The sequence below is a fragment of the Brevundimonas sp. LM2 genome (genome assembly GCF_002002865.1).
GTDB lineage: Bacteria > Pseudomonadota > Alphaproteobacteria > Caulobacterales > Caulobacteraceae > Brevundimonas.
Genome location: NZ_CP019508.1, coordinates 1,022,501 through 1,077,696, shown reverse-complemented (window position 1 = coordinate 1,077,696; position 55,196 = coordinate 1,022,501). Strand labels below are relative to the sequence as shown.

Genomic DNA, 55,196 nt, shown 5'->3' with positions numbered 1-55,196 from the left:
ATGCGTTCATGTTTGGTCTTCCCCCAGCAGTCGCTGCACCTCTTCGATCAGCGCCGGAAAATCTCCTCGAACCGTGTCGACGAGGATCGCCTTGCTGACGAAGCTATAGTCGTGAACCAGAATGTTTCGCATGGCGACGGACGCGCGCCACGCGATCGACGGCGCGGCGTCGCGAACCTCTGCCGGAACCCTGCCCGCCGCCTCACCCACGATCTGCACGGCATGCAGGATCGCATAGGCATGGAGCGGGTCCGCCTCCAGATCCTCGGCGGCGCGATCGCCCAGGAAATCGAGGGCGCGTCGAGCGTTGTCCCGGATATCGCGCAGCCTGATCCGAACCGCCTCGTCCATCAGGCCAGCACCAGATCGCGGCCCATATAGGCCCATCGGTCGGGCTTCATCGCCTGACGTCCGATCAGATCGACCGAACGCCCCAGCCGATCCTCGAGCAGGACGACGATCGCGCCCAGGTCAAACAGGGTCGGCCGGCCGACCACGTCATACACGACGTCCACATCGCTGTCGGATCGCGCGTCACCCCGAGCGACCGAACCCACCACGCCGACCAGCTCGACCCCCAACTTCCTCGCCGAGGCCCGCTCATCGCGAATGGCGTCCAGAACCTGATCCAGCAAGGTCTGCGGCCGGTCCATCAGAAAACCCCCACGGCCGCGCGCACTCCAACCGCTGACGTCCCATCGGCGACGACGTCGGTCCCTCGCACGATGGCGATGCCGACCGGCCCGGCCCCGCCCGTCTTGGTGACGCTGCAGTCGCCGTTGTCGACCGGCAGTCGACCGGCCTGAGGACCCCGACCCCGGGTGCGCAGCCGGTTCACCCAATGGCGCGTGTCATACCGGCTGGTCGCGATGATGGCGGACCGGAAGCGGCACTCCAGCGTCCAGGCGGCACCGCCGGGGGCCGCGACATGCCAGTACAGCCCGCCTTCGTAATTCGTCCCGACGTCGGTCTGGGCCAGGGCGTCAACCGGCGCGCCCGCCAGCATTGCGGCCGCCGCCGCGATCGCCCGCGTCACCGCCCCGCCCCCTCGGCCGTCCGCGCCAGCCGCCAAAGGGCGGCGGCGATGAACAGGGGGCCCAGGAACACCATGGCCCAGTCCCAGGCCATCATCGGCCTGTCCTGCACCACGACCCGGGTCAGGATGCCGCCGAACAGCATGACCACGCCGCAGTCACGCCAGCGCAGCTTCTGGATCGCGTCCTTCTCGCCCAGCCAGCTCCACAGCCACATGCCGAGACCCAGCCCCGTGGCGATCCACGAGGCGGTCCAGGCCAGGGAGCCGGGCGACAGGTTGAGCACGTCATGCGTCACGGCGCGGCCTTGGCCTCGACCTTGGCCGGCCGTTCCTTCTTCTTGTACATGGCCAGCATCCGCCGCGTGACCATGAAGCCGCCGAAGATGTTGACGCTGGCCAGGGTCACGGCCAGCACGCCGGCCCCCTTGGCGATCCAGGCGTTCGGCCCGGCGACGTCGCCCGACACGGCGGCCGCGGCGATCAGCCCGCCGACGATGATGACGCTGGAGATCGCATTGGTCACGGCCATCAGCGGCGTGTGCAGCGCCGGCGTCACCGACCAGACGACATAGTAGCCGACGAAGATCGCCAGCACGAAGATGGCCAGGCGAAAGACGGTGGGATCGACGTGTTCCATCAGTTTGCTCCCTTGAGGCCTTCGTGCACGACCGCGCCGCCCTGCGTGACCACCGACGCCTTGAGGATCTCGTCCTCCAGGTCGACCGCCAGCGCGCCGTCCTTGATCAGCAGACCGGTGAAGGCGACCAGGTTCTTGGCATACAGCGCAGACGCATCCGAGGGGATGCGGCCCGGCAGGTTGGTGTAACCGACAATGGACACGCCGTTCGCCGTGGTCACCACCTCGCCCGGCTTGGATCCCGCGACATTGCCGCCCGCCTCGACCGCCAGGTCGATCAGCACGCTGCCCGGCTTCATCGAGGCCACCTGCTCCGCGCTGACCAACACCGGCGCGGCGCGGCCGGGGATCAGGGCGGTGGTGATGACGATGTCCTGCTTCTTGATGTGTTCGCCGGTCAGGGCCGCCTGTTTGGCCTGGTACTCGGGAGACATCGGCTTGGCATAGCCGCCGGCGGTCTGGGCGTTCCTGAACTCCTCGTCCTCGACGGCCAGGAATTTGGCCCCCAGCGACTCGACCTGTTCCTTGGTCGCCGGCCGCACGTCGGTGGCGGTGACCACCGCGCCCAGCCTGCGCGCCGTGGCGATGGCCTGCAGCCCGGCGACACCCACGCCCATGATGAAGACCTTGGCCGGGGCGACCGTGCCCGCCGCCGTCATCATCATCGGGAAGCCCTTGCCATAGGCATAGGCCCCCTCGATCACGGCCCGGTATCCGGCCAGGTTGGCCTGGGACGACAGGGCGTCCATGACCTGGGCCCGGGTGATCCGGGGCACGAACTCCATGGCGAAGGCGGTGACATTGGCCCCGGCCATGGCCGCGACCGTGTCCTTCTCGCGGTAGGCGTCCAGCAGGGCGACCACGATCGCGCCAGGCTTCATCGCCGAGACTTCCTGCGCCGTCGGGCCGCGCACCTTCAGCACCAGGTCAGCGCCTTCCAGCACCGCGCGGGTGTCCGGCTTCACCGAGGCTCCGGCCTCGGTGTATTCGCTGTCGGGAATGGCGGCCCCCAGGCCGGTGCCGGCCTCGACCGTTACGGACGCGCCCAGGGCGATCAGCTTCCTGACGGTCTCGGGGGTGACGGCGCAGCGCGTCTCGCCTTCACGACGTTCCCGGGTCACGGCGATGGCAACGGCCAAGCGAATCTCCCCATCCAGACTGGATGGATCGACGTTAGGCGTTGGGAGGCGAGGACGTCAAAGGCGAACCGCGCCCAAGTTCAGGCGGCGACCATCACGTCGCGGGGTCGCGGCAGAACTAGTGTTCCGCCTTCTTGCCGCTCTTCAGGAACATGAAGCCCGCGACGCCCATCACGACGGCGGCGATGAAGCCGGCGAAGATGCTGCCGTCCGGCTGGAACGCGAGCACCAGGAACAGCAGGATGCAGGCCACGACCAGCGAACCCCACTTGGCGAGCGTCATGAACAGGGACCAGGTCGCCGACTGCTCCTCGATCGTCATCGACCCGTGCACATAGGCTTCCGCATCATGATCGGCGGCGTCGTGCAGGGTGTCGTGCGGATGGTCGGCCATGAAAAGGGTCCGGTCGTGAAACGGTGTGGCGGTTCTTATAGCGACAGTCGCCGCTGGCTCAACCCACGTCGCAAATCCACGTATAGGCCGGACTGGTCCGTCGTAGGCGCGGCGAGGGCGGGCGTCGCGGCGCGGCCACAATGCGCAGGCTGTCACACGCGTCGCGATGACTGTCCGGACCGCCCTCATTCTCACACGATGGCCTCGAACTGATCGACCAGTCGCTCAAGCCGCCGGGTGCCGATGGTCCAGAAGGCCGGATCGCGCGGGTTGAGGCCGAACGGCGCCAGCGCCTCGACATAGGTCCTGGTCCCACCCGCCGCGAGCAGGTCGCGGTACAGCGGTGCGAAGCCGTCCGGATCGGCCCGGCGCGTCTCCATCAGCGCCGCCACCAGCAGGTCGCCGAAGGCATAGGCATAGACGTAGAAGGGCGAGTGGACGAAGTGGCTGACATAGCTCCACCAGGCTTCGTACCCGGGGTTCAGCGTCACCGCCGGGCCCAGCGAGGCCCCCATCTCATCCAGGAACAGCGCGCCCAGCCGGTCGGCCGACACCTCGCCCTTCGCCCGCTCGTCGTGGAAGCGGGTCTCGAAACGGTGGAAGGCGATCTGGCGTACGACGGTGTTCAACCCGTCCTCAATCCGCCCGGCCAGCAGGTCGCGCTGCTCGGCCTTGGGGGCGGTGGCCAGCAACCGGTCGAAGGTCAGCCCCTCGGCGAAGATCGACGCCGTCTCGGCCAGGGTCAGGGGCGTATCGGCCAGCAGGGTGCCTCTCTCCGCCGCCAGGGTCTGGTGCACGCCGTGGCCCAGCTCATGCGCCAGGGTCAGGACGTCGCGCCGCTCCCCCATCCAGTTCAGGAAGACGTAAGGGTGGCGGTCGGCGGTCACCGGATGGGCATAGGCCCCCGACTGTTTCCCCGGTCCGGCCCGGCCGTGGATCCAGGGCTGACGGAAGAACCGGCCCGCCCGCTCGGCGAACTCGCCGCCCAGATCGCCGAAACTCTCCAGGACCAGCTCGCGGCCCTGGGCCCAGTCGAAGCCGCGCGGGGCACTGGTCTCCAGCGGGGCATTGCGGTCCCACTGGTCCAGCGTCGCCTTGCCGAGCGCCTTGGCCTTCAGCGCATAGTAGCGGTGCGACAGCTTCGGATAGGCGGCGGTCACCGCGTCGGCCATGGCGTCCACGGCCTCGCCGTCGACCTCATTGGCCAGATGCCGGCTGTCGGCCGGGCGTTTGAAGCCGCGCCAGCGGTCCTCCATCGCCTTCTCCGCGGCCACCGTGTTCAACGCCAGGGCCAGGGTCGATGTGCGCGCCGCCAGAGCCGCGTTCAGACCTTCGGCCGCCCCGCGCCGCCGGGCCTCCTTCGGGTCCGACAGCCGGTTCAGCGCCTCCGACAGGGTCAGGCTTTCCTTACCGGTCTCGACCCGCAGGGCGGCCAGGGTCTCGTCGAACAGCCGGGGCCACTGGGCCGCGATCGGCATGCGTTCGGCGATGAAGGTCTCGAGCTCGCCAGACAGTTCGTGCGGTTTCATCGCCCGGACCCGCCGCAGCCAGGGCCGCCAGGTCGCCGCCCCGGCATGGGCCGCCAGCGCCGCTTCGATCTCGGCCTCGTCCAGCTGATTGATCTCCAGGGTCAGCCACACGGTCGGGGTGGCGATGGCGGTGATCTTCTCCCTCAGGTCCGCCTCGAACCCCTGGGCCCCCGCATCGTCGCGCGCGGTCGAGGCCGCCAGGAAACCAAAGGCGCCCAGCGCGCCCAGCCCCTCCGACGCCTGTTCATACAGCCGGATGGCCCGGTCCAGCGTCGCCCCCAGCATTGCCGGATCGGCCCGCTCCGCAAGGAACCGGCCCTGCAGACCGTTCAGCTCGGCCACCGCCGCCCGCGCAGCCTCCAGGTCGGTCGCGATCCGCGCGTCCTCCCTGGAGCCGTAGAGGTCGGACAGGTCCCAGACCGGCGGTTCGGCGGGATCGACGTGGGGCGGGGCTTTGAAGGGAGCGTTCATACCTCTCGTTGTGGGGTGGGCCGGGCGCGGACGCAACGGCCGGAAGCCGCCAGACGCCCCCCGCGGATCGTCGCAAGTCAGGGGCTCACACACGGAGACCGCTGATGACCTGGACCCTCGAAGCCCTGCCCCTGGCCCCTTTCACGCCCACCTTCGCCCTGTCGGATGCGGAACTCGCCGCCGTCGGCGCGCGACGCTGGGTCGCCGACGCGCCCGGCCGCGCCCCCTGCCGCGTCAGCCTGCGGGATGCCGAGGCCGGCGAGCGGCTGGTGCTGATCACCCACGCCCACCTGACGGATCCCACCTCCCCCTATCGCGCCTCCGGCCCCATCTTCGTGCGCGAGGCGGCGGAGGCCTATGCGCCGGAGCCGGGCGTTGTGCCGGAGATGCTGGCGAAGCGGCCCCTGTCGCTGCGGCCGTACGACCGGCGCAGCATGATGCTCGACGGGCGGGTGATCGCGGGGGCCGAACTGGACGATCACCTGACGCGGGCCTTCGACGACCCAGCGGTGGATCAGGTCCATATCCATTTCGCCCCCCGGGGCTGCTATCTGGCCCGCGCCCGTCGGCTGCAGCCGACGCTTTCCTGATCCGCCCACTTCGGGCCATATAGCGCGCCCGGGTCCGGGCGAGGGGGCGCGCCATGACGACCGAGACCACCGCCATCGACGAGACGCCGGACAGCCCTGGCCGGTCGCCCGACCGTGGCCGGATCGCCTTGGCCCGTCTCGCCATCGGTCTGGTGCAGGGGATCGTGCTCTATCTGCTGATGCGCGCCACCCAGGGCAGCGGAGACAACTGGTCGCGCCAGCATCCCGAACTGTTCGCACCGGCGGTGCTGGTGGCCCTGTTCCTGCCGACGGTCCTGCTGTCGGGCGTCGGCCGGCTGAGGCTGACGGTCTATGCCGTCTGGAGCCTGATCGCCGGCGCGGGGCTCGCGCTCCTGGCCTGGCACGACGTCGCCCGGCAGGCCGGAGAGGGACTTGAGGGATCGTTTTCCGTCTTCGTCTTCGCGGCCGCCGCCCTGTTCATCGCCCACCACCTCGTCGTCCCGGCGGATCGCGAGCGACGGCTGATCGCCGCCTACCCCGCCTATTTCGACGCCGCCTGGATGGCGGGCGTGCAGCTGGTGCTGTCGATCGGCTTCGCCGCGGCCTTCTGGCTGCTGCTGTGGCTGGGCGCGTCCCTGTTCAACATCATCGGGCTGAGCTTCCTCGGCGACCTGCTGCGGCAGGGCTGGTTCGCCCTGCCCCTGACCGGCCTGGCCTTCGCCGCCGCGGTGCAGCTGACCGATGTGCGCGACGGCCTGATCCGCGGCGTGCGGACGGTGGCCCTGATGCTGCTGTCCTGGCTGCTGCTGGTCCTGACCGTGCTGGTCGCCGCCTTCCTCGCCGCCCTGCCCTTCACCGGCCTGACGGGCCTTTGGGCGACGGGCAGCGCGACGGCGCTGGTGCTGACGGCGGCCGGCATGCTGATCGTGCTGATCAACGCCGCCTATCAGGACGGCCGCCCCGACACCCTTCCTCCTGCCGTGCTGCGCGTCGCCGTCCGGGTCGCCGCCATCCTGCTGACGCCGTTGATCGTGATCGCGGCCTGGGGCCTCATGCTGCGGATCGGCCAGCACGGCCTGACGCCGGACCGGATCGTCGCCCTGGCCTGCGCCGTCGTGGGCGGGGTCTATGCCGTCGGGTACGGCCATGCCGCCCTCCGTCCGTTCTGGGCGAAAGGCGACTGGATGCGCCCGCTGGAGCGGACCAACATCGTCACCGCGGTGCTTCAGGTCGCCGTCATCATGGCCCTGTTCACGCCCGTGGCCGATCCGGCCCGCCTGTCGGTCGCCGATCAGGTGGCGCGGCTGCAGCGCGGCGCGGTGACGCCGGAGGCTTTCGACTACGGCTTCTTGCGCTTTCAATCCGGCCGGGTCGGACAGAGCGCCTTGAGCGGGCTGGCATCGGGATCCGACACAGACATCGCCTCGCGCGCCCGCGCCGCCCAGGCCGCCGACAACCGCTACGCCTTCGAGAATCGCGCGCAGGAGCAACAGACCATCACGCCGACCATCGAAGCGTGGCCGGCCGGTTCCGAACTGCCCGCAGGCTTCGTCGCGGCGGTCAGGCCCAACGACCGACGCTACGACTGTCAGCCCGACCACGCCTGTGTCGCGACGGCGCGCGACCTGGACGCAGACGGTTCGCTCGACGTGATCCTCGCCAAGTCCAGCGAGCTGGTTCTGTTCACCCAGACGGACGGGCGTTGGATGATCGCCGGACGCTGGAGACGCGAAGCGATCTGCGCGGGCCAGGGCCAGGTTGATCCGCGGGCGGCGATGCGGGCCGGCGCGATCCAACCCACCGCGCAGCGCTGGCCCGACCTCCTCGTCGGGAAGGATCAATCCATGGCGTTCAGACCGGACCAGGATTGCCAGACGATCGCCGTCTCGCCGCCCCGCCGTTAATCCCTCGGACACCACGCCCCCCAACCCGATCTTCACCGCATCGGCCCTAAAACCGTCCCGAAACGGGTCAGTCGCGCTCCCCGCGCCGACGCACCCTGCCGCGACGACGAAGGTGTCTCAAACCATGGCCAAGACCGTTCTGGTGGTCGACGACGATCCGACCCAGCGCCGCCTCGTCCAGGCCGTTCTGGACCGCGAGGGCTATGTCGTCGTCCACGCCGAGAGCGGCGAGGCGGCGATCGACCGCCTGACCAAGGGCGGCGGGGCCGACGTCGTCCTGCTGGACCTCGTCATGCCCGGCATGAGCGGCATGGAGGCCCTGGCCGAGATCCGCACCGCCGGCGTCACCACCCCCGTCATCGTCCTGACCGCCAACGGCGGGATCGAGACCGTGGTCAAGGCCATGCAGGCCGGGGCCCAGGACTTCTTCATCAAGCCCGCCAGCCCGGAACGCATCCTGGTCGGCATCCGCAACGCGCTGCAGCTGACCCAGCTGACAGCCGAGGTCGGCCGGTTGAAGAAGCACGTCGCCGGCCGCGTCACCTTCGCCGATCTGGTCGGGGACAGCCGTCCCATGCAGATGGTCAAGCAGCTGGGGGCCCGCGCGGCCCGGTCCTCCATCCCCGTCCTGATCACCGGCGAGAGCGGCGTCGGCAAGGAGGTCATCGCCCGCGCCCTGCACGGTGCATCCGACCGCGCCGGCAAGCCCTTCGTCGCCGTCAACTGCGGCGCCCTGCCCGCCAACCTGGTCGAGTCGATCCTGTTCGGCCACGAGAAGGGGGCCTTCACCGGAGCCTCCGACAAGCATCTCGGCAAGTTCATGGAGGCCAGCGGGGGGACCCTGTTCCTCGACGAGATCGGCGAACTGCCCCTGGACATGCAGGTCAAGCTGCTGCGCGCACTGCAGGAGGGGGAGATCGACCCCGTAGGCGCAAAGCGCGCGGTCAAGGTCGACGTCCGCATCGTCTCGGCCACCAACCGCGACCTGTCGAGCGCTGTCGCCGAGGGCCGGTTCCGCGAGGACCTGTTCTATCGCCTCAACGTCTTCCCGATCGAGGCCCCGGCCCTGCGCGAGCGCCGCGAGGACATCCCGGCCCTGATCGATCACTTCATCGGCCGCTTCAACGTCGAGGAGGGCCGCCGCATCGCCGGGGCCGCGCCCGAGACCCTGGCCCTGCTGAGCGCCTTCGACTGGCCCGGCAACGTCCGCCAGCTGGAGAACGCCATCTATCGCGCCATCGTCCTGGCCGACGCCCCCTTCCTGCAGCCGCACGACTTCCCGGCCATCTCGGGGATCGCCATGCCGCTGGAGTCCGTGCCACAGGCCCCCTCGGCGGCCGTGATCGACTACGCCGCCCTGCCGCCCCTGCCGGAGCAACCGATCCGCATCCTCGACGAGCGCGGCCATCTGCGCACCCTTGAAGACATCGAACGCGACCTGATCCAGCACGCCATCGAGGTCTATGCCGGCCACATGTCCGAGATCGCGCGCCGCCTCGGCATCGGCCGCTCGACCCTGTACCGCAAGGTCCGCGAACAGGGACTGGAAGGCGCGTTGAAGGACGCCGGCTGACGCGAAGACCGCCGACGTCAGGCCACGCGCGGGCGGTTGAGCCCCGGCCTCGTTCAGGCCGCGACGGATCGCGATGACTGGGGCGTATAAGCAATCCGTCGGGGCGTTCGTCGCACCGATGGGCGTCTCCCCACGCCTAGTCCGGATATTTCATGACCCTCGCCGCCGCCTTGCTGTACGCCCTCGCCTCGGGCGCGATCCAGACGGCGACTCCGCCGCAGACCCCGCCGACGGACGGCGAGGACGATACCCAGACCCAGCCGTCGGGCGCGACGTCCGGCGACTTTCGGCTGGACGATGTGGTGGTCACGGGCACCCGGCCCCGCGGCAGTGTCGAGGGCGATATCGCACCCGACATCACCCTGGATGCCGAACAGCTGGCGGCCTACGGGGCCAGCAATGTCGCCGAACTGCTGGCGGCGCTGGAGCCCCTGACCCGCAGCGCGCGCGGCCGGTCGGATGGGGGGCCCGTGGTCCTGCTGAACGGTCGCCGCACCTCGGGCTTCCAGGAAATCCGCAACATCCCGTTCGAGGCCATCGAACGGACCGATATTTTGCCCGAGGAAGTCGCGCTGACCTATGGCTTCAGCGCCGACCAGCGCGTCGTCAACATCGTCCTCAAGGCCCAGTTCCGCCAGGCCACCGCCGAGGCCAGCGCCCGCGGCCCGTCCCAGGGCGGACGCCTCTCGACCGAAGTCGAGAGCGGCTATTTCAGCGTCATCGACGGCAACCGCATCAATGTCAGCCTGGAGCACGAGCACGACACCGCCCTGTTCGAGGACGAACGCGACATCACCCGCGCCCCAGGGTCACAACCGTTCGACCGCATCGGCAACGTCGGCGGCCTGACCTTCGGTGCCGAGATCGACCCCGCCCTGTCGGCCCTCGCCGGCCGGACGGTCACGGTGGCGGCCAATCCGGGGGGCGCGAACCCCAGCCTCGCCGCCTTCGTGCCGGGGGCCAACGCGCCCCGGACCGGCGATCTGGGCCAGTACAGGACTCTGCTGCCCAGCGGCGACGAGACCACGCTGAACGCCTCCATCGCCCGCGACCTGAACGAGACGACCAAGGGCACGGTCAGCCTGAATCTGGTCGACAGTTCCAGCTTCTCCTATCAGGGCCTGCCGGGCGTGACCCTGACCGCCCCCGCGGGGCGCAACGGCTCGCCCTTCAGCCGCGACGTCCTGGTCTATCGCTACCTCGACGATCCCGGAGCCCTGACCCGCGAAACCGAGACCCTGACCGCCAATCTGGGCCTGCTGCTGGACGGGTTCCTCGGCGATTGGCGCTGGACCCTGTCGGGGGCCTACGACCGGGTCGAGACCGACACCACGACCGGCCGGGGCCTGGATGCGTCCGCCGCCCAGGCCGCCGTCACCGCCGGAACCCTGAATCCCTTCGGGGACCTGTCCCCATCGAGTTTTACACGGCTCAGCGACACCGCCCGGTCGGTCGCCAGCGGCGGCAATCTGGAGGCGGTCTTCACCGGTGATCTGCTGGAGGCCCCGGCCGGGGGGCTGAACTCGACCTTCAAGCTCGGCGCCGATACCCGCGAGCTGACGTCGGAAAGCACCCGATCGGGCGTGTTCAGCGCGCGCGCCATCGGCCGCGACCGCGTCTATGGCACGAGCAGCTTCACCCTGCCGGTGGCCAGCCGCGGCCGTGACGTGCTGGGCCGTTTCGGCGACCTCTCGCTCAACGCCAACGCCGGCTATGACGAGGCCTCCGACTTCGGCGGTCTGGTCACCCTGGGCGTCGGGGCCAACTGGTCTCCGGTTGAGCCCGTCTCCTTCATCGTCAGCTATACCGACGAGGAGGGGGCCCCCACGATCTCGCAACTGAACGATCCGGTCATCTCGACCCCGAACAGCGCCGTGTTCGACTTCCGCACCGGCCAGACCGTGCTGGTGACCCGCATCAGCGGCGGCAACGCCAACCTGACCGCCGACAACCGACAGGTGCTGAAGCTGGGCGTCAACTGGAAGCCCTGGTCCGCGCGCGACCTGACCTTCAGCTCCAACTACACCCGCTCGACCACCGATGACGCCATCACCTCGTTCCCGACCATCACCGCCGACCTCGAGGCCGCCCTGCCCGAGCGCTTCGTGCGCGACGCCGGCGGGCAGCTGATCTCGATCGACGCCCGACCGCTGAACTTCACCCAGACCGAACGGAGCGAGTTGCGCAGTGGGTTCAACGTCTCGCGCGCCTTCGGCAAGGCGACGCCGGCTGCGGCCGGAGCGCCGCGCGGAACCGGCGGTCGTCTCGGGGCCGCAGGCGGCCCGCCTCCGGGCGCGGGTGCGGGCGGTCCGCCTCCGGGGGGCGGCGGGGGTGGCCAGTTCCGGGGCGGCGGGGGTCGGGGCGGCAACCTGCAGCCCGGTCAGGGCCGTTTCAATCTGTCGATCTATCACACCGTCCGCTTCAGCGACACGATCACCATTCGGCCCGAGCTGCCGGTTCTCGATCTGCTGGACGGCGACGCCACCGGGGCGCGGGGCGGCACCTCGCGCAACGAGGTTCAGGTCCAGGGCGGCGTCTTCCGCAACGGCTTCGGGGCCTTTCTGAACGCCAATTGGCGCGAGGCCACCCGCGTCGACGGCGGCGCGGGCGGTTCGGACCTGGCCTTCAGCGACCAGACCACGGTCAATCTGAACGTCTTCGCCGACCTCAACGCCCGCACGGCCTGGGTCGCGCGTTTCCCGATCCTGAAGGGGGCACGCATCAACCTCGGCGTCGAGAACCTGTTCGACACGCGGACCGAGGTCACGTCCTCGACCGGCGACCTCGCCCTCAACTACCAGCCCGACTTCATCGACCCCCAGGGCCGCGTCGTGCGCGTCAGCCTGCGCAAGATCCTGTTCTGAGGCGTGGTCGCGCCCGGGACCCGATAAGGGGCCCCGGGCGCGTCGTTGCGCTCGGGTTAATCAGTCCGACCAGCCCCGGACCCCCGTGCCGCCGAACATCATCTGTTTGCGGCCGGGGGGCGTGAACAGGCCGTAGATCATGTTGAGGTTCGGCGCACTGACCGCGTCCAACGCAGCGCGGTGAGCGTCGGACAGGACCACGTCGAGCGCCGCCACATTGTCCGCCACTTGGGCGGCCTTGCTGACCCCCATCAGGGTCGAGGCGACGCCGGGACGGCGGGTGACCCAGGCCAGGGCGACCCGGGCCGGGCTCTCGCCGGCCTCCGCCGCCACCCGGCGCAGCTCATCAACGATGCGCCAGTTTCGGTCGGTGAACAGGGTGTCGCCGAACGGATTGGCCCCGTCGAGACGCTTGTCGTCGTCCGGCCGCTGCTCCGAACCGCTGGCCGCTTCGCTGGGCAGTCCGCCGGCGCGCGGTGCCCCGGCCTCGACCGTGGCGCGGTCGTACTTTCCGGTCAGCAGGCCATAGGCCAGCGGGCTCCAGGGCTGCAGGCCCAGGCCGAACTCGGCCGCCACCGGCACCAGTTCGGCCTCCACATCCCGGCTGACCAGAGAATAGAAATACTGCAGCGCCACCGGTCCCGGGACACCCCGCACCTGCGCCAGGGTCGCCACCTTGGCGACATACCAAGCGGGGGAGTTCGACATGCCCCAGTAGCGGATCTTGCCCGCACGGACGAGGCCGGACATGGTCTCCAGCAACTCCTCGGCCGGCGTCACCCCGTCCCAGACGTGCAGCCAGTACAGGTCGATATGGTCGGTCTTCAGCCGCTGCAGCGACCCCTCCAGCGCCGCAGTCAGATGCCGGGCACCGGACCCGCCATTGTGGGCCCCGGCCCCGGTCGAGAAGCCGGCCTTGGTCGCGATCACCATCCGGTCGCGCAGACCCCGCTCGGCCACGAACTTCCCGATCATCTCCTCGCTCAGCCCGCCCGAATAGACGTCGGCCGTGTCGATGAAATTGCCTCCGGCCTCGGCATAGGCGTCGAACACTTCCCGTGCACCGTCCTCACCCATGCCCCAGCGCGCCATGCCGAAGGTCATGGTCCCCAGCGCCAGCGGGCTGACGGCCAGGCCCGAGCGGCCCAGGGTGCGATAATCGGAGAGCGACATATGATGTTTCCTAGCTTTTGCTACGAAATCCATACCCGCCCTTGTCGTGGACGGTCAACAGTTTCATATTGATCATTATGGAAAGCGCCACCCAGACCCGCCGGAAGACCGGACGCCCCCGATCGTTCGACCGGGACGCGGCCCTGCACGCGGCTATGCTGACCTTCTGGCGGCACGGCTATGAGTCGACCTCCGTGGCAGACTTGACTGCCGCCATGGGGATCACCCCGCCCAGCCTCTATGGAGCCTTCGGCGACAAGAAACGGCTGTTCCGCGAGACCGTCGGGCTCTACCTGTCGGCCGAGCCGCCGGAACCGGCGATCGCCGCCGCTTCCTCGGCGCGCGAAGCGGCCCAGCGGCTGCTGACCGCATCGGCCGAGGGGGTGACCGGGGACAACACCCCCACCGGCTGCCTGCTGGCCACCTCGGCCCTCAGCTGCTCGACCGCCGCCGCCGACGTCCAGGCCGAGATCGCCGCCATCCGCCACGGCATCGAGGCCGCCCTCCGCGCCCGCATCCAGACCGACATCGACGACGGTACCCTGCCGGACGACACGGACGCCGATGCCCTGGCCGGTCATATGATGGCCATGACCCAGGGCCTGTCCACCCTGGCCCGCGATGGGGCCTCGCGCGAGAAGCTGCTGCGGGTGGTGGCGCAGGCGATGAAGGCCTGGCCCTAGCCGCCGGGCTGTCCGGATCAGGGTTCGACGGGCTAAGCTCGCTCCAAGTTTTTGCTGGGGATTGCGATGGCCGCGCTCGTTTACGCCACGGTGGGATCCAACCGTCTGGAAGAGGCCAAGGCCTTCTACGACGCCCTGCTCGGCTCCGCCGGCATCCGGCCCCTGTTCGAACATCCGTCCGGCGGGCGGGTCTATGGGGCCAACCGGATGCCGAACTTCGCGGTCCTGGGCCCCCATGACGGCGAGCCGGCAACGGTCGGCAACGGCTCGATGTATGCCTTCGCCTTCGATACCCGCGACGAGGTCGATGCCTTCCACGCCCGGGCCGTCGAACTGGGCGGCACCTGCGCCGGCGCGCCCGGCGTGCGCGGCCCCGGCCTGTGGTTCAGCTACGTCCGCGACCTCGACGGCCACAAGCTCTGCGCCTTCTGCATGCGGTGACGGAGTTCACTCGGCGGTGTCCGACTCCTTGGTCGCCCCGGTTCCCTTCCGCCCCCAGCGGCGCTTCGGTGCCTCGCCGTTCGCCTTCGAGGTAATTTCCTTCAGCTTGCGGCCCTGCATCGACGACAGGGCCTGGCCGGGCGCGCCCTTTTCGGGGTCTCCGAAGGCCCGGCCATAGGTCTTGATGCGGTCCGTGACGCCCTCGATGAACTCGCCCTCCCATTCGGACAGGGCGATCCCCGCCTTGTCAGCGGCGCGCTTGGCGCGTTTCAGGGCGTTTAGGGCCTTGCGGCGGGCGGCCTCGCGCTCGGCCTCGAACGGGCTGGGCGCAGGCCTGTCCTTCTTTTGAAATCCCGAGCCGGGCTTGAACCCGGTCGAGCGCTTGAGGGACCCGCCCCCCTTGTCCCGGGGTGGGGTCTTCGGACCGCCCGAGAGGGGCGTCCGCTTCAGGATCAGATCTCGCCGAGCGCCGACAGATACAGGTCCAGGATCGCGTCCTCTTCCTGGCGCTTGGCCTTGTCCTGCTTGCGGATGCGGATGACCTTGCGCAGGATCTTGACGTCGTAGCCCTCGCCCTTGGCCTCGGCGAAGACCTCCTTCATGTCCTCCATCACGGCGGCCTTGTCCTCCTCCAGACGCTCGATCCGCTCAATGATGGTCCGCAGCCGGCCCTGGGCCGCCGAGTTCAGAACGTCGGGCGAGGCGTCGAAGGAGGCGTCGTCGGCCATGGGGAAGAATCCTTTGGGCGCTATCGCTCGGTGCGCGGCACCTCGCTGCTTGAGCGCGTTTTGAAAGCGAGCCGGGACGCTAACCATGCCCCGGCTCCCGGCTCAACGCCGGGCACGAAAAAGGCCGCGGACAAGGTCCGCAGCCTGTGGATCGTTGGACGCGCGCCCGTCTGGGCGCGCCCCAATCAGCCCTGCTTGGCTTTGAAGCGCGGGTCGGTCTTGTTGATCACGAAGACGACGCCCTTGCGGCGCACGACCTTGCAGTCGCGGTGGCGGGTCTTGAGCGACTTGAGCGAGCTGCGGACCTTCATGGTCAGACGTCCTGGGGCAAGAGCAAAAACAGAAAGGCCGCAGGGCGATGCTGCGGCGGAGCGGTGCGTATAGAGACACCCCCCCGCCGCGTCAACCCAAACGCGCTACTGGTTCTGCGGGTTCTGGGCCCCGCCGCTCAGCACGGCGGCCTCGGCGGGCGAGGCCGGGGCGGCGACGTCCTCGGCCGTGGCGTCTTCCATGGCTTCCGGGGCCGGGGTGACCCCGCCGTCGGTCGGGAGCTCGGTCGGGCCGCCCACCGAGGGGGCCGTCGTCGACTGGATCTCGGCCTGAGGCGCGGGGGCCGAAGCCGGCTCCTCGGTCGCGGGCTGGCAGGCGGTCAGGGCCAGGGCCGTCAGGGCAGCGGACGCGAGGGTCAGGATACGCATGGTCGGTCTCCTTGGATGGATCGGCGTTCGATGACGAACGGCTGGAGCGGTCCGGAGTTGCGTCCGGCGCCGGGCCGGTCAGTCGCCGACGAAGTCCTGGGCGAACTCGGGGGCCTCGCCCTCCTCGATCGGGTCCTCGTCATCGGCTCCGCGCGACGGGTCCGGCAGTTCGAACCCGGTCGGCAGCGACAGGTCCAGCAGGCCGGCGGCCTTCATCTCGGCCACGCCCGGCAGGTCGGACAGGCTGGCCAGGCCGAACTGCTCCAGGAACCGGTCGGCGGTGGCATAGGTGACCGGGCGCCCCGGGCTCCGCCGACGGCCCCTCAGCCGGACGAAGCCCATCTCCAGCAGCAGGTCCAGGGTGCCGCGCGACAGCGACACCCCCCGCACGCTCTCGATCTCCGCCCGGGTGACCGGCTGATGATAGGCGATGATGGCCAGGGTCTCGAGCGCGGCCCTGGACAGGCGGCGCGGCTCCTCCCGTTCCTCGGTCATCAGGAAGCCGAGGTCGGCGGCGGTGCGGAAGGCCCAGCGGTCGGCGACGCAGGCCAGCTCGACCCCCCGCCCCTCATAGCGGGTCCGCAGGGCCGCGATGGCGCGGCCCGCATCGGCCCCCTCGGGCAGCCGCCGGGCGATCTCGGCGGCGGTCAGCGGGCCGGCGGCCGCGAACAGCAGGGCCTCGACCCGCCGCTCGATCTCGGCCTCGTCGGGGGCGAAGGTCAGGCCACTCAAGGCACCAGCTCCAGCGGCTGGCCCAGGCCCCGACGTTTCAGCCACAGGGCGTCGAAGGCTTGGTCCTGGCGCACGACCATGGCCCCCTCCTTGACCAGCTCCAGACTGGCCGACAGGGTCGAGGCGGTCAGGGAGGCCTGGGACGGACCCTCGGCGTCGCGGACCGGGGCCACCCGCTCCAGCGGCGTCCAGTCGGCCAGCCGGGGCAGGATGTCCCGCAGCCAGTCGCGGGCCTCCTCCAGCGGATAGGCCTCGATCCTCTGGCCGGGGTTGTAGTGGCGGCCCTGTTCGCGACGGCGCTGGCCCACATAGGCGGCCATCAGCTCGTACAGGCTGGCGTCGATCCGGTCGGAGGGCACGATCACCGTGGCCTGGGGATCGCCGCGCGGGAAGACGTCGCGCTTCAGCTGCGGTCGGGCCTGCAGGGCGTCCGACGCCTTGCGCATGGCCTCCAGCTTCTGCAGGCGGAAGGCCAGGGCGGCGGCCATCTCCTCGGCCGGCGGTTCGTCGCCCTTGCCCTTGTCGGTGCGCGGCAGCAGCAGGCGCGACTTCAGATAGGCCAGCCACGACGCCATCACGAGATAGTCGGCGGCCAGGGCGAAGTTCCGCCGCCGCGCCTCATGCACGAAAGCCAGATACTGCTCCGCCAGCCGGGTGATCGACAGCTTCAGCAGGTCGACCTTCTGGTTCCGGGCCAGGGCGAGCAGCACGTGCAGCGGCCCTTCATAGCCGTCCAGATCGACCACGAAGGCGTCGCGGTCATCGACCTCGGCGACCGCGGTGAAGTCCAGATTCGGCTGGAAGGCCTCCGCCATTCTGCTGGCCTACCGCGCGGTCGCGCTGCTTGAGGCGGGGCTCATGCCTGGGCCTCGCCGACGTCCGGTCCCTTCGCAGCGTCCAGTCGTCCGCTCAGCAGGGCGTCGAACCGGTCTCGTGCCGCCCGCACATCGAGCGGCTCGGGTGTGTGGACGATCCGGGCCAAGGCCGCCTCGGCACGCCGGGCCGACCGGCCCTTCAGCTTGCCGACACCTTCGGCCACCTGCCGCATCTCGTCGAGGTCGCCGTTCCAGTGGATGACCAGGTCGCAGCCGGCCTTCAGGGATTTCTCGGCCCGCTCGGTCAGGGTCCCCGACAGGGCGTTCATGACCAGGTCGTCGGACAGCAGCAGACCGCCGAAGCCCAGACGCTCGCGGATCATCCGGATCGCCTTTCTCGACTGGGTGGCGGGACGCTTCTTGTCGATGGCGGTGAAGACGATGTGCGCCGTCATGCCGATCGGCATGTCGGACATCGCCTTGAATGGCGCGAAATCCCAGGCGTCGAGCGTGTCCAGATCGGCATGGACCGTCGGCAGTTCCTTGTGGGTGTCGCCGAACGCCCGCCCGTGGCCCGGCATGTGTTTGATCACTGGCAGGACACCTCCGGCCAGCAGGCCCTCGGCCATCGCCCGACCCAGCTGCGTCACCAGGGCCGGGTCGTTCGCATAGGCCCGGTCGCCGATGATGTCGTGGGCCCCCGGCACGGGCACGTCCAGCACAGGGGCGCAGTCGACGTTGATGCCGACGGCCTTCAGGTCGTGGGCCATCAGCCGGCCGCCCAGCCGGGCCAGTTCGCGCGCAGACAGCGGATCGTTGGTGGCTTTCAGATAGGCGTCGCCCGGCGGATATTTGGGCCAGTGCGGCGGCCCCAGCCGCTGAACCCGCCCGCCCTCCTGATCGACCAGGATCGGGGCGTCGCGGCCGACGCTGGCGCGCAGGGCGGCGGTCAGGCGGCGGACCTGATCCGGATTGTCGACATTGCGCCGGAACAGGATGAAGCCCCACGGCCGGACCTCGGCGAAGAAGGCCTGCTCGGCCTCCGTCAGCTCGAGACCCGAGCAGCCGTAGATGGCGGCGCTGGTCAACGCCCTATCGCACCAGACAGTCGCCGCCGCCCGACTTGATCGCCGAGCAGAAGCTGCGGGCGTCCTCGGCGCTCAGGCCGGTGAAGGTGGTGCGATAGACGGTCGAGCCGTTGGACGCCGTCACCTCCTGCACCCGCTTGGTGGCGTTGCGGGCGAACTGAGGATAGCGGGCGGCCATGGCGGCGTATTCCCTGTCGGCGATGGCGGTCGAGGAGAAGGCCCCGATCTGCACGGCGGCCGAACCGCCGGCGGCGTTCGCCGTCGCGGGCGGCGCCGCGGGGGTGGCGACCGGTGCCGGGTTCGGCCGGGTCGCCGGCGCGACCGGGGCCGGACGGGTCGCGGGCGGCGCGGTCTCGGCCGCCTCGATCGGGCGCGGCAGGGGGCGGGGCTGGGGCATTTCCGGCGGGGCGGTGAAGGCGGGGGCCGTCGCGGTGTCCTCGGCCTGGTCGTAGAGGCCGACGCCGGCCTCGGGATCGATCGGCTGGGCGTCCTCGGCCGGAGCGACGCGCATCTGGGTCACCGGCGTGCCCACGGCGGGCGGGGCGTCGGTCGAGGAGCGCAGGCCGGAGCGGTAAAACAGGACCACGACGACGATCAGCACCAGAAGCACGACGGCGCTGACGATCAGGGTCACGGGCGGGGCCTTGGCCGGCGGTCCGCGTCGGGCGTCGAACCCTCCCCGGTTGAAGGGCAGGTCGTCGTCGGTCGGCGGCGTATAGGCCCCGCGTTCGCGGGGGGCGCGGTCGTGGGGGCGGTGATCGTCGTCGTGGGACATGGCGTGGGGTCTCCGTCGGATCGGCCGCGAATCGCTGCGTCGGCGGCCCAGTCTAGCTCGCCCCGACCCCGTCGTAGAATCAGAGATCGTGGCCGATGTCGAGCTTGAACAGCCGGGAATGCTCGGCGATCGCATAGCGGTCGGTCATGCCGGCGATATAGTCGCAGACGGCCCGGGCGCGCCGGGCTTCGCTGCCCTCGGCCGCCCAGGCCCATTCGGTCGGCAGGACCTCAGGCTCGGCCATGAACAGCTGGAACATCTCGGAGAGGATCCGGCGGGCCTGGCTGCGGGTGCGATTGACCCGGTAGTGGCGATACATCCGTTCGTACAGGAAGCGCCGCAGCACCCCCAGGTCGGCCAGCATGGCGGGCGAGAACTGAACCATGGCGCGGGGCGCGACCCGCACGTCCTCGACCGAGGCGATGGCGTGCTGGGCCAGCAGCCGGGTGGTCTCGGCCAGGACGTCGTCGACCATCACGCCGATCATCCGCCGGACGGCCTCCAGCCGGATCATCCGCTCGTCGACGTCCGGCCAGTCGCGGCGCGTTGCCAGCAGCACCGGCCCGATCAGCGGCACGTCGGCCAGATCCGCCAGGGTGATCAGCCCGGCCTGGACCCCGTCGTCGACGTCGTGGTTGTTGTAGGCGATGTCGTCGGCGATGGCCGCGCACTGGGCCTCCAGCGAGGCGAAGCCGTCCAGCCGCAGGTCCCAGCCCTGGCCGTAGTCCGCGATCGCCTTCCAGGCCGGCGCGTCCAGCATCCCCGTCACCGGCCCATTGTGCTTGATGACGCCCTCCAGCGTCTCCCACGTCAGGTTCAGGCCGCGATAGCCGGGATAGCGGACCTCCAGATCCGTGACGACGCGGAAGGTCTGGACGTTGTGATCGAAGCCGCCCCACGGCGCCATATTGGCCTGCAGCTGGTCTTCGCCGGCATGGCCGAAGGGCGGGTGCCCCAGGTCGTGGGCCAGGGCGATGGTCTCGGCCAGGTCCTGGTCCAGCCCCAGGGCGTGGGCCAGGGAGCGGGCGATCTGGCTGACCTCCAGGCTGTGGGTCAGGCGGGTGCGGTAGTGATCGCCCTCATGCGCGACGAAGACCTGGGTTTTTTCCTTCAGCCGGCGGAAGGCGGTCGAATGAATGATGCGGTCGCGGTCGCGCGCGAAGGCGTTGCGGGTGCGGCTGGGGGCCTCGGGCACCAGACGGCCGCGCGAGGCGTCCGGCGTCTCGGCATACGGGCTGCGGCGCGGGGTCTGGCTCAAGGGATCAGGCTTCATCCGTACGGCCTTTGCGATCCGGCCTCGTCGGCCTCATATAGGTCGCCATGACCTCCGTCCAATCGACGCCCCCGACCTTCACCCTCTCGGCCCGCACGCCCGAGGGGATCGTGCTGTCCGACAGCGCGGCGAAGCGGCTGGCGAAGCTGGGCGAGGTCGAGGGCCATCCTGTGCTGCTGCGGGTCGCCGTCGAGGGCGGCGGCTGCTCCGGCTTCCAGTACCGTCTGGACCTGGTCGAGACGGGCGAGGCCGACGATCTGCGCATCGAAGCCGGGGGCCAGGCGGCCCTGGTCGATCCGGTGTCGGTTCCCTTTCTCAAGGGATCGGAGATCGCCTGGGTCGACGAGCTGGCCGGAGCCCAGTTCGTGATCCGCAATCCCAATGCGGCCACCAGCTGCGGCTGTGGAGTCAGTTTCTCGGTTTGATATATCAACGAAATATGGTGTTGAACTTTAGGTTGTAGCATGTTACCATTAAGCATAACGCTGAGGGAGGACATTATGCATCAACACACGATAGAGGTTAACGGGCGGGTTTATACCGTAAACACGCCAACTCACGCCGACGATCATAATAGCTACGACGATTGGATAAGACACAATTCGGCTTACATCCAAGCAGCAGCGAACATTGCGACCGTGATTGGCGTGGTACTCACGCATAAACCTCGGCGTTAAAAATCATCAAGTATATGTGAGCATAGACCGCCTCACGCGGACTTGGTGGGGCGACACTCATACGTATCGTATCTGCGGGCATAAACTTTCGGCGCACTACCGCTTCGTGCACTTACGGCGTTTCTGTCAGCCCCATAGGCTTAGTTACTCAGATCGGCATCCGCATGATCTCCTGATAGGCGGAGATCACCTGGTCGCGGACGGCGATGACGGTTTCCAGCGAGGCCTCGGCGCTGGAGACGGCGGTGACCATGTCGATCATCGAGCCCTGGCCCTGGACCGTCTGGGTCATCTGGGTCTCGGCCACGCGGGTCTGCTGGGTCATGTCGCCCATGACCCCCTGCAGCATCTGGGAGAAGTCGGGACCGCCGGCGACGGCCGCCCCGGCGCTGGCCCCACCCGTGCCCTGGGTAGCCGCATAGGCCTTCGCCGCCATCAAGGGGTTCATCGCCTACGACCTATCGCTTGAGAATGTCGAGGGTGCGGCTGTCCATCGTCCGCGCGGTCTCGATGACGTTCAGATTGGCCTCATAGGCCCGCTGCGCCTCGCGCATGTCCATGGACTCGATCAGGGTGTCGACATTCGGCCGCAACACGTAGCCGTCGGCATCGGCGGCCGGGTGGGTCGGGTCGTATTCGCGGCGGAAGTCGCTCTGGTCGGGCCGGACCTCGGCCAGGGACACGCCCGTGGCCCCGTCGATCTGGCGCGCCTCGAACACCGGGATCTGGCGGCGATAGGGTTGTCCCCCGGCGGTGCGGGCGGTGGATTCGGCATTGGCGATGTTCTCGGCGATGACCCGCATGCGCGACTGCTGGGCCGTCAGGGCCGAGGCCGCGACCGCCATGGCGCTGTTGCGCGGCGTGCCGTTGCGGCCGTTGATCGGATCCGACATCTAGACCACTCCCCTCACCGGCCCGGGACCTTGGCGGCCAGGCGCAGCATCGACATCGATTTAGTGTAAAGCCCGATGGCGGCGTCATAGGCCATGCGGCTCTCGGCCATCTTCAGCATCTGCTCCTCGACCACCACGGAGTTGCCGTCGAGCGTCGTCTCGGAGTCGGGCTCGGCCGAGGAGGTGAAGCGCGCGACCGGCGTGCTGCTCGGCAGATGGGCGGCATTGGTGCGGGCCATGCCCAGTCCACCACCGCCCTTGAGCGCGGCGGCGAAATCCGTGGGGGCCTTCAGGTCGCGGGCGACATAGCCGGGCGTGTCGGCATTGGCGACGTTGGCGGCGACCACGCGCTGGCGCTCGTCCAGCCAGGTCAGGCGGCCCTTGATCTGGCCCAGCAGCGGGATGTCGGCGACGCCCATCGGGATCGTCCTCGTGGATAACCGGCAGAAAATGCCGCCTCCATGGTTAATGGAGCGTTATCTCAACGCGGCGTTAACCACGATGATTCAGGCTCGCCCCGACCGGTCCCGCAGTCGTCGCGGGCCGACGGGGCGTCTGACGCATGAACTTCCTCGATCTCGCGCGCGCCGTCTTCGGCCTCGCCTTCACCCTGGGCCTGATCGGCCTGGCCGCCTGGGCGGCGCGTCGCTATGCGCCCCAGATCCTGGCCCGGCTGAGCGCCGAGCGCGGTGAGCGGCGCATGACCGTGGTCGAGACCCTGGTGCTGGACCCGGCGCGGCGGCTGGTCCTAGTCAAGATCGACGACGAAGAGCGGCTGATCCTGCTGGGCGAGGGCCGCGAGCTGATTGAGCCGCGGGGGACGGACAAGTGAGGGGACCGCATAGGCTTCTCCCTCCCCCTGCGGGGGAGGGCAGGTCGCGCAGCGACCGGGTGGGGGCGGCAAGGCAGGGCGGCACCGTCCCGTGCCCAAGTCGCCCGGCCCTTCCCACCCCGTCGAGGCTGCGCCTCGACGCCCCTCCCCCGAGGGGGAGGGAGAGACTGTTCGTCGTCCCGACCCGCGCCGAGTTCGTCCAGGCGTTGAAGCTGTCCCTCCTGACCACCCTGATCTGCCTGGCCTGGCCGGTCGCGGCCTTCGCCCAGGACGCGGCGGCGGCGGCGTCGTCGGGGGCGGCGATCAATCTGGATCTGGGCACCGGGGCCGGGCTGACCGAACGGGTGGTACAACTCGTGGGTCTGATGACGGTGCTGTCGCTGGCCCCGTCGATCGTCATCATGACCACCAGCTTCGTGCGCATCATCGTGGTGCTGTCGCTGCTGAGGACGGCCCTGGGCATGCAGCAGTCGCCGCCGAACGCCGTTCTCGTTTCGCTTGCATTGTTCCTGAGCGCCATCGTCATGGCCCCGACCTGGCAGGACGCCTATGATTCGGGCATCCGACCGCTGATGGATCAGCAGATGGAACTGCCCCAGGCGTTCGATCTGGCGGCGGAACCCGTGAAAACTTTCATGCTGGCCCAGGTCGATCCCGGAGACCTGGCGCTGTTCACCCGGCTGAGCCAGATCGAGGCCCCAACCGCGGCGGCCGACCTGCCCCTGCGCGTGGTCACGCCGGCCTTCATGATCAGCGAACTGAAGACCGCCTTCGAGATCGGATTTCTCCTTTTCGTTCCGTTCCTTGTGATCGATCTGGTGGTCGCCAGCGTGCTGATGTCGATGGGGATGATGATGCTGCCGCCGGTGGTGATTTCCCTGCCCTTCAAACTGATCTTCTTCGTGCTGGTGGACGGGTGGCGGCTGGTCGCGGGAAGCCTGGTCGAGAGCTTCCGCCAGGCCTCCGGCGCCGGCTGAAGGCCCACCCTGAAAGGCTTTCCGCGCCGATGGCGCTTGCCAAGTCGTCCAAAAGGCGTGTTGATCCGTCCGTCATCGCTCGGAAATCGAGCGAGCTTTTCGGGAAACGACCCTTATGACCACCCAAGCTGAACTCATCGCCGCCGTCTCCAAGGATGCCGGTGTCTCGCAGGCCGACGCCGGTCGCGTGCTGGAATCCTTCGTCAAGACCATCCATGCGTCGCTGATCGACGGCGGTGACGTGCGCATCTCCAACCTGGGCGTGTTCGACACCGCCGACCGCGCCGCCCGCGAAGGCCGCAACCCGGCGACGGGCGAGACCATCAAGATCGCCGCCTCCAAGGCCGTGCGCTTCCGCGTGTCCAAGCCGCTGAAAGACGCCGTCAACAAGTAAGAACGTGCGGCCTCAGCCGGCTGCGGGTCTCGCGGCGGGCTGAGGCGCTGGGCGGGCGGGGGTCGCGGCAGCGCGAGACCCGCCTGTCTTCTCGCGAAGCTGCGTCTTCATCTGGGCGACCCAGCCGGTGAAGGTGTCGGCCGAGGCGGTCAGGCCCGCGAAATCCTGGGCGCTCGCCGCCCCTTCCATGCCGTCCAGACCATCGAGTGCGATGCGCAGCGCCGCCCCGGACCGGGCGCGGGCCTCGAACGGCGCATAGTTGCGCGACAGCCGGGCCAGGGCCGCGGCATCGCGCGCCAGCGAATAGCCGACCCCCGCACGGATCACGCGGCTTTCCTCGTCCGGGGTCAGGGCCGTGGCCGTGTCCTTGAACCGGTCGCCCAAGCGGGCCTCGTAAAGGGCCGCCGCCCCCGACCAGTTCTCCTGCTTCCAGAAGATCTCCGCCCGCACGTCACGCGACGCCGGGCTCTGGTCGTCGGCGAGGGTTTCCATCGCATGGTCGTAGCGGCCCAGGTCCATCAGGGACCGCGCCTCCAGCGCCCGGCGCTCGGCGTTCAGGGCATTGGGCAACAGCGTCGTGCGCGAGCCCCACAGGGCCTGCAGCGCCTTCTCCGGCTGCCGGTCCATCAGATAGACGGTGGCCAGGTCGGTCGCGACCTGGGCCTTGGCCACGCCGTCCAGCCGCTCGTCCACCTGATGCTTCAGCAGCTCGGCGGCCTGGTCCAGCAGGTCGACGTCGATCAGACGGCGGGCCAGACGACGCACCATCTCGTCGCCGTCGGCCCCGACCGGGGTCAGGTCGCGGAAGTCGTAGAACAGGGCCAGGGCCTGGACGGGTTGCAGCCCGTCGGCCGCGCCGTCGAGGAACAAGGCGCGGAAGGCGTTCTGCAGGTCGGCCTGCAGTTCGACCGCGCCCGGCAGGTTGCCCAGCCGCTTGCCCGCCCCGCGCAGCGTGTCCAGGGCCTCGCGATAGCGACCCTGAGACAGGTACAGGCCGCCCAGGGTGCGGATCACGGCCAGTTCGGTCGCGTCGCCCCGCCAGCGCCACTTCAGCTCTTCCAGCTGGGCGGCGGCGGCGACGGGGGTCATCGTGCCCTTGGCCAGTTCGATCTTGATGACGCCCAGCTTGGCCGGGGTGGCGATGCCGTCCAGCGGGGCCCGACCGATGGCGCGATAGACGGCCAGGGCGCGGTCGCTCTGGCCCTCCAGCTCGAACAGCCGCGCCTGGACCAGGCGGGCGGTCAGCTGGTCGGCGGCCGGGGCCTTCTGGGAAAAACTGTACTCCAGCAGGGCGCGCGCCGCCTGCAGGTCGCCGGTCTCCAGCGCCGCCATCGCGTGGGCCGCGCCGAAGCGAGCGCGCCAGTCATTGGGGAACTGGTCGATCACCGAGGCCCCGCCGGCGAAGGCCGCGCGCGCTGCCAGCCAGTCGCCCTGCTGGGCCGCCAGATAGCCCTGCCAGACCTTGGTCGCGGGATCGCCGGCCAGGGCCCCGGCCGAGAAGTCGAGGATGGCCTCCTCGTCCCGACCGATCGAGGCCCGGGCCGCGCCGCGCAGGCCGCGCACCTCGGGTTCGCCCTGCATGGCCGGCGTCTTGGCGATCAGGGCGTTGACGACGCCGATGGCCTCGAAGCCCAGGCCCGAGCCGATCAGGAACCGGGTCAGGGCCATCCGGGCCTCGATCGGGGCGCGGGGATTGTCCGAGGCCGCGATGGTCTCCTGGGCGGCGGCGTCCTGCAGCTTGCGATAGCGGACCGCGAAACCGTCCGGCCCCGCATCGCCCCATTCGGGCAGGATCAGCCCGGGGTGGGCCGCCTTGCGCGGCCCGGTGTCCGCGACCGAGGCGGCGTCCAGCGCGTCCGAGGGCGACGACAGCAGCAGGCCGCCGGGCCGGGTCAGGGTGACCAGGTCGCCCTCGGCCTTGATCGACAGGTCGTCGGTCGGGGTCTCCACCGCCAGGCCCTGGGCGGTGGGCAGCAGGGTGACGTCGATGCTCTGGCGCTTGTCGCCGAAGCCCTTGCCGGGAGCCAGGGCGGTGACGGCGGCGAAGCGATCGCCGACCATCGGATCGGTCAGCCAGACGGCCTTGGTCGCCCCGGCCATCCGCGCCACGATGGCAGCGTCGGCGGTGTCGTCGCGCGTGACCTCCACGCCGCTCGCGGCCTCGGGCGTGCCGCCGATGACCACCGTCCAGGCCGCACCCTGCCCCGTGGCCGTGACCGCCTGGCCCTCGGGGACCGAGATCCGCATCGCCGTATAGTCAGGCCCCACGGCCCAGCGCGCCTCGCGCCCCGGCCCCAGGTCGGCGGCGGCCTTCAGGTCCATGCGGGCGGCCGTGTCGAAGACGATCCAGACCGCCGCCCCGCGCCGGAACACGGCCGCCCCGACCGGCGCGCCCCAGGCGAAGCTGAGGGCGACCTGCTGGCCGGTCTTCGTCGCGATGACCGGCACCGCCCCGCCGGCGGGCACGGCGCTGCCCCCCATGGCGGCGGCGGCTCGGGACCCTTCGGGATAGAGATTGAGCCAAACCGCCCCGTCCGCCGTGCCCGAGCGGGCCTCGGCCCCAGGCTTCAGCGTCAGAACCAGTTCGGTGGCGTCCAGGGTGGCGCGGGTCTCGACCTTCTCGACGCCGGGAGGCGGATCCAGCTTCAGCCGGGTGACATCGGGCGCGGCGGTCGAGCCGATACGGACGATGATCCGGGCGTCCTCGCGGCGGATGCGGGCACGGGCGCCGACGACGCCGGCGAACTCGACACGGGTGAAGCCGTCATTGGCCCCGATGCGGATCGTGATCGGATCCGAGGCGACGGCGCTGGCCTCCTGGGCCAGGACGGGGATGGCACCCACCAGCGGCGCGAACGCGATCGTCCCGGCCGCGCCGAGCGCCACCGAGGTTCGTCCGATCGCGCGCCTGTTGCGGGGTCCGGCCATGGGCGCGCACATTCGCGCGGACGCTCTTACAACGCCGTTAATGGGATGTGACCGAACGCCCCTTGATGCGTTGCCGCAGAAGGCCGACGTGTGAGCGGTCAGGAGCCCCCCATGTCCACGCCCGCCCCCGCCGACTATCCCCCGCTGTCGACCCTCGCCACCGGCCTCCGCTGCCGCTGCCCGCGGTGCGGCAAGGGGCCGCTGCTGCAGGGCTATCTGACCATCCGCCCCGCCTGCCCGGCCTGCGGCCTGGACTACAGCTTCGCCGACCCGGCCGACGGCCCGGCCTTCTTCGCCATGACCGCGATCGGCATCATCGGCATGATCGCCTTCATGGCGTTCGAGTTCACGGTCCACCCGCCGATCTGGGTCCATTTCGCCTTCACCTTCCCGCTGATCGCGGCCGGCTGCCTGCTGGTCCTGCGGCCATTCAAGGGCTGGCTGGTGTCGGAGCAGTATATCCACAAGGCCGCCCCACCGGAGTGGGAGAGCATCGGCCGCCACGGCGACGACACCAAGTGGCGCTGACGACTAGCGCGGTCCATCCTGGCGCAGCGTGTCCAGATAGGCGATCAGATCGTCGATCTCGGTCGCCCGGAAGGTGAACGACGGCATGTCCGGATGCGGCGTCAGCAGGCCCTGGGCCATCGCCGTCTCCAGGTCTTCCAGCGAGCGACGGGTCACGACGTCACGGAACGGCGGCGCGGGCGCATAGGGGCTGGCCCCCGTGGCGCGCACGGCGTGGCAGCCGGCGCAGACCTCATCGACGATGCGGGCTCCCCTCGCCGCCGCCTCGCGATCGCGGGCGGAGGCCCCGGCAAGAATGGGAGGGGCACCGGCCTGGACGGCGGTCGGAGGCGGCGTCGGCACCGGGGCGCAGGCGAGGATGAGGATCCCTGCGAGAAGGCTGGCGGCAGCGGTCGTGGGCAGGCGCATGACGATCGTCTCCTGTAGGGCCCCAGGGTGACGGCGAAAACGGCCCGCCGCCTTGACCTGCGTCAAACGGAAGGCGGCCCTGCGAACGCGGGCCCTCAGGACCCGGACAGCGTGCAGCCACCGCTCCCGCCGTCAGTGACTGAGCAGAACACACATCGGCGAGGCGCTCAGCAATTCGCGCGTGACGCCGCCGAGGGCCCATTCGCGCAGGCGGGAGTGCCCATAACCGCCGGCCACGATCAGGCCGGCCCCCTGCGCTTCGGCGAAGGCCATGACATCATCGGCCGCCCCGACCGGGCCGGGGAGATCGGCGACGGCCTCGGCGGCGATGCCGTGCCGTCCGAGCCAGGCGACCACGTCGGCCAGTTGCACCAGGGCCTCGTCTCGCCGTCCCGGTTCGCAGCAGGTGAACACGTCGACCACCGATGCCTGGCGCAGCAGCGGGAGGGCCGCCGCCGTCGCGCGCTGCGCCTCGCGGCTGTCCTTCCAGGCGATCACCGCAGGCGTGCCCACAGGCGGCCTCGCCGGATCGGGCGGAACCACCAGGACCGGACGGCCCACCGCCATCAGGACATCCGCCGGATCGGCGGCGCGGTCGGGGGACCGACCGCTTCTTCGACCCAGGATCACCAGGTCGGCCGCGCGCGCGGCCTGGACGATGAGGTCCGCCGGCATGCCGAGCCCGCCGCGCCATTCGCGCCGTGTGCAGCGCGGTCCGACCTGGGCCTCGAAGCGGTCCCGCGCCGCCTGCACCTCGGCGACCGCGAGATCGCGGAACAGGGTGAAGCTCTCCCCGATCATGGCCCCGCCCATATAAGGATCGGCGATCGGCGGCTCGTTCATGGCGACCCCGCAGATGCCGATCAGGTGCGCGTCCATGCCCAGCGCGAGATCGCAGGCGAGGGCCAGCCGCGCGTCGCAGCCGGGGGCGGAGTCGACCGCGACGAGCAGAGACCTATAGGTCATGGCTTACCTCGTCGCTGTCGCCGCGGTTTCGAGAGCGCCCGCTCGCCGGACGGGAGCTCCAGAAGGCGGCGCCGCCGACCGCGGCGATGAAAAAGGTGAAGACCGCCACGACGGCGGCGACGACGGGAATGGCGGATGCGGGCATGGGCAATCTCCTTCGCCGCCCTTGATGGCGCGAGGATCCGTCGCGTGCCTTGACCAAGATCAAATCTGAGGGCCGCACGCGGGGCCATGGGGACGCGTCGCCAGGCCGAAGCACGCGCACCCTTGTCGAGCATCGGGCGTTAGGTCGAACTTCGGTGGAGATGAACGGCCGTCATGTCTGTGCGGGCTGCCCTGCTCACCCTGTTCGAAGCGCGCGATCCCGCAGCCACGGTCTGCCCCAGCGAAGTGGCTCGGGCGCTCGCCCGTATGCGTGGGCAGCCTGAGTCCTGGCGCGACGCGATGCCCGAGGTCCATGCCGCGGTCGATGAGATGGTCCGTGACGGCTCGGTGCGGCTGACCTGGAAGGGCGAGCGACTGGCCACCCGAGCCGGGCCCTACCGCCTGAACCGCGCCCTGGGCTCCTGACGAAGCGCGGTCGAGTTCGCTAGAGGGCGCGGACCGGCATGACGGCCCCGCCGTCGCGCCGCAGGGCATTCCTCAGCGGGAGCGTGAAGGGCGCGGCCTCGATCTCGAAGACGTCGCCCGGCTGGGTCGCGATCCCCTCGGCGAACGAGAGGGTGGCGGTGCCGAAAAAATGCACGTGAACGTCGCCCGGACGTCGGAACGGCGCGTATTTGAAATGGTGATGTTCGAGGTTGGCCAGGCTGTGGGACATGTTGGCCTCCCCTGTCAGGAAGGGTTTCTCCCACAGGATGGCACCGTCGCGGCGAATGCGGCTGTGGCCCCGGATGTCGCCGGGCGGCGGGCCGACCAGGAGTTCGGGTCCGAGGGCGGCCTGACGCAGTTTGGAGTGGGCGAGCCACAGATAGTTGTGGCGCTCGGTCACGTGATCGCTGAACTCGTTGGCCAGGCACAGACCCAGCCGCCAGGGCGTCCCGTCCGGTCCGATCAGATAGATTCCGGCCAGTTCGGGTTCCTCGCCGCCGTCCCGGGCGAAGGCCGGCATGGTCAGGGGCTGGCCCGGCCCGACCAGGTGGGAGCCGTCGCCCTTGTAGAACCATTCCGGCTGCTGCCCCACCTGGCCGGGCGCCGGCTTGCCTCCCTCCAGCCCCTCGAGGAACATCCGCATGGAGTCGGTCTGGTGCGCCGCCGCCGCGGCGTCGCGATGCATCTTGTCGCGGCCTTCGGCCGAGCCGAGATGGGTCAGGCCTGTGCCGCTCATGATCAGGTGGGCCGGATCGGCATGATCGATCGGGGCCAGGATCCGCCCGGCCTCGAGCGCCTCGCGCAGGTCGACGGTGCCGTCCCGCCCCCGCCGGCCCACCGCCTCCAACAGGCCCACGCCCGCGGCGATCGCCTCCGAGGCCAGGGCCAGGGTGGTCTCGACTCCGCCCACGAAGGCGGCCCCCTCCGCGTCGGCGGCGATCACCCGACGTTGCCCGGCGTCGTTTCGGTATTGCAGCAGGCGCATGGAAGCCAATCAGTCGGTGGTTGTCAGGCGGTAGATCATGACGTGCCGGTACGGACGGTCCGGGTCGACACGGGCCGAAACGAACCCGGGGATGTTCGGCGCATTCGGAAACTTCTGGGGCTCCAGGGCGAGGCCATCGCCCATCCGATACATCCGGCCCGACTTTCCGACCAGCGTGCCGTCCAGGAAATTGCCGGAATAGACCTGCACGCCCGGCTCGGTGCTGAGCACCTCGAGCACGCGGCCGCTGACGGGGTCTTCCAGCCGGGCGGCCAGTTCGGGTTCCGCGGTCAGCCCTTTGTCGAGGGCGAAGTTGTGGTCATAGCCGAGGCCCAGCAGCATCTGCGGGTCGCGGGCGTCGCGCAGCCCCTGCCCGATCACCCGGGGCTGTCGGAAATCGAACACGGTGCCCTCGACAGCCCGCAATTCACCGGTCGGAATGAGGCCCGCGTCGACGGGCGTATAGGCGGCGGCCGGAAGGGTCAGGCGATGCCCCTCGATCCCGCCCGGAGCCCCCTCGCCGGCAAGGTTGAACAGGGCGTGGTTGGTCATGTTGACGATCGTCGGGGCGGTGGTGGTCGCCGCATAGGCGATGGTCAGGGCCCCCGCCTCGTCGAGGCCGTAGGTCACGGTCACGTCGAGGCGACCGGGATAGCCGGAGTCGCCATCGGGGCTGGTGTGCGTCAGGACCACGCGCGCCTCGGGCCCGTCCGAGACCGACTGGACCCGCCAGGTCACCTTGTCGAACCCGCGATCCCCCCCGTGCAGCGAGTTGGCCGTATTGTTCAGCGGCAGCTGGTACTGGACGCCGTCGAGAGTGAAGCGGCCACCCGCGATCCGGTTGGCGTACCGTCCGACCGTGACGCCGAAATAGTTCGGCTTGGCCTCGTAGTCGGTGACGTCCTGATAGCCCAGGGTCACGTCGGCGATCCGCCCGTCGCGATCCGGGCCGCTGAAGGCCTGGAGCGTCGCGCCATACGTCAGGATGCGGGCCGAGACCCCACGATCATTGGACAGGACGATCGCCTCGATCGGTGTTCCGTCGCTGAGCGTCCCCGCCGGTTCGCGGCGCACCTCGGCCGCCTGACCCAGGGATGCCGCCGCCAATCCGGCCAGCAAAACCAGCCCAAATCCCATCAGTTTCATCGCCATCCCCTGCGTTTCGAACGCCGGCGTTGACGCCCGGCCTGCGACCACAATAGTCTGACAATTGAAACGGGGGCAAGCGACCGGCCGATGCAGCGGCAGGCGGCTCCGTCCAGGGAAGATGCTCCATGCCGACACCGACGATTGCCCCGGGCAACGGGACCGCGCACGCCCCGCCGCCGGCCGGTGGCCCCTCGACCCGCGCGGTGCTGTCCCTGCTGGCCACCCTGTTCTTCATGTGGGGCTTCATCACCGTCATCAACAACACCCTGCTGCCGCACCTGCGCAGCGTGTTCGAGCTGGACTACACCCGCACCACCCTGATCGAGTCCGTCTGGTTCATCGCCTATTTCGTCGCCTCCATCCCGTCGGCCAAGCTGATCGAGCGGATCGGCTACAAGGCGTCGATCGTCACGGGGCTGGGGGTCATGGCGGTCGGGGCGCTGATGATGGTGCCGGCGGCCCGGCTGGCGTCCTACGAACTGGTGCTCACCGCCCTGTTCGTGATCGCCAGCGGCATCACCCTGCTGCAGGTCGCGGCCAACCCCTACGTCACCGTGATCGGTCCGTCGGAAACGGGGTCGTCGCGGTTGAACCTGGTCCAGGCCTTCAACTCCCTGGGGACCACCCTGGCCCCCCTGTTCGCGGGCTATCTGATCCTGGGCCGGTCGAGCGGCGGCACGGCCCAGGGCGAGGTCGTGCTGACGGCCGCCGAACGCTATGCCGACGCCCAGTCGGTGATCCTGCCCTATATCATCGTGGCCGTGGTCCTGGCCCTGCTGGCCGTGGTCATCGCCCGTTTCCCCCTGCCGACGATCCACACCTCGGGGCGGCGGGCCAGCGCGGATGAGCGCAAGGGCCTGTCGCTGTGGCGGCACCGCAACCTGGTCTGGGGTGTCCCGGCGATCTTCATCTATCTGATCGCCGAGATCGGCGTGGCCAATCTGTTCATCAACTTCGTGTCGCAGCCCGACATCGCCGCCATCACCCAGGAAGAGGCGTCGCGCTATCTGGCCATCCTGTGGGGCGGGATGATGGTCGGGCGGTTCCTGGGCAGCTGGCTGACCAGCCGCTTCCCGGCCGACAAGGTGCTGGCCGTCTTCGCCATCGGCGCCTTCGTCGTGATGACCATCGCCACCTTCGCCAGCGGACAGCTGGCCATGTGGGCGCTGATCTCGGTCGGGCTGTTCCACTCCATCATGTTCCCGACCATCTTCACCCTGGGCATCAAGGGCCTGGGGCCGCTGACCGAGGAAGGATCGGGCCTGCTGATCATGGCCATCGCCGGGGGCGCGCTGGTCGTGGTCCAGGGGTGGCTGGCCGACCGCTACGGGCTGCAGCTGTCCTTCCTGCTGACCATGGTGTGCGAGCTCTACATCCTCTTCTACGCCCTGTGGGGGTCGAAGCCGACCGGCGCCCTGCCGGACGTCGAAGCGACGCGGTGAATGCCCGGCCCCTCTGACGGGCCGACAGACAACAAGGGCGACGCGGCGTCGCCGACACAGGAAAAGACCATGGCCCGAACACAACGCTCGCTTCCCCTGGTCCTCGCGGGGCTGCTGCTTGCGACCGGGCCGGCCGCGGCGCAGCAGGCCCCGATCACGCCGGCGGAGACCCCGGCCGAGCCGACGGCCCTGCCGCTGGGCACGGGCGGGGTGACGGGCTCGACCGCGCCCGAGACCTGGTTCCACCAGTGGGGCGACACCTTCGTGCGCAACGTCACGGTCGCGACCCTGACGCCCGTTTTGCCCGAGGCGGGCAAGGCCAACGGCGCGGCCGTGATCGTGGCCCCGGGCGGCGGCTTCCGCTTCCTGTCGATGAGCAACGAGGGTTGGGAGGTCGCACAGGCCCTGGCCGACCGGGGCGTGGCCGCCTTCGTCCTGAAATACCGGACCCGCCCGACCCCGGCCGATCTGGGCGCGTTCGAGCAGGGCGTGAACGCCATGTTCAGCGGGGCCGGGGCGCGGCCGCCGCAGCCGCCGGCCCCCAGCGTGGCACCGGCCCGGCCCGGTGGCGAGTTCGCCGACGCCGTCGAGGACGCCACGGCCGCCTTCGCCCTCATCCGCGCGCGGGCCGGCGAATGGGGCGTCGATCCGGACCGGATCGGCATGGTCGGGTTCTCAGCCGGGGCCATGACCACGATGGCGACGACCCTGTCCATGCCCGAGACCCGCCCGGCCTTCATCGCCCCGGTCTATGGGGCCATGGGGGCGGTCGAGGTGCCGGCGGACGCGCCGCCGATGTTCGTCGTCCTGGCCGCCGACGACCCGCTGTTCGCCGGACGCGGGTTCGGCCTGGTCGAGTCCTGGCAGGCGGCGGGACGCCCGGTGGAGTTCCACCTCTATCAGAACGGCGGCCACGGGTTCGGCCTCGGCAATCCTGGCAAGACCAGCCTGGGCTGGCTCGACGTCTTCATGCCGTGGCTGGACTCGAACGGATTCCTCGCGGCCGATTGATCCTGCGAAGAGGCTAGAACAATCGGCGCTTCGGTTGACGCATGGATGTCCAGCGAGAGGGTCATCACAGCGCGCGCAGCGAGGCCACGGCGGACACGACGGGATCAGGACTGCGGTGCCCTCGCCGATCCCTCCTTTGGCTCGATGTCTCGTCGAGGCGCGGATCGGCGGCGACGCCGCCCTTCTCTCGTGTCGGTGCCGGAGGCGGACGACGACCACGACAACCGCTCGGTCCCGTCGTGTTCGCCGTGATTAACCTGGGCGACCGCAGCGCCCAATGCGCCGACGAACGGCTTGGAGCCAAGGTCCGTTGCGTTGGAGCCGTCGCCAGACCTTCGGGCCACGGCGGGGGCGGACGGGGCTTCGAACGGACGCAGTAGGAATATTATCCTGCCGGCCCCTTGCGGCCTGCGGCTCCCGCGCCCAGATCGCGCTCACGATCTTTGACACGTGAAGGACAGACACCCGGCCGATGCGAACGGGTCGGACGGGTCGGACGGTGTTTTTGCGTCCGTCCGCCTGGCGCATTCGACGCTTAAGTTAATGGAGATCCGTCGTGTCGGACGTCGTTGGCGCATTCCTGGGGCGTGAAGGCTTTCAGCGCTTCGGCGATGCGGTCCAACAGGCCGGTCATGGTCGTTTCGGCGGCGGCCCCGAGCAGGGTCACATCACAATCGATTCATCTCAGCAGGCGTTTGCTCTAGTTCGGCAGCATCGCCCCGCCCGTCAGGCGAAGCTCGGTCCGCGCCCCGGCGGCCGGGGTCAGGCCCGGGCGCGTCCCCGGCTGGCCGCCCCCGACCCAGACCGAGACCGGGCCCGGCGCGACGCGCCGGACGCCGTCGGCACCGACCAGGCTGAGGGCACGCGGATCAAGGGTGAAGCGGACGCGGCGGGTCTCGCCCTGCGCCAGATGCACGCGTTCAAAGCCCGCCAGGGTCCGGATCGGCGCGTCCGGAACGCCGGGGTGGCTGAGATACAGCTGCACCACCTCGTCCGCCGCCATGGCTCCGGTGTTGGTGACGTCGACCGACACCGTCACCGCCTGATCGGGGCGGACCGTGGTGTCCGACACGCGCGGAGCCGCATAAGCGAAGCTGGAGTACGACAGGCCGTAGCCGAACGGATAGAGGGGCTCGCCGCGGAAATAGCGGTAGGTGCGGTTGTCCATGCCGTAGTCGCCGAAGGCCGGCAGATCCTCGACCGACCGGTAGACCGTGACGGGCAGCCGTCCGGCCGGGCTGAAATCCCCGGCGATCAGGCGGGCGATCGCATCGCCGCCCTGGCCGCCCGGATACCAAGCCTCGACGATGGCAGGCAGGGTCCGGTCGGCCCATTCCACGCTGAGCGCGCTGCCGTTCATCAGCACCAGAACCACCGGGGTGCCGGTCGCCGTCACCGCTTCCAGCAGGCGCTGCTGGGCGGCCGGAAGATCGATCCGGGTGCGGTCGCCGCCGAGAAAGCCCGGCACCTGGACGCGCATCTCCTCGCCCTCGACCTCGTGGGTCAGGCCGGCGGCGAAGATCACGACCTCGGCGTCGCGCGCGGCGGCCACGGCCGCCTGCAGGCCGGCGTCGGCGGGCGTGCTCCACATCAGCCGCTCGTCGCCCTGGTCCTGGCGCTGGAAGGCCTCGACTCGGATGGCATAGGCGCGGCCGGCTTCGAGAGAGGCGGCACCAGTGGCGATGGCGGGGCGCCAGTCGACGTTCCAGGCGTCGACCACCAGGGCGTCGTCGATCCAGATCCGGTAGCCGCCGTTGGCGACATAGCGGAACCGGTGCTCGCCGCTTTCGGTCGGGGTGAGGAAGCCGGTCCAGCGCGTGGCCCCGCTGCGCTGCTCGCCCTGCCAGCGCTCGGCGGCGTTGGCGCTGACCCCGGTCGAGACCGGGTCGCCCTCCATCGTGGCGGAGGCGAAGCGTGTCGCGGTCAGACCCGGGGCGGCGCAGGCGCGGTCCACGCACAGCAACGCCTCGGGCACCGGGGCCAGGGCCGGGTCGATCAGGCCGGAGCCCTCGACCACCGTCACCTGCGCCTCGGGAAAGCGGCGGCGCAGGCCGTCGGCCAGGGTCACGGGGTGCGAGGGCGACCCATTGTAGTTGCCCACCAGCGGTTCGACGCTGTCGCCGTTGGGCCCGATCACCGCGATCCGCCGGGGCGCCGCCTTCAGGGGCAGCAGGCCGTCCTGATTTCGCAGCAGCACCAGCGACTCCTCGGCGACGCGCAGCGCCACGGCGCGGTGCGCCTCGGTGTCGTTGTCGGCGGGGGTGATCGCCGGGAAGACCTGGGCGGGCGGGTCGAACTGGCCCAGACGGAACCGCGCCGTGAACAGACGCTCCAGGGCGACGTCGAGCTCGGCCTCGGTCATCAGCCCCTGGCGGATCGCCCCGAGGATGTGGACGCTCTCTTCCGGCCCGCCGCAGATCAGATCCATGCCGGCGCGGAAGGCCACGGCCACGCCCTGCTCCGGGGTCTCGGTGTAGCCGTGCTCGTGCGCGCGATAGATGTTGGCCACCGCGTCGCAGTCGGACACCACGTAACCCTGAAAGCCCCAGTCGCGGCGGAGCACGTCGCGCAGCAGGGGGGCGTTGGCGCAGGCGGGCGCTCCGTCGATCGCGTTGTAGGCGCACATGATCGAGCCGGCCCCGCCCTCCATGATCGTGGCCCGGAAGGCGGGCAGATAGGTCTCGTGCAGATCCCGCGCGCTGGGCAGGATGTTGTCCCGGTGGCGGCTGGGCTCCGGGCCGCTGTGGACCGCATAGTGTTTGGGCGTGGCGATGGTGCGGACGTAGTCGCCCTCCGTGACCTCGAGCCCGCGGACGAAGGCGACGCCGAGCCGTGAGGTCAGATGGGGATCCTCGCCATAGGTCTCCTGACCCCGGCCCCAGCGCGGGTCGCGGAAGATGTTGATGTTGGGCGACCAGACGGTCAGGCCCGCGAACCAGTCGCTGCCGCCGAAGCGGTGGCGGCTCTCGACGTGTTTGGCGCGGAATTCGGTGGAGATGATCTCGGCGACCTGGCCGATCAGGGGGGCGTTCCAGGTCGCGGCCATGCCGATCGCCTGGGGAAAGACGGTCGCCTCGCCCGCCCCGGCGACGCCGTGCAGGCCCTCGTTCCACCAGTTGTATTCGCGGATGCCGAGACGGGGCACGGCGGTCGCGTCATTGACCAGCTGCGCGGCCTTTTCTTCCAGCGTCAGGCGCGAGACGAGGTCGGCGGCGCGCACCTGGGCGCTGAGCGACAGGTCCTGGTACGGGGGCGTCTCCCGGGGCGTGGCCGCGCCGCCCGCCCAGGCCTGGGCCAGGGCCGGCCCGCCCGTCAGGGTCAGGGCCAGAACGAAGGCCACGGCCAGGGCCTGGACCCCGACGCGCCGTCCGCAGCGGGAAGGCCTTCCGTCCGGACCGCCCATGGTCAGCGCACCTGGATGACGGCGACGGAGAGGGGCGGCAGATCAATGGTGACTTCGCCGTTCAGCACGCGCACGGCCAAGGACGCCGGCTGGACGTCGGTGGGCCGGTCGAAACTGTTGTGGCTGTCCACCGCCGGCGCCGTGAGAATGCGGCCGACGGCGCTGGCGTCGGCGCCGGCCACGCGGGCGGTGAAGGTCCGCGGGCTGCGAACATCGACGTTCACCAGCGACAGCCAGAGCCGCCCCTCGCCGTCGCGGGCCGCCACGGCGTCCACGCCCGGCAAACTGATGTCCTCGAAAGTGTAATTCCCCGCGTCGAAGGTGGAAGCGGCCAGGGTCGCCCCCTGGAAGGGCACGTACATCTCATACACGTGGTAGGTCGGCGTCAGCACCATCCGCGGCCCGTCGGTCAGGATCATGGCCTGCAGCACATTGGCCATCTGGGCGATGTTGGTGCCGCGCACACGGTCGGCGTGGCGCATGAAGATGTTCAGGTTCAGGGCGGCGATGACGGCGTCGCGCATGGTGTTCTGCTGCTGCAGGAAGGCGGGGTTGCTGCCCGGCATCGGGTCGGCCCACAGCCCCCATTCGTCCACGAACAGCGCCAATTTCTTCTCGGGATCGTAGCGGTCCATGATGGCGGTCTGGGCGGTGATCCAGCCCTCCATTTTCAGCGTCGCCCGGATCCCCTTGGCGTATTCGTCCTCGCCGAAGCCGACGCTGGGGCCCTTGGCCTCCCAGCTGTTGGGGATGGTGTAGCCGTGCAGGGACACCCCCTCGATGTTCCAGCTCCAGACCTTGTCCTTCCAGGCCTGCATGACGGCTTCGGTATAGTCCTCATCGCCACTGTCCCAGCCCACGGCGACGCGCTGCATGGCGGTCTCGCCGGTCTGCGCCCGATTGAGATTCCGGGAATAGATGGCGAACTGCTTCATCGCCTCGACGTAGTGCTCGGGCGACATGGCCCCGCCGCAGCCCCAGTTCTCGTTGCCGAGGCCGAGGTATTTGATCCTGTAGGGCTCGGGGTGGCCGTTGGCCGCCCGCTCCTGGGCCAGGGCCGTGGGCTGGTCGGCGGTCAGGTATTCCAGCCAGTCCGCCGCCTCCTGCACCGTGCCCGAGCCGACATTGACCGACAGGAAGACCTCGGCCCCGACCTGGTCGGCGAAATCCATGAACTCGTGGGTGCCGAAGCTGTTGGGCTCGATCACATTGCCCCAGCTGGCGTTCAGCCGGTGCCGGCGCTCCGAGGCCGGGCCGACGCCGTCGCGCCAGTGGTATTCGTCGGCGAAACACCCGCCGGGCCAGCGGACGTTGGGCACCTTGATCGCGCGCAGGGCCTGAACCACGTCGCTGCGGATGCCGCGCACATTGGGGATGGGCGAGTCGGGACCGACCCAAACCCCGCCGTAGATGCCCGTGCCCAGATGCTCGGCGAACTGGCCGAAGATGTTGGGGTTGATCGTCGGCCCCGCCTGGGCCGCGTCAATCTCGATCCCCACGGCCGCGCGCTCCGTCTGAGCGAAGGCCGGTGCCCAAGGCACGAACGCCAGTACGGCGGCGATCGCGCATCCGAGATGTCTTCTGGTCATCGGCCCCGCCGTGGTGGTTCTTGGTTCAGCGCCACAGGCCGGCCCCCCCGAGATCGGCGGGCCTCCCCGAGCGTCATCGATATTGTCAGACATTTGAAGCGCGACGCAAGCGGACAGTCGGGGTGGCGACGCGACCGTTCGATCGCTGATCAGGCGGCGCAGTGTTCCGCGACGAACGCCATATGGGAGGGCATGTAATCGGCCGAGTTCCGGATCGCCTCGGCGGTCTGCAGCAGGCGACGGCGTGTCTCTTCGACAGAAAGCACGTCGGCGACGGGATCGTAGGCGGCGGGCTTCAGGTTCTGGCCGATCATGACGGCGAACCAGCTGGTGTCGTTGAACAGTTCCTCGTTCTCGCGAAAGACCCGGCCCCGGCTGCGGAAGATTTCGTATTTCTCCATCAGACTGTCGGGCAGGGGCATGGTGCGGACATAGTCCCACAGGGCCGAGTCCGTCCTCTGGGTCGCGTTGTAGTGCAGCACGATGAAGTCGCGGATCCGCTCGGCCTCGTGGGAGACCACCCGGTTGTAGCGTCGGGTCTCGGCCGGATCGAATTCCGTCGTCGGGAACATGGCCAGCAGATTGGCGATGCCGCTCTGGACCATGTGGATGCTGGTTGATTCCAGCGGCTCGATGAAGCCGGAGGCGAGGCCCAGGGCGACGACGTTGCGGTTCCACGACTGTTTGCGGCGACCGGTCACGAAGCGCAGGGTGCGGGGGTCCGCGAGGGGCTTGCCGTCCAGCTGGCCCAGCAGGTCCTCGGTCGCCGCCGCCTCGTCGATGAAGCGGCTGGAGAAGACGTAGCCGTTGCCGGTCCGGTGCTGCAGCGGAATTCGCCACTGCCAGCCGCCGGCGCGGGCGGTGGAGCGGGTATAGGGCACGGGATCGGCCACCCGCTCGCACGGCACGGCCACGGCCCGGTCGCAGGGCAGCCAGTGGGACCAGTCCTCGTAGCCGGTCTTCAGCGCCCCCTCGATCAGCAGGCCCCGGAAGCCCGAGCAGTCGACGAACAGGTCCGCCTCGACCCGGCGGCCGTCGTCCAGGGTCACGGCCTCGACGAAGCCGTCGGTGCCGCGCAGGGCCACATCGACGATGCGGCCTTCCATCCGGACCACGCCCTTCGCCTCCGAATATTCGCGCAGGTATTTGGCGTACAGGCCCGCATCGAAGTGGAAGGCATAGGCGATCTTCGATAGCGGCGAGCGGCCGGCAGCGATCGGCCGCATGAACTTGCCGCGCTCGGCGGCCATGGCCTGCAGCGAATAGTCGGTGATCCGGGCGGGATCGTTCAGCTGGTTCAGCCGCAGCCAGAAGGCGTGGAAGGACACCCCCTCCATGTCGACGCCGAAGGGCCCGAACGGATGGAAATAGCTGTCGCCGATCCGGCCCCAGTCGCGGAATTCGATGCCCAGTTTGAAGGTGCCCTGGGTGCGCCGGACGAACTCGTCCTCATCCAGACCCAGCATGGTGTTGAAGGTTCGGATCTGGGGGATGGTCGCCTCCCCCACCCCCACGGTGCCGATCTCTTCAGACTCAATCAGCGTGATGTCGGCATAGCCGGGCCCAAGGATCTTCGCCAGGGCGGCGGCCGTCATCCAGCCGGCGGTGCCGCCGCCGACGATGGCGATCTTGCGGATGCGGGTGTCGGTCGTCATGGCTCAGGAAACCCTGGACAGTGCGGGGGCGATGGGCGACCCGGACAGGGCCGCGGCGTGGGTCGGCATGGCCTCGGCGGCCCGGGCGATGACCGCGCGCATGCGCTCCAGCTGGCCGCGCACCTCGTCCAGCGGGCGGTGGTCGGCCAGGGGGTGATAGCGGCGCGGGATCACGTTCTGGCCCAGGAAGACCGAGACCCAGGCGGCATCCTCGAACGTCTCTTCGTCATACAGACTGATGCGGCCGCGGCTGGAAAACATGCGGATCTTGTGAGCCAACTCCTCGGGCGGCGGGGTCTGGCTCACGGCATCCCACAGCGGCTCTCCGGTGCGGGCGTTTGCGTGATAGTGCAGGATCAGCATGTCGCGCAGCCGGTCCGCCTCCGCCGCCATCAACCGGTTGTACTCGGCGGCCCCGGCGGTCATCGGCCCGCCGGTCGGGAACAGGCCCAGCAGCCGGCTGACCCCGCTCTGCACCCGATGCAGGCCCGACGCTTCCAACGGTTCCAGCGTCGCGGCCGACAGGCCGATGGCGACGCAGTTGCCGATCCAGGTCTGCGAGCGCCGGCCGTTGGTGAAGCCCGTGCCCTCCGTCGTTCCGCCGGCGAAGGCGCTGGCCGAGATCCGCGCGGATCCCATCCCCGTTGCGAGCGGCACGCGCCACAGCCAGCCGTTGCGGACCGCCCGCGCCTCGGTCAGGGGCGGGCCGAGGGGCCCGGGGACCGTCGAGGCGACGATCCGGTCGCACGGCAGCCAGCGGGACCAGTCCACATGGGTCGCCCCCAGCCGGCCGATGAGGTCTGCGGCGGGCCCGGTCGCGTCGATGAACAGATCGGCCTCGAACCGGCGACCGTCGCGGGTGGTCACGGCCGCGAGGGTGTCGGGTTCGGCACCGCGTTCGACCTCGGCGAAGGCCCCGGCGACCACCTCGACGCCCTGGCGCAGAGCCACCGCCCTCAGCGCCGCGACATAGGGGGCGACCGGCAGGTGCAGGCCATAGGCCATGGTCGAGGTGACGGATCGGGGATCGTCCGAGGGCCGGCTGAATCGCCCGGCGCGCGCGGCCACGGCGGCCAGGGCGAAATCCTCGAGCGGGGGCGCCTTGCCGGCCGCCTTCAACCGCAGCCAGTAGTGATGGAACGGCACGCCCTCGAGGGTCCCGCCGATCTCGCTGAGGGGATGGATATAGTCGCGGTCGCGGCGGCTCCAGTCGCGGAAGACGGTGCCGAGCCGGAAGGTCGCGCCGGTGCCCGCGATCAGGGCCGTCTCGTCCAAACCCAGCGAGGCGTTGAAACCGCTCAGCGACGGCAGGGTCGCGTCGAACGGGGCCAGGGTGCCGCTGTCGCCAATCGCCTGTGGATCCTCGATCAGCCGTACCGACAGGCGCGGCCCAAAGGCGCGCGACACGGCCGCGGCCGTCATCCAGCCGGCCGAACCGCCGCCGACGATCAGGAGCGACGCCGGTGGCCTCATGCGTGTCCACCCGCGGCGCAGCAGGCCCGGACGAAGGCTTCATGCGAGGGCATGGCCGCGGCCGCGCGCTGGATCGAGGTGCGCAGGGTCTCCAGGGTGTCGGCCAGGGCCGCGTCCGGGGCTCGGTCGCTGAGCGGGTCCCAGGCGTCCGGCTCCATCCGCTGGCCGAAATAGACCGCCAGCCAGCTGGGCTCCAGGAACAGGCCGTCGCGATAGCGGGCCACCACGCCGCGCTCCCGGAACAGGGCCATCTTTTCCGCCAGGCTGTCGGGCACGGCCATGGTGCGACAGTGGTCCCAGAACGGCGTGTCGTCGCGCTGGGTGGCGTTGTAGTGCAGCACCAGGAAGTCGCGGATGCGGTCGTACTCCAGATCCATCACGCGGTTGAACTCATCGGCGTCCGCCGGATCGAAGCCGGTGTCGGGAAACAGCTCGACCAGATTGGTGATGGCCGCCTGGATCAGGTGGATGCTGGTGGACTCCAGCGGTTCGAGAAAGCCGCTGGACAGGCCGATGGCGACGCAGTTGCCCAGCCATTGCCGCCGCCGCCGGCCGGTGGTGAAGCGCAGCATCCGGGGCTCGGCCCGCGCCGGTCCCTCCAGCCGGCCCATCAGTCGCTCGACCGCCTGATCGTCCGAGAGGAAGGCGCTGGAGTAGACGTAGCCGTTGCCGACGCGGTGCTGCAGCGGGATGCGCCACGACCAGCCGGCCTCCAGCGCTGTCGCTCGCGTATAGGGAATGGAGGCTTCGACGGTGTCACAGGGCACGGCGACGGCGCGGTCGCAGGGCAGCCACTGGGTCCAGTCCTCGTAGCCGGCCTTGAGCGCGCCCTCGATCAGCAGGCCGCGGAAGCCCGAACAGTCGATGAACAGGTCGCCCTCGATGCGGTCGCCCCGGTCCAGGGTGACGGCGCGGATGTGGCCGCTGTCGGGGTGCTGCTCGACCTCGGTCACCCGGCCTTCCGTGCGGACCACGCCGCGCGCCTCGGCGTATTCGCGCAGGTATGCGGCATAAAGTCCCGCATCGAACTGAAAGGCGTAGGAAAAGGTCGACAGCAGCGATCGCGGATCGGTCTCCGGCCGGGTGAAACGCCCCATCCGCGCGGCCACGACCGGCAGCGAATAGTCGTGAATGTCCGCCGCCGCTCCGGACCGCCTGAGCCTCAGCCAGTGGTGATGGAAGCCGACCCGGTCGATCGACCGGCCATAGGCTCCGAACGGGTGGATGTAGGAATCCCCCAGACGCCCCCAGTCGCGGAACTCGATCCCCAGTTTGAAGGTCGCCTGGGTGCGCGCCATGAAGACGTCCTCGTCCAGACCCAGGCGCTGATTGAAGCTGCGAATGTGGGGGATGGTCGCCTCGCCCACGCCGACGGTCCCGATCTCCTCGGACTCGACCAGCCGGATGCTGAGGTCCGGACGCTTGACCAACGCCGCCAGGGCGGCGGCCGCCATCCAGCCCGCCGTGCCTCCACCAACAATAACAATCCGCCTGATTACGGTTCCGGACATAGACAATGACGCTCCCGAGCGGGGCAGCAAGATCATGGCGGCACCCGAGTTGGCAAGCGCAATGCGCATATTGCGGTGCAGCAAATACAGGGGCTTACCGTCGCACCACCGCCATTACTCAGACACTTGAAGGTCGCAATCGGTTGGGTTATGTCTTGGGCAATGTTAGCGTTACCAAGACGCTACAAAATAACGCTGGGGAGAAAACATGCGCCATTCCACCGCTACAGTTGCGTCCGGGGCTTCGCGCCGAAACCCAATCCGCTACGGCGTGTCGGCGCTCGCCGTCGTCACAGCGCTCGCGGCGTCGCCCGCCCTGGCCCAGACCGCGCCGGCCCCGCAGGACGACGCGACCGAGGTCGAGGAGGTCGTGGTCACCGGCATCCGGGGCAGCCTGCAGAGCGCCCAGACCATCAAGCGCAATGCCGAGGTGTTTGTCGATTCCATCAGCGCCCAGGACATCGGGGCCCTGCCCGACCGCTCGGTGACCGAAGCCCTGCAGCGGGTCCCCGGCGTTTCGATCGACCGTTTCGCCGCCGGGGTGGACCCCGACCACTTCTCGGTCGAGGGCTCGGGCGTGGTCGTGCGCGGCCTGACCTTCGTCCGTTCGGAGTTCAACGGGCGGGACGCCTTCACCGCCAACAACGGCCGGGCCCTGGGCTTCGCCGACGTGCCGTCCGAACTGCTGGCCGGGGTCGACGTGTTCAAGAACCAGTCGGCCGACCTGATCGAGGGCGGCATCGCCGGCACGGTCAACCTGCGCACCCGGGTGCCTTTCGACCAGTCCGGTGACCTCCTCTCGGCCTCGGCGGAGATGAGCTACGGCGACTTCGTCGAGGAATGGACCCCGACCTATTCGGTGCTCGCCAGCAAGCGCTGGGAGACCGAACTCGGCGACTTCGGCCTGCTGGCCAACTTCGTCGATTCCCAACTGAAGTCGCGCGGCGACGGCCAGCAGATTTCGAACTTCTCGCTGCGCAGCGATCTGGGCCCGACGCCCGTCTATTTCCCGCGCGGGTCTTCGTTCCGCTCGCAGGAGTTCGATCGCAACCGGACGGGTTATGCCGCCGCCGGCCAATGGCGCAGCCCCGACCGCACGATGATCGCCACGGCCCAGTTCCTCCGCTCCGAAGCGACCCAGGCCTGGACCGAGCACGCGGTCGAGATCGCCACCGACAACGTGACCTCGGCGGGTGACTCGCGGCCGGTGCTGGGCACCACCTTCGACTTCGGCGACGACGGCGTGTTCACCAACGGGACCATCACCGGCCCGACCGGCTGGCGCGACGACCAGCAGGAAGGACGAGACAACCGCAACCCGGCCTTCGGCCTTCAGAGCAACAACCAGCGCCGCGACGTCTATTCCGAGAACATCACCACCGACTATGGCTTCAACTTCAAATGGACGCCGACCGACCGGCTGAAGTTCAACTTCGACATCCAGCGCGTCGAATCCACGGTCGAGAACCTGGACGCCACCCTGTGGGCCTCCACCTACCAGAATGCCTCGATCCAGCTGCGCGGCGACGAGGTGCCGATCGTCACCTTCCTGCCTCCGTCGGAAAACGGCACGGTCACCCAGTGCCCGGCCACGCCGCCGACCCCGGACGGCGACTGCCCGCGCTACTTCAATGCGCCGAACGACAACTTCAGCAACCCGTTCAACAGCTTCGTCCGCAACAACATGGACCACGCCGAGGACAGCGAGGGCGAGCTGACGGCGGTGCGGCTGGACGGGGAATACACCTTCGACGAGGACAGCTGGCTGGACTCCGTCCGCTTCGGCTATCGCCGGGCGGAACGGGAGCAGACGACGCGCTTCTCGGCCTACAACTGGGGCGTCATCAGCGAGCAGTGGGGCGGCGGCGGGCCGGTCTGGCTCAGCGATTCCGCCGACGGCGTGCCCGAGCCGGGACCGGGTCTGCCCGGGACGGCCGGCACGGTGGTGGGCTCCATGTTCTCGCCCTTCGCCTTCGACAACTTCTTCGGGGGCAAGGTCGCGCCGCCGACTGGCGACCAGCCGCGACTGTTCTACAACCAGAACATCGTCGAGAATTATCAGGCCTACTCCGACTTCGGCCTGCTGGTCGGTGACGAATGGCGCGCACGCCTCGGCGCGGATGGTTGTCCGCAGAACTGGGTGCCGCTGGCGCTGCGTTGCGACGTGGTTCCGGGAACCCAGTACCGTCTGAACGAGATCAACCCGGTCGACGAGCAAAGCGACGCCGTCTACGCCATGCTGCGCTACAATGGGGAGCTGTCGAACGGCGTCCGGCTCAGCGGCAACGTCGGTCTGCGCTATACGACGACCGACCGTCAGGCCGGCGGCTATATCGCCTTCCCGCGCGTGGCCTTCGCCACCGAGGCAGAGTGCGCCGCCGTCCCGGCCGGCGAAACGCCGAGCGCCTTCTGCCGCCTGGTCTCGCCAGCGGACCGGGCAGCAGCGCGGGCCTTCGCCAACGGCGCGATCACCGAAGACACGGCGGAGGTCACCTACGACTACCTGCTGCCGAGCTTCAACCTGCGGGCCGAGCTGGACGGCGGCAAGGTCTTCCGCTTCGGCTATTCCAAGGCGATCACGCCGCCGGACATCGGGCTGACCCGCAACTATTTCAACGTCAACCTGTCCGGCAACGAAATCGACATCGTGGACGGCAGACCGACGGGCCGCTTCGCCGTCGGCAACCCGTTCCTGAAGCCGATCCAGGCCGACAGCTTCGACGCCTCGTTCGAATGGTACTACGGCAACCCGGGGTCCTTCACCTTCTCGCTGTTCTACAAGACCCTCAGCGACGTGATCACCAACGGGACCGAACGGCGGGCGTTCACCAACAACGGCGCCACCTTCGACGCCGTGGTGACCACCCCGGTCAACTCGGAAGAGGACGCCACGGTCCAGGGCTTCGAGGTCGCCTGGCAGCATACGCTCGACGACCTGCTGCCGTCCTACCTGGCCGGGTTCGGATTCAACGCCAACTACACCTACATCGACTCCGAGGGCGTGCCGCAAAGCACCCTGTCCAACACCGACCCGGACGTGGCCGCAGGACGTGTCGCCAATATCGACACCAGCCTGTTGCCGCTGCAGAACCTGTCGGAGCACACGGCCAACGTCGCCGGCTTCTACGAGCGCGGACCGGTCGCCCTGCGTCTGGCCTATGCCTGGCGCTCTGAGTTCCTGATCACGCCGCGGGACGTCATCGTTCCGTTCGCCCCGATCATGAACGAAGCCACCGGCCAGCTTGACGGGTCCGCCTTCTACTCCGTCAACGACCAGATCAAGATCGGTATCCAGGCGGTCAATCTGACGAACGAGATCACCCGGACCTCCCAGGTGTTGAACAACGACCTTCTGACCACCGGTCGGTCGTGGTTCATGAACGACCGCCGCTTCACCTTCATCGTGCGCGGCACCTTCTAGATCCTTTTCCCGAAGCCTACTCTGGCCCCGGCGGTTCGACCGTCGGGGCTTTTTCTTTGTGGCTTACCAGTTCAGTGACTTACCCATGTTGCGTTCCGCGTCGCCTGCCCTGCCCGATCCCGCCGCCATTCCGATCCGGGGTCCGGTCGACCGGGCCACGTTCGAGCGCGAGATCGTCCCGGCCTACGCCCCGGTCGTGCTGAAGGGCCAGGTGGCGAACTGGCCCGTGGTCCAGGCCGCGCGGGCTGGCGATGCGGCCCTGGTCGGCCTGCTGAAGGCCCATGCGACCGATCGGCCTTTGGAAACCTTCGTCGGCCGGCCCGAGATCCGCGGCCGGTTCTTCTACAACGAGACGGTCAACGGCCTGAATTTCGAGCGACGTGCCATGCCCCTGGCGGCAACCCTGGACCGGTTGCTGGCGGGGGCCGGCGACGCCCAGGCGGGGGCGCTGTATGTCGGCGCCGCCTCGGCCACCGACTGTCTGCCGGGCTTCGAGGCCAGCCATGCGCTGCCGATCGTCGATCCGCGCGTCCTGCCCCGGCTGTGGATCGGCAATGCCACCACCGTCTCCACCCACTACGACCTGTCGGACAACGTCGCCTGCGTCGGGGCCGGTCGCCGGCGCTTCACCCTGTTCCCGCCCAACCAGCTCAACAATCTCTACGTCGGACCGCTGGACTTCACCCTCGCCGGCCAGCCGGTCAGCATGGTGTCGCTGCACGATCCGGATCTCGAGCGGTTCCCGCGCTTCGCCGAGGCCATGGCCCATGCCCTGAGCGCGGAGCTGGAGCCCGGCGACGCCCTCTATATTCCGCCGCTCTGGTGGCATCAGGTGGAGGCGCTGTCGCCCGTGAATCTGCTGGTCAACTACTGGTGGACGGCCTCGGGCGCGCCGCCTTCTCCGTTCGAGGCCCTGATCCACGCCGTGATGACGGTCCGCGCCCTGCCGCCGGCGCAGAGGGCGGCCTGGCGACACCTGTTCGACCACTATGTGTTCGAGGCCCACGGCGATCCCTCCGCCCATCTGCCGCCCGCCAGCCGCGGCGTCCTGGGTCCGATGACCCCGACCCTGGCCAAGCGCATCCGCGACTTCCTGATGGCCGGGTTGCGACGGGGCTAGACCGTGCTCCGGTAGGTCAGGAAAATGTTGGCGGTCAGCCGCCCGACCCGAGGGTCCGGGGACAGGGCCGTCGGGTCCGGGATATGACCGGAGTGCAGCGTGCGGCTGCGGTAGACGATGACCCGGTTGAAGGCGGGCTCGACCAGCCGGGTGCGCGCGAACTGGGGCGTATCCGCGCCCATGTAGGTAAGGGCCGGGGCCGCGGCGGCCAGCTCCGCGTCCAAGGTGGCCTGATAGCGGACCAGCCGGTCGGGCTGAAGCGTCTCGTAGCCCGTGGCGCGATGACGGTAGAAGGCCGTGCCGCCCAGGCGCGGGTCGCACAGATAGTGCAGGATGGCGAATTGCAGTGGGTCGACCGTGTCGACGTGCGGCAGACGCTGGGCGAGGCTCAGCCGGTCGGGGTCGAGGGTGACAATGGAGAAATTGCAGCTCGCGCGCCCCAGGTTGACGCGGGCCAGACCGAAGCCCTCGCGGATCAGTGGGTCGAGCGCCCGCGCCAGCCCGCCCACATAATCCAGCGGAGCCGGGGCGAGACGCCCGGGATAGAAATTCTCGCCGGCGACCGGGGCGTCGAAGGCCGCGTCCTCGGCAGCGACGCGGATCAATCCCTCGGGCGACGCGACCACGTCGTCCAGGATCAGAAGCGGCTCCCGCTCGGTCCCGATGTGCTCAAGGCGCGCCCCGGCGAGGGCGGCGGACGACGCGATCACCGGCACGCTACCGGCAAAGGCCGGCCAGCTCGCTCTGGACGTCGGTCCGCGCCGGTCGGGGCAGGCCCGCGGCCGCGGCGGCCGTCTCCAGCGACAGGGGCCCCGGACCGTCGGCCGTGGTGCGATCGGCATCGTAGAAGGGGTCGGCCATGGCCGCCTCCAGCGTCACGAGCCGCACGCCCCGGGCCTGATACAGGGCCAGCAGGCGGGGCATCATATGGGCGTCCAGCGCCCCGACGTGCATCAGCAGGACATAGGGGATGTCGCGGCCGTACAACGCCCGGGACTGGGTCCGCGAGGCGGTCAAAGCCTCTTCCGCAGACGTCAGGAATAGGGTCTCCAGCCGCGCCATGCCGACGGCGTCGCCCTTCGACCGGCACCGGGCCCAGGGTTCGCTGAAAGCCCAGTCGCTGAAGTCCATGGTCACGCTGGCGACCTTGTAGCCCCGTTCGCGCAGCGCCGCCCGCGCCGCCCGCCGGACGTCGGGGGTCTGCCCCTCCGCCAGGAACGGATAGCGGAACCAGCGCCAATCGCTGTCTCCCGCCAGGCTTTGCAGCACGGGCTCGTTGCGGACCAGCTCGGTCGCGAAGACGTCGGCCCCGATGGCGTCCAGATTGGCATGCGACCAGCCGTGGTTGCCCAGCGGGTGACCGGCCGCCCGCCAGACCTCGAGCACCGCGCGCTCTTCGGGGCGGGTTTCCAACCCCGCGGCGTTGACGAAGCCCGTGGCCGGCGCCCCGGCGTCGGCCAGGGCAGCCACCAGCCGCGCGACCACCCCCAGCCGCGTCTCGCCGGGCGGCAGGACGCTGTGGGCCGGCAGGTCGTCGAAGGTGAGCGCCACGTCCTGCGCGGAGGCCGCACCGGGCAGCATCAGAACGGCCAGCGCCAGGGCCCGGCCCAGTCTGGTCGCTCCGTTCCGCCGGTTCCTGTGACGGACATCGACCATGACGCACCTCTACTGGAGATCGAAGCTAACGGTGCGGGGCGCGGATGGCGAGCGCTTTTGGGCCTTTTGTCCGACTTTTGTCCGGCTATACTCGGCCGATGCGACCTGGTTCAGATCCGTCTCCGCACACCTTGAAGCATGTGCTGATCGTAGGCGGCGGCACGGCGGGATGGATGGCCGCCGCGGCCCTGTCGCGCCTGATCGGCAACGGCATCACCCGCGTCAGCGTCGTCGAGTCCGAGGAGATCGGGACGGTCGGGGTGGGCGAAGCGACCATCCCGCCGATCCTCAGTTTCAACGGCCTGCTCGGCATCGACGAGGCCGAATTCATGCGGGCCACCCAGGCCAGTTTCAAGCTCGGCATCGAGTTCGTGAACTGGGACCGGACCGGGGACCGCTACATGCATCCGTTCGGCGGCTTCGGCGTCGACATGGAGGGGGTTCAGTTTCACCAGCACTGGCTGCGTCGCCGGGCCCAGGGCGATGCGACTCCGCTGTGGGACTACAGCCTCAGCACCGTCGCCGCCCGGGCCGACCGTTTCGTCAAGCCGGGGCGGGATGCCCCCTCCGCCCTGCAGACGCTGAAATACGCCTATCATTTCGACGCCGGGCTCTACGCGGGCTTTCTGCGCCGATACGCCGAGACGCGCGGCGTGGTCCGGCACGAGGGCCGCATCGTGGACGTGGCGCTGAGGGCGTCGGACGGATTCGTCGAGGCCGTGACCCTGGCCGACGGGCGGCGGATGGAGGCCGACCTGTTCGTCGACTGTTCCGGCTTCCAGGGCCTGATCATCGAAAAGGCGTTGCATGCCGGCTATGAGGACTGGTCCCACTGGCTGCCCTGCGACCGCGCGCTCGCCGTGCCGACGGGCCGGGTCGAACCCCTGACACCATATACGCGCGCCACAGCCGGGAGCGCGGGCTGGCGCTGGCGCATCCCCCTGCAGCACCGCACCGGCAACGGCCACGTCTATTGCAGCGCCCATATCTCCGACGACGACGCCCGCGCCGAGCTGATGGCCGGTCTCGACGGCCCGCCGCTGGCCGAGCCTCGGGCCCTGCGTTTCGTCACCGGCCGCCGCAGGTCGGCCTGGGTCAGGAACTGCGTGTCGCTGGGCCTGGCCTCGGGCTTTCTGGAGCCGCTGGAATCGACCTCGATCCATCTGATCCAGTCCGGCGTGTCGAAGCTGATGACGATGTTCCCGGACGACCGTTTCGACCCGCTGCTGAGCGCCGAGTACAACCGCCTGTCGCAGCTGCAGTTCGAACAGGTCCGGGACTTCATCATCCTGCACTACAAGGCGACGCGGCGGGACGACACGCCCTTCTGGCGGCAGGTGCGCGACATGCCGATCCCGGACAGTCTGGCGCGCAAGATCGACCTGTTCCGCGCGACCGGGCGGCTGTTCCGTTATGAGGACGAGCTGTTCAGCGAGGCGAGCTGGGTCGCAGTCCTGCTGGGCCAGGGGATCGTGCCGCAGGCTTACGAACCCCTGGCGGACGCCGTCGACGGTCCCCTGACCGACCGGCGGATGGACGCGATCGCCCGGGTCATCCGCGACATCGCCGCCGACATGCCCGAGCACCAGGCCTTCATCGCCCGCTACTGCGGCGCGCCCTCGGCCGCGCTGGCCTCCTGACCGCCGGGAGCGGAGGGCAAGGACAGCGACGCGCAGGGATGGGGCGGCTGGTGCCGCGCTTGTCCCCACCGGATCAGCGCGTCCGCGCGGCGTCCCGGGCCAGGGCGATCGCGCCGAGGACGCCCGATCGATCGCCGAGGCCGGGCGGCTGAAGATATCGCGCCAGCGCCGCGTCGTCGTCGAGGTGCGGAAGATAGCCAGCGAGCTCCGCCCGCAGAGCGGCGCGGACGCGACCCGGCAGATGGACCGTCGTCCCGACCCCGCCCCCGAGGATGACCCTTTCGGGCGCGAGGGTATAGCTCAGCGCGGCGACCATCTGCGCCAGATAGCCCGCGATGATGTCCCACAGCGGATCGTCCGACGTCAGCGTCTCGCCCTTGCGACCATGGCGCGCCGCGAGGGCCGGGCCGCTGACGAGCCCCTCCAGACATGGGCCGTGAAAGGGGCAATGGCTTGGAAATGTGTCCCGCCCATCGCGCCGCATGGGCAGATGGCCGGCCTCGGGATGGAGCACGCCGTGCACCAGGGCGCCGTTCGCCACCACCCCCACGCCGACCCCGGTGCCGACGGTGATATAGACATGATCAGACAGACCCCGCGCCGCGCCCCATCGGCCTTCGGCCAGGGCCGCCCCGCCCACGTCGGTCGCGAGGCCGAGGGGCACGCCGAAGCGCCGGAGGGATCCGATCAGATCGGTGCCCGACCAGTCCGGCTTGGGCGTCTTGAGGATGTGACCATAACGGGGGCCGGCGGGGTCCAGGGCCACGGGCCCGAACGTCGCCACACCGATGGCAGCGAGTCCGCCCGCCGCCCGTCGCGCCTCGATCACCTCGGCCACGCGACCCAGCGTCTCCTGCGGCGTGGTGGTGGGGATCCGAACCAGGGGCTCGAGGTCGTCCGGTCCCGACCCAAAGCCAATCATGACCTTGGTCCCGCCCAGTTCGACGCCGGCGAACGTGTTCATGGATGGCTCCGCCGTCCGATCGCCACGTACGGTTCGACCTGACCGGGCCCCGCAGCGAACACGGTCGGGTCGAGACCCGGGCCTCCGGTCCGGGCAAAGGTCTGAGGCTGCGCCAGGCCCGGCCCGCCCCGGCCAGACTTCCCAACGCGCGCTCTTCGCCCATGTCTATCAGCGGCCATCCGTCCAGAAATCGGACAGTGCGATAGAGCAGGATCAGACGCCCGAACGCCAGGGTTGGATCGACATCGGCGCGTTTGCGTCGATCCGGGGGGCGTTCATTCGGTCGGTTGTCGGCCGAGCCCGCCGCGGTCCGACCGGCTTCCCTCCCGACCCCGCCGCTGCCGAGACGGCCAAGCCGGGGGACAGGCCACGGCGCGGAGCATCGGCCGACCGGACGCCCCAGCTCGAGGGCGGCGCGGTCACGCCGAACGCAAAACGCCGCCCCGGGGGGTGACCGGGGCGGCGTTTTGTCGGCGATGTGGGTGCGGGAGCAGGATTTGAACCTGCGACCTTCAGGTTATGAGCCTGACGAGCTACCGGGCTGCTCCATCCCGCGGCAGATGGGTGTGTTGTGAAGGAAGATGTTCGAGAGAACTCAGATAATCTGTTGTCCGACTGGTAGACCCGGCGGCGACCTACTCTCCCGCGCCTTGAGACGAAGTACCATTGGCTCTGGAGGGCTTAACGACCGAGTTCGGAATGGGATCGGGTGGGGAACCTCCGACATAACCACCAGGTCAACCAGGCGGACAGCAGATTATTTGAGAAGACATTGTCTGTTAAAGATCGAATGAGTTTTGCTGAGAAACGATCAAGCCGATCGGATTATTAGTACCAGTAAGCTTCACGCGTCGCCGCGCTTCCACACCTGGCCTATCAACGTGGTAGTCTTCCACGATCCTCAGCGAAGCCTTGTTTTGAGGTTAGTTTCCCGCTTAGATGCTTTCAGCGGTTATCTATTCCATACTTAGCTACCCTGCTGCACAACTGGCGTCATGACAGGTCCACCAGAGGTATGTCCATCCCGGTCCTCTCGTACTAGGGACAGATCCTCTCAAGCTTCGAACACCCACGGCAGATAGGGACCAAACTGTCTCACGACGTTCTGAACCCAGCTCACGTACCACTTTAATCGGCGAACAGCCGAACCCTTGGGACCTGCTCCAGCCCCAGGATGTGATGAGCCGACATCGAGGTGCCAAACTTTGCCGTCGATATGGACTCTTGGGCAAAATCAGCCTGTTATCCCTAGAGTACCTTTTATCCGTTGAGCGATGGCCCTTCCACGCGGGACCACCGGATCACTATGGCCGACTTTCGTCTCTGCTCGACTTGTCAGTCTCGCAGTCAGGCGGGCTTATGCCATTGCACTCGACGACCGATTTCCGACCGGTCTGAGCCCACCATCGCGCGCCTCCGTTACACTTTAGGAGGCGACCGCCCCAGTCAAACTACCCACCACGCCATGTCCCGGGACCGGATAACGGCCCTCGGTTAGACGTCAACGACAGTAAGGGTGGTATTTCAAGGATGGCTCCACCAGAGCTGGCGCCCCGGTTTCATAGCCTCCCACCTATCCTACACATACGGTCGCTAACGCCAAGGCGAAGCTATAGTAAAGGTTCATAGGGTCTTTCCGTCTGACCGCGGGAACCCCGCATCTTCACGGGGAATTCAATTTCACTGAGCCTGTGCTGGAGACAGTGGGGAAGTCGTTACGCCATTCGTGCAGGTCGGAACTTACCCGACAAGGAATTTCGCTACCTTAGGACCGTTATAGTTACGGCCGCCGTTTACCTGGGCTTCAGTTCGTCGCTTTCACAACTCCCTTTAACCTTCAGGCACCGGGCAGGCGTCAGACCCTATACGTCGCATTGCTGCTTCGCAGAGCCCTGTGTTTTTGCTAAACAGTCGCTACCCCCTGGCTTGTGCCACTCTGCAAAGGTTGCCCTAAGCAGAGTCACGCTTATTCCGAAGTTACGCGTGCAATTTGCCGAGTTCCTTCAGCACAGTTCTCTCAAGCGCCTTGGTATGCTCTACCTGACCACCTGTGTCGGTTTCGGGTACGGTCTCTGCCAGAGTTATTTCCAGGGACAACTTCCCTGCCAGGACAATCCAATAAGCCCTGACAAGTTACGCCATCCGTCACTTCTGGCTGGTGCAGGAATATTTACCTGCTTCCCATCGACTACGCTTTTCAGCCTCGCCTTAGGGGCCGACTAACCCTGCGCAGATTAGCTTTACGCAGGAACCCTTGGTCTTTCGGCGGGAGTGTCTCTCACACTCCTTATCGTTACTCATGTCAGCATTCTCACTTCCGATACCTCCAGCAAGGCTCACGCCTGACCTTCACCGGCTTACGGAACGCTCCGCTACCGCTCGCTTACGCGAACCCATATCTTCGGCGCATGGCTTGAGCCCCGTTACATTTTCCGCGCAGGATCGCTTGATCAGTGAGCTGTTACGCTTTCTTTAAAGG

General features: G+C 69.1%; 54 protein-coding genes, 1 tRNA gene and 2 rRNA genes (2 of these 57 running past the window's edge). 17 read left to right on the top strand and 40 right to left on the bottom strand.

Going from position 1 to position 55,196, the window contains the following annotated elements; genetic code table 11:
• The 9 genes from BZG35_RS05390 to BZG35_RS05350 form a co-directional block, all read right to left on the bottom strand.
• Positions 1 to 10 carry the start of an NAD(P)(+) transhydrogenase (Re/Si-specific) subunit beta gene (locus BZG35_RS05390; RefSeq protein WP_077354719.1) on the bottom strand. It extends 1,406 nt beyond the left edge of the window, so only the first 10 of its 1,416 coding nucleotides appear in the window; its start codon is at positions 8 to 10; the stop codon falls past the left edge of the window.
• Entirely contained in the window at positions 7 to 351 is a 345-nt protein-coding gene (locus BZG35_RS05385) for a DUF86 domain-containing protein (RefSeq protein WP_171981884.1), read from the bottom strand. Before BZG35_RS05385 ends, BZG35_RS05390 begins: the two co-directional genes overlap by 4 nt.
• On the bottom strand, positions 351 to 653 hold the full coding sequence (locus BZG35_RS05380; RefSeq protein WP_077354717.1) for a nucleotidyltransferase domain-containing protein: 303 nt from the start codon (positions 651 to 653) through the stop codon (positions 351 to 353). The genes BZG35_RS05385 and BZG35_RS05380 overlap by 1 nt, the downstream gene beginning before the upstream one ends.
• Entirely contained in the window at positions 653 to 1,036 is a 384-nt protein-coding gene (locus tag BZG35_RS05375) for a hypothetical protein (RefSeq protein WP_150125938.1), read from the bottom strand. The genes BZG35_RS05380 and BZG35_RS05375 overlap by 1 nt, the downstream gene beginning before the upstream one ends.
• Positions 1,033 to 1,332 carry a hypothetical protein gene (locus BZG35_RS05370; RefSeq protein ID WP_077354715.1) on the bottom strand — a complete coding sequence of 100 codons (300 nt, stop codon included), beginning with the start codon at positions 1,330 to 1,332 and terminating at the stop codon, positions 1,033 to 1,035. The genes BZG35_RS05375 and BZG35_RS05370 overlap by 4 nt, the downstream gene beginning before the upstream one ends.
• Entirely contained in the window at positions 1,329 to 1,673 is a 345-nt protein-coding gene (locus BZG35_RS05365) for an NAD(P) transhydrogenase subunit alpha (protein ID WP_077354714.1), read from the bottom strand. Before BZG35_RS05365 ends, BZG35_RS05370 begins: the two co-directional genes overlap by 4 nt.
• Positions 1,673 to 2,812 (bottom strand): Re/Si-specific NAD(P)(+) transhydrogenase subunit alpha, encoded by a 1,140-nt coding sequence (locus BZG35_RS05360; protein ID WP_077354713.1) that lies wholly within the window; start codon positions 2,810 to 2,812, stop codon positions 1,673 to 1,675. Before BZG35_RS05360 ends, BZG35_RS05365 begins: the two co-directional genes overlap by 1 nt.
• A 118-nt stretch (positions 2,813 to 2,930) precedes the next feature.
• Positions 2,931 to 3,206 (bottom strand): aa3-type cytochrome c oxidase subunit IV, encoded by a 276-nt coding sequence (locus BZG35_RS05355; protein WP_077354712.1) that lies wholly within the window; start codon positions 3,204 to 3,206, stop codon positions 2,931 to 2,933.
• Between the two features lie 191 nt (positions 3,207 to 3,397).
• Complete coding sequence (locus BZG35_RS05350) at positions 3,398 to 5,206, bottom strand: M3 family oligoendopeptidase (RefSeq protein WP_077354711.1); 1,809 nt, start codon at positions 5,204 to 5,206, stop codon at positions 3,398 to 3,400.
• A gap of 104 nt (positions 5,207 to 5,310) precedes the next feature.
• Here BZG35_RS05350 and BZG35_RS05345 point away from each other — a divergent pair, with 104 nt between their 5' ends.
• From BZG35_RS05345 to BZG35_RS05330, 4 genes are all read left to right on the top strand, one after another.
• Positions 5,311 to 5,796 (top strand): DUF1203 domain-containing protein, encoded by a 486-nt coding sequence (locus BZG35_RS05345; protein ID WP_077354710.1) that lies wholly within the window; start codon positions 5,311 to 5,313, stop codon positions 5,794 to 5,796.
• A 53-nt stretch (positions 5,797 to 5,849) separates the two neighbouring features.
• Positions 5,850 to 7,661, top strand: a complete 1,812-nt coding sequence (locus BZG35_RS05340; protein WP_077354709.1) for a DUF4153 domain-containing protein — start codon at positions 5,850 to 5,852, stop codon at positions 7,659 to 7,661.
• Between the two features lie 124 nt (positions 7,662 to 7,785).
• On the top strand, positions 7,786 to 9,234 hold the full coding sequence (locus BZG35_RS05335; RefSeq protein WP_077354708.1) for a sigma-54 dependent transcriptional regulator: 1,449 nt from the start codon (positions 7,786 to 7,788) through the stop codon (positions 9,232 to 9,234).
• Positions 9,235 to 9,386: 152 nt separating this feature from the next.
• Positions 9,387 to 12,098 (top strand): hypothetical protein, encoded by a 2,712-nt coding sequence (locus tag BZG35_RS05330; RefSeq protein ID WP_077354707.1) that lies wholly within the window; start codon positions 9,387 to 9,389, stop codon positions 12,096 to 12,098.
• Between the two features lie 60 nt (positions 12,099 to 12,158).
• Here the strand turns inward: BZG35_RS05330 and BZG35_RS05325 are convergent, their stop codons facing one another.
• Positions 12,159 to 13,271, bottom strand: coding sequence for an aldo/keto reductase (locus tag BZG35_RS05325; RefSeq protein WP_077354706.1), 1,113 nt, complete (start codon positions 13,269 to 13,271; stop codon positions 12,159 to 12,161).
• Between the two features lie 77 nt (positions 13,272 to 13,348).
• Here BZG35_RS05325 and BZG35_RS05320 point away from each other — a divergent pair, with 77 nt between their 5' ends.
• Both BZG35_RS05320 and BZG35_RS05315 read left to right on the top strand, forming a co-directional pair.
• Positions 13,349 to 13,954 (top strand): TetR/AcrR family transcriptional regulator, encoded by a 606-nt coding sequence (locus BZG35_RS05320; RefSeq protein ID WP_077354705.1) that lies wholly within the window; start codon positions 13,349 to 13,351, stop codon positions 13,952 to 13,954.
• A gap of 66 nt (positions 13,955 to 14,020) precedes the next feature.
• Positions 14,021 to 14,395, top strand: coding sequence for a VOC family protein (locus tag BZG35_RS05315; protein ID WP_077354704.1), 375 nt, complete (start codon positions 14,021 to 14,023; stop codon positions 14,393 to 14,395).
• 6 nt (positions 14,396 to 14,401) lie between these two features.
• Here the strand turns inward: BZG35_RS05315 and BZG35_RS18425 are convergent, their stop codons facing one another.
• The 9 genes from BZG35_RS18425 to BZG35_RS05270 all read right to left on the bottom strand — a co-directional run bounded on the left by BZG35_RS18425 (position 14,402) and on the right by BZG35_RS05270 (position 20,489).
• Complete coding sequence (locus tag BZG35_RS18425) at positions 14,402 to 14,668, bottom strand: hypothetical protein (protein ID WP_371454836.1); 267 nt, start codon at positions 14,666 to 14,668, stop codon at positions 14,402 to 14,404.
• Positions 14,669 to 14,847: 179 nt separating this feature from the next.
• Positions 14,848 to 15,123 carry a DUF2312 domain-containing protein gene (locus tag BZG35_RS05305; RefSeq protein ID WP_013270389.1) on the bottom strand — a complete coding sequence of 92 codons (276 nt, stop codon included), beginning with the start codon at positions 15,121 to 15,123 and terminating at the stop codon, positions 14,848 to 14,850.
• A 185-nt stretch (positions 15,124 to 15,308) separates the two neighbouring features.
• Positions 15,309 to 15,434, bottom strand: a complete 126-nt coding sequence (ykgO, locus tag BZG35_RS05300; protein ID WP_008263184.1) for a type B 50S ribosomal protein L36 — start codon at positions 15,432 to 15,434, stop codon at positions 15,309 to 15,311.
• Positions 15,435 to 15,539: 105 nt separating this feature from the next.
• A complete protein-coding gene (locus BZG35_RS05295; protein WP_077354702.1) occupies positions 15,540 to 15,821 on the bottom strand; it encodes a hypothetical protein in 282 nt (93 codons plus the stop codon).
• A gap of 78 nt (positions 15,822 to 15,899) precedes the next feature.
• Positions 15,900 to 16,553 carry an SMC-Scp complex subunit ScpB gene (gene scpB, locus BZG35_RS05290; RefSeq protein WP_077354701.1) on the bottom strand — a complete coding sequence of 218 codons (654 nt, stop codon included), beginning with the start codon at positions 16,551 to 16,553 and terminating at the stop codon, positions 15,900 to 15,902.
• The gene (locus BZG35_RS05285; RefSeq protein WP_077354700.1) at positions 16,550 to 17,368 is read right to left on the bottom strand and encodes a ScpA family protein; all 819 of its coding nucleotides are present in this window, start codon (positions 17,366 to 17,368) and stop codon (positions 16,550 to 16,552) included. The genes scpB and BZG35_RS05285 overlap by 4 nt, the downstream gene beginning before the upstream one ends.
• A 41-nt stretch (positions 17,369 to 17,409) precedes the next feature.
• Positions 17,410 to 18,456 carry a beta-N-acetylhexosaminidase gene (gene nagZ, locus BZG35_RS05280; protein WP_077354699.1) on the bottom strand — a complete coding sequence of 349 codons (1,047 nt, stop codon included), beginning with the start codon at positions 18,454 to 18,456 and terminating at the stop codon, positions 17,410 to 17,412.
• A 4-nt stretch (positions 18,457 to 18,460) separates the two neighbouring features.
• The gene (locus tag BZG35_RS05275) at positions 18,461 to 19,231 is read right to left on the bottom strand and encodes an SPOR domain-containing protein (protein WP_077354698.1); all 771 of its coding nucleotides are present in this window, start codon (positions 19,229 to 19,231) and stop codon (positions 18,461 to 18,463) included.
• A gap of 79 nt (positions 19,232 to 19,310) precedes the next feature.
• Positions 19,311 to 20,489 (bottom strand): deoxyguanosinetriphosphate triphosphohydrolase, encoded by a 1,179-nt coding sequence (locus tag BZG35_RS05270; RefSeq protein ID WP_077357848.1) that lies wholly within the window; start codon positions 20,487 to 20,489, stop codon positions 19,311 to 19,313.
• A 62-nt stretch (positions 20,490 to 20,551) separates the two neighbouring features.
• Here BZG35_RS05270 and BZG35_RS05265 point away from each other — a divergent pair, with 62 nt between their 5' ends.
• The gene (locus BZG35_RS05265) at positions 20,552 to 20,929 is read left to right on the top strand and encodes an iron-sulfur cluster assembly accessory protein (protein WP_077354697.1); all 378 of its coding nucleotides are present in this window, start codon (positions 20,552 to 20,554) and stop codon (positions 20,927 to 20,929) included.
• A gap of 400 nt (positions 20,930 to 21,329) precedes the next feature.
• Here BZG35_RS05265 and BZG35_RS05260 read toward each other — a convergent pair whose 3' ends face one another.
• The 3 genes from BZG35_RS05260 to BZG35_RS05250 are packed head-to-tail and all read right to left on the bottom strand — an operon-like array spanning position 21,330 to position 22,493.
• The gene (locus BZG35_RS05260) at positions 21,330 to 21,629 is read right to left on the bottom strand and encodes a flagellar hook-basal body complex protein FliE (RefSeq protein WP_077354696.1); all 300 of its coding nucleotides are present in this window, start codon (positions 21,627 to 21,629) and stop codon (positions 21,330 to 21,332) included.
• A 10-nt stretch (positions 21,630 to 21,639) separates the two neighbouring features.
• Positions 21,640 to 22,074 carry a flagellar basal body rod protein FlgC gene (gene flgC / locus BZG35_RS05255; RefSeq protein ID WP_253189275.1) on the bottom strand — a complete coding sequence of 145 codons (435 nt, stop codon included), beginning with the start codon at positions 22,072 to 22,074 and terminating at the stop codon, positions 21,640 to 21,642.
• 14 nt (positions 22,075 to 22,088) lie between these two features.
• On the bottom strand, positions 22,089 to 22,493 hold the full coding sequence (locus BZG35_RS05250) for a flagellar basal body protein (RefSeq protein WP_077354695.1): 405 nt from the start codon (positions 22,491 to 22,493) through the stop codon (positions 22,089 to 22,091).
• Between the two features lie 143 nt (positions 22,494 to 22,636).
• Between BZG35_RS05250 and BZG35_RS05245 the strand changes: the two genes are divergently transcribed.
• From BZG35_RS05245 to BZG35_RS05235, 3 genes are all read left to right on the top strand, one after another.
• Positions 22,637 to 22,906: a flagellar biosynthetic protein FliO gene (locus tag BZG35_RS05245; protein WP_077354694.1), complete on the top strand. Its 270-nt coding sequence runs from the start codon at positions 22,637 to 22,639 to the stop codon at positions 22,904 to 22,906.
• A gap of 167 nt (positions 22,907 to 23,073) precedes the next feature.
• Positions 23,074 to 23,883 (top strand): flagellar type III secretion system pore protein FliP, encoded by an 810-nt coding sequence (gene fliP / locus BZG35_RS05240; protein ID WP_077357844.1) that lies wholly within the window; start codon positions 23,074 to 23,076, stop codon positions 23,881 to 23,883.
• A gap of 115 nt (positions 23,884 to 23,998) precedes the next feature.
• Positions 23,999 to 24,277 carry an HU family DNA-binding protein gene (locus BZG35_RS05235; protein ID WP_077354693.1) on the top strand — a complete coding sequence of 93 codons (279 nt, stop codon included), beginning with the start codon at positions 23,999 to 24,001 and terminating at the stop codon, positions 24,275 to 24,277.
• A gap of 12 nt (positions 24,278 to 24,289) precedes the next feature.
• Here the strand turns inward: BZG35_RS05235 and BZG35_RS05230 are convergent, their stop codons facing one another.
• On the bottom strand, positions 24,290 to 27,205 hold the full coding sequence (locus BZG35_RS05230; protein WP_253189274.1) for a hypothetical protein: 2,916 nt from the start codon (positions 27,203 to 27,205) through the stop codon (positions 24,290 to 24,292).
• 111 nt (positions 27,206 to 27,316) lie between these two features.
• Here BZG35_RS05230 and BZG35_RS05225 point away from each other — a divergent pair, with 111 nt between their 5' ends.
• Positions 27,317 to 27,733 carry a DUF983 domain-containing protein gene (locus BZG35_RS05225; protein ID WP_077354692.1) on the top strand — a complete coding sequence of 139 codons (417 nt, stop codon included), beginning with the start codon at positions 27,317 to 27,319 and terminating at the stop codon, positions 27,731 to 27,733.
• Positions 27,734 to 27,736: 3 nt separating this feature from the next.
• Here BZG35_RS05225 and BZG35_RS05220 read toward each other — a convergent pair whose 3' ends face one another.
• From BZG35_RS05220 to BZG35_RS17860, 3 genes are all read right to left on the bottom strand, one after another.
• The gene (locus BZG35_RS05220; RefSeq protein WP_077354691.1) at positions 27,737 to 28,141 is read right to left on the bottom strand and encodes a cytochrome c; all 405 of its coding nucleotides are present in this window, start codon (positions 28,139 to 28,141) and stop codon (positions 27,737 to 27,739) included.
• A gap of 132 nt (positions 28,142 to 28,273) precedes the next feature.
• Positions 28,274 to 29,107, bottom strand: a complete 834-nt coding sequence (locus BZG35_RS05215; RefSeq protein WP_077354690.1) for a universal stress protein — start codon at positions 29,105 to 29,107, stop codon at positions 28,274 to 28,276.
• Positions 29,097 to 29,252 carry a hypothetical protein gene (locus BZG35_RS17860; protein ID WP_171981883.1) on the bottom strand — a complete coding sequence of 52 codons (156 nt, stop codon included), beginning with the start codon at positions 29,250 to 29,252 and terminating at the stop codon, positions 29,097 to 29,099. The genes BZG35_RS05215 and BZG35_RS17860 overlap by 11 nt, the downstream gene beginning before the upstream one ends.
• 173 nt (positions 29,253 to 29,425) lie before the next feature.
• Between BZG35_RS17860 and BZG35_RS05210 the strand changes: the two genes are divergently transcribed.
• Positions 29,426 to 29,677: a DUF3253 domain-containing protein gene (locus BZG35_RS05210; RefSeq protein ID WP_077354689.1), complete on the top strand. Its 252-nt coding sequence runs from the start codon at positions 29,426 to 29,428 to the stop codon at positions 29,675 to 29,677.
• A gap of 19 nt (positions 29,678 to 29,696) precedes the next feature.
• Here the strand turns inward: BZG35_RS05210 and araD1 are convergent, their stop codons facing one another.
• Both araD1 and BZG35_RS05200 read right to left on the bottom strand, forming a co-directional pair.
• Complete coding sequence (araD1, locus tag BZG35_RS05205; RefSeq protein WP_077354688.1) at positions 29,697 to 30,683, bottom strand: AraD1 family protein; 987 nt, start codon at positions 30,681 to 30,683, stop codon at positions 29,697 to 29,699.
• A gap of 9 nt (positions 30,684 to 30,692) precedes the next feature.
• Positions 30,693 to 31,829 (bottom strand): aldose epimerase family protein, encoded by a 1,137-nt coding sequence (locus tag BZG35_RS05200; protein ID WP_077357840.1) that lies wholly within the window; start codon positions 31,827 to 31,829, stop codon positions 30,693 to 30,695.
• Positions 31,830 to 31,957: 128 nt separating this feature from the next.
• Here BZG35_RS05200 and BZG35_RS05195 point away from each other — a divergent pair, with 128 nt between their 5' ends.
• Both BZG35_RS05195 and BZG35_RS05190 read left to right on the top strand, forming a co-directional pair.
• Positions 31,958 to 33,274 (top strand): sugar MFS transporter, encoded by a 1,317-nt coding sequence (locus BZG35_RS05195; RefSeq protein ID WP_077354687.1) that lies wholly within the window; start codon positions 31,958 to 31,960, stop codon positions 33,272 to 33,274.
• A 69-nt stretch (positions 33,275 to 33,343) separates the two neighbouring features.
• Positions 33,344 to 34,285: an alpha/beta hydrolase gene (locus BZG35_RS05190; protein WP_077357838.1), complete on the top strand. Its 942-nt coding sequence runs from the start codon at positions 33,344 to 33,346 to the stop codon at positions 34,283 to 34,285.
• 535 nt (positions 34,286 to 34,820) lie between these two features.
• Here BZG35_RS05190 and BZG35_RS18300 read toward each other — a convergent pair.
• From BZG35_RS18300 to BZG35_RS05165, 6 genes are all read right to left on the bottom strand, one after another.
• Positions 34,821 to 34,952 carry a hypothetical protein gene (locus tag BZG35_RS18300; RefSeq protein WP_256364141.1) on the bottom strand — a complete coding sequence of 44 codons (132 nt, stop codon included), beginning with the start codon at positions 34,950 to 34,952 and terminating at the stop codon, positions 34,821 to 34,823.
• A 33-nt stretch (positions 34,953 to 34,985) separates the two neighbouring features.
• Positions 34,986 to 37,688 carry a glycoside hydrolase family 3 C-terminal domain-containing protein gene (locus tag BZG35_RS05185; protein WP_077354686.1) on the bottom strand — a complete coding sequence of 901 codons (2,703 nt, stop codon included), beginning with the start codon at positions 37,686 to 37,688 and terminating at the stop codon, positions 34,986 to 34,988.
• Positions 37,689 to 37,690: 2 nt separating this feature from the next.
• A complete protein-coding gene (locus BZG35_RS05180) occupies positions 37,691 to 39,277 on the bottom strand; it encodes an alpha-N-arabinofuranosidase (protein WP_077354685.1) in 1,587 nt (528 codons plus the stop codon).
• A 149-nt stretch (positions 39,278 to 39,426) separates the two neighbouring features.
• The gene (locus tag BZG35_RS05175) at positions 39,427 to 40,932 is read right to left on the bottom strand and encodes a tryptophan halogenase family protein (protein ID WP_077354684.1); all 1,506 of its coding nucleotides are present in this window, start codon (positions 40,930 to 40,932) and stop codon (positions 39,427 to 39,429) included.
• A gap of 3 nt (positions 40,933 to 40,935) precedes the next feature.
• Positions 40,936 to 42,405: a tryptophan halogenase family protein gene (locus tag BZG35_RS05170; protein WP_077354683.1), complete on the bottom strand. Its 1,470-nt coding sequence runs from the start codon at positions 42,403 to 42,405 to the stop codon at positions 40,936 to 40,938.
• Positions 42,402 to 43,916: a tryptophan halogenase family protein gene (locus BZG35_RS05165; RefSeq protein ID WP_077354682.1), complete on the bottom strand. Its 1,515-nt coding sequence runs from the start codon at positions 43,914 to 43,916 to the stop codon at positions 42,402 to 42,404. The genes BZG35_RS05170 and BZG35_RS05165 overlap by 4 nt, the downstream gene beginning before the upstream one ends.
• Positions 43,917 to 44,124: 208 nt before the next feature.
• Between BZG35_RS05165 and BZG35_RS05160 the strand changes: the two genes are divergently transcribed.
• Entirely contained in the window at positions 44,125 to 47,337 is a 3,213-nt protein-coding gene (locus BZG35_RS05160; protein WP_077354681.1) for a TonB-dependent receptor, read from the top strand.
• A gap of 85 nt (positions 47,338 to 47,422) precedes the next feature.
• Positions 47,423 to 48,457, top strand: a complete 1,035-nt coding sequence (locus BZG35_RS05155) for a cupin-like domain-containing protein (protein ID WP_077354680.1) — start codon at positions 47,423 to 47,425, stop codon at positions 48,455 to 48,457.
• Here BZG35_RS05155 and BZG35_RS05150 read toward each other — a convergent pair.
• Both BZG35_RS05150 and BZG35_RS05145 read right to left on the bottom strand, forming a co-directional pair.
• Entirely contained in the window at positions 48,454 to 49,167 is a 714-nt protein-coding gene (locus tag BZG35_RS05150) for a DUF6445 family protein (protein ID WP_253189272.1), read from the bottom strand. The two genes, BZG35_RS05155 and BZG35_RS05150, sit on opposite strands and share 4 nt — an antisense overlap.
• Positions 49,168 to 49,174: 7 nt before the next feature.
• Positions 49,175 to 50,113, bottom strand: coding sequence for a polysaccharide deacetylase family protein (locus BZG35_RS05145; RefSeq protein ID WP_077354678.1), 939 nt, complete (start codon positions 50,111 to 50,113; stop codon positions 49,175 to 49,177).
• Positions 50,114 to 50,211: 98 nt separating this feature from the next.
• Between BZG35_RS05145 and BZG35_RS05140 the strand changes: the two genes are divergently transcribed.
• Positions 50,212 to 51,753, top strand: coding sequence for a tryptophan halogenase family protein (locus tag BZG35_RS05140; RefSeq protein WP_077354677.1), 1,542 nt, complete (start codon positions 50,212 to 50,214; stop codon positions 51,751 to 51,753).
• A gap of 73 nt (positions 51,754 to 51,826) precedes the next feature.
• Here BZG35_RS05140 and BZG35_RS05135 read toward each other — a convergent pair whose 3' ends face one another.
• The 4 genes from BZG35_RS05135 to BZG35_RS05120 form a co-directional block, all read right to left on the bottom strand.
• Positions 51,827 to 52,717, bottom strand: coding sequence for an ROK family protein (locus BZG35_RS05135; protein ID WP_077354676.1), 891 nt, complete (start codon positions 52,715 to 52,717; stop codon positions 51,827 to 51,829).
• A 479-nt stretch (positions 52,718 to 53,196) separates the two neighbouring features.
• A tRNA-Met gene (locus BZG35_RS05130) sits at positions 53,197 to 53,273 on the bottom strand.
• Positions 53,274 to 53,339: 66 nt separating this feature from the next.
• A 5S ribosomal RNA gene (gene rrf, locus BZG35_RS05125) occupies positions 53,340 to 53,454 on the bottom strand.
• Positions 53,455 to 53,524: 70 nt separating this feature from the next.
• Positions 53,525 to 55,196: ribosomal RNA gene (locus BZG35_RS05120) — 23S ribosomal RNA — on the bottom strand (it continues 1,111 nt past the right edge of the window).

Coding starts and splice junctions, on each gene's coding strand:
- BZG35_RS05385 (WP_171981884.1), bottom strand. CDS start 351: ATGGACGAGGCGGTTCGGATCAGGCTGCGCGATATCCGGGACAACGCT.
- BZG35_RS05380 (WP_077354717.1), bottom strand. CDS start 653: ATGGACCGGCCGCAGACCTTGCTGGATCAGGTTCTGGACGCCATTCGC.
- BZG35_RS05365 (WP_077354714.1), bottom strand. CDS start 1,673: ATGGAACACGTCGATCCCACCGTCTTTCGCCTGGCCATCTTCGTGCTG.
- BZG35_RS05355 (WP_077354712.1), bottom strand. CDS start 3,206: ATGGCCGACCATCCGCACGACACCCTGCACGACGCCGCCGATCATGAT.
- BZG35_RS05350 (WP_077354711.1), bottom strand. CDS start 5,206: ATGAACGCTCCCTTCAAAGCCCCGCCCCACGTCGATCCCGCCGAACCG.
- BZG35_RS05345 (WP_077354710.1), top strand. CDS start 5,311: ATGACCTGGACCCTCGAAGCCCTGCCCCTGGCCCCTTTCACGCCCACC.
- BZG35_RS05340 (WP_077354709.1), top strand. CDS start 5,850: ATGACGACCGAGACCACCGCCATCGACGAGACGCCGGACAGCCCTGGC.
- BZG35_RS05335 (WP_077354708.1), top strand. CDS start 7,786: ATGGCCAAGACCGTTCTGGTGGTCGACGACGATCCGACCCAGCGCCGC.
- BZG35_RS05330 (WP_077354707.1), top strand. CDS start 9,387: ATGACCCTCGCCGCCGCCTTGCTGTACGCCCTCGCCTCGGGCGCGATC.
- BZG35_RS05325 (WP_077354706.1), bottom strand. CDS start 13,271: ATGTCGCTCTCCGATTATCGCACCCTGGGCCGCTCGGGCCTGGCCGTC.
- BZG35_RS05320 (WP_077354705.1), top strand. CDS start 13,349: ATGGAAAGCGCCACCCAGACCCGCCGGAAGACCGGACGCCCCCGATCG.
- BZG35_RS05315 (WP_077354704.1), top strand. CDS start 14,021: ATGGCCGCGCTCGTTTACGCCACGGTGGGATCCAACCGTCTGGAAGAG.
- BZG35_RS05305 (WP_013270389.1), bottom strand. CDS start 15,123: ATGGCCGACGACGCCTCCTTCGACGCCTCGCCCGACGTTCTGAACTCG.
- ykgO (WP_008263184.1), bottom strand. CDS start 15,434: ATGAAGGTCCGCAGCTCGCTCAAGTCGCTCAAGACCCGCCACCGCGAC.
- BZG35_RS05295 (WP_077354702.1), bottom strand. CDS start 15,821: ATGCGTATCCTGACCCTCGCGTCCGCTGCCCTGACGGCCCTGGCCCTG.
- BZG35_RS05285 (WP_077354700.1), bottom strand. CDS start 17,368: ATGGCGGAGGCCTTCCAGCCGAATCTGGACTTCACCGCGGTCGCCGAG.
- BZG35_RS05275 (WP_077354698.1), bottom strand. CDS start 19,231: ATGTCCCACGACGACGATCACCGCCCCCACGACCGCGCCCCCCGCGAA.
- BZG35_RS05265 (WP_077354697.1), top strand. CDS start 20,552: ATGACCTCCGTCCAATCGACGCCCCCGACCTTCACCCTCTCGGCCCGC.
- BZG35_RS05260 (WP_077354696.1), bottom strand. CDS start 21,629: ATGAACCCCTTGATGGCGGCGAAGGCCTATGCGGCTACCCAGGGCACG.
- flgC (WP_253189275.1), bottom strand. CDS start 22,074: ATGTCGGATCCGATCAACGGCCGCAACGGCACGCCGCGCAACAGCGCC.
- BZG35_RS05250 (WP_077354695.1), bottom strand. CDS start 22,493: ATGGGCGTCGCCGACATCCCGCTGCTGGGCCAGATCAAGGGCCGCCTG.
- BZG35_RS05245 (WP_077354694.1), top strand. CDS start 22,637: ATGAACTTCCTCGATCTCGCGCGCGCCGTCTTCGGCCTCGCCTTCACC.
- BZG35_RS05235 (WP_077354693.1), top strand. CDS start 23,999: ATGACCACCCAAGCTGAACTCATCGCCGCCGTCTCCAAGGATGCCGGT.
- BZG35_RS05230 (WP_253189274.1), bottom strand. CDS start 27,205: ATGGCCGGACCCCGCAACAGGCGCGCGATCGGACGAACCTCGGTGGCG.
- BZG35_RS05225 (WP_077354692.1), top strand. CDS start 27,317: ATGTCCACGCCCGCCCCCGCCGACTATCCCCCGCTGTCGACCCTCGCC.
- BZG35_RS05220 (WP_077354691.1), bottom strand. CDS start 28,141: ATGCGCCTGCCCACGACCGCTGCCGCCAGCCTTCTCGCAGGGATCCTC.
- BZG35_RS05215 (WP_077354690.1), bottom strand. CDS start 29,107: ATGACCTATAGGTCTCTGCTCGTCGCGGTCGACTCCGCCCCCGGCTGC.
- BZG35_RS17860 (WP_171981883.1), bottom strand. CDS start 29,252: ATGCCCGCATCCGCCATTCCCGTCGTCGCCGCCGTCGTGGCGGTCTTC.
- BZG35_RS05210 (WP_077354689.1), top strand. CDS start 29,426: ATGTCTGTGCGGGCTGCCCTGCTCACCCTGTTCGAAGCGCGCGATCCC.
- araD1 (WP_077354688.1), bottom strand. CDS start 30,683: ATGCGCCTGCTGCAATACCGAAACGACGCCGGGCAACGTCGGGTGATC.
- BZG35_RS05200 (WP_077357840.1), bottom strand. CDS start 31,829: ATGAAACTGATGGGATTTGGGCTGGTTTTGCTGGCCGGATTGGCGGCG.
- BZG35_RS05195 (WP_077354687.1), top strand. CDS start 31,958: ATGCCGACACCGACGATTGCCCCGGGCAACGGGACCGCGCACGCCCCG.
- BZG35_RS05190 (WP_077357838.1), top strand. CDS start 33,344: ATGGCCCGAACACAACGCTCGCTTCCCCTGGTCCTCGCGGGGCTGCTG.
- BZG35_RS05185 (WP_077354686.1), bottom strand. CDS start 37,688: ATGGGCGGTCCGGACGGAAGGCCTTCCCGCTGCGGACGGCGCGTCGGG.
- BZG35_RS05180 (WP_077354685.1), bottom strand. CDS start 39,277: ATGACCAGAAGACATCTCGGATGCGCGATCGCCGCCGTACTGGCGTTC.
- BZG35_RS05175 (WP_077354684.1), bottom strand. CDS start 40,932: ATGACGACCGACACCCGCATCCGCAAGATCGCCATCGTCGGCGGCGGC.
- BZG35_RS05170 (WP_077354683.1), bottom strand. CDS start 42,405: ATGAGGCCACCGGCGTCGCTCCTGATCGTCGGCGGCGGTTCGGCCGGC.
- BZG35_RS05165 (WP_077354682.1), bottom strand. CDS start 43,916: ATGTCCGGAACCGTAATCAGGCGGATTGTTATTGTTGGTGGAGGCACG.
- BZG35_RS05160 (WP_077354681.1), top strand. CDS start 44,125: ATGCGCCATTCCACCGCTACAGTTGCGTCCGGGGCTTCGCGCCGAAAC.
- BZG35_RS05155 (WP_077354680.1), top strand. CDS start 47,423: ATGTTGCGTTCCGCGTCGCCTGCCCTGCCCGATCCCGCCGCCATTCCG.
- BZG35_RS05145 (WP_077354678.1), bottom strand. CDS start 50,113: ATGGTCGATGTCCGTCACAGGAACCGGCGGAACGGAGCGACCAGACTG.
- BZG35_RS05140 (WP_077354677.1), top strand. CDS start 50,212: ATGCGACCTGGTTCAGATCCGTCTCCGCACACCTTGAAGCATGTGCTG.
- BZG35_RS05135 (WP_077354676.1), bottom strand. CDS start 52,717: ATGAACACGTTCGCCGGCGTCGAACTGGGCGGGACCAAGGTCATGATT.